Annotated in this window: 55 protein-coding genes (2 of these 55 cut by a window edge); 34 read left to right on the top strand and 21 right to left on the bottom strand. The window is 66.3% G+C overall.

Annotated features, from left to right (window positions below; all coding sequences use genetic code 11):
* A protein-coding gene (glnA, locus tag LDH74_RS14780; RefSeq protein ID WP_226039475.1) for a type I glutamate--ammonia ligase crosses the window boundary here: on the top strand, nucleotides 1-1018 show its 3' portion. The gene continues 338 nt to the left of window position 1, outside the view; the window shows 1018 of its 1356 coding nt (coding positions 339-1356); the start codon falls outside the window, past its left edge; the stop codon is at nucleotides 1016-1018.
* Nucleotides 1019-1063: 45 nt separating this feature from the next.
* Here the strand turns inward: glnA and LDH74_RS14775 are convergent, their stop codons facing one another.
* A complete protein-coding gene (locus tag LDH74_RS14775) occupies nucleotides 1064-1708 on the bottom strand; it encodes a metallophosphoesterase (RefSeq protein WP_226039474.1) in 645 nt (214 codons plus the stop codon).
* A gap of 153 nt (nucleotides 1709-1861) precedes the next feature.
* On the opposite strand from LDH74_RS14775, the gene LDH74_RS14770 reads away from it, so the two are divergent.
* A complete protein-coding gene (locus LDH74_RS14770) occupies nucleotides 1862-2131 on the top strand; it encodes a hypothetical protein (protein ID WP_226039473.1) in 270 nt (89 codons plus the stop codon).
* A 65-nt stretch (nucleotides 2132-2196) separates the two neighbouring features.
* Here the strand turns inward: LDH74_RS14770 and LDH74_RS14765 are convergent, their stop codons facing one another.
* A complete protein-coding gene (locus LDH74_RS14765; protein ID WP_226039472.1) occupies nucleotides 2197-3042 on the bottom strand; it encodes a helix-hairpin-helix domain-containing protein in 846 nt (281 codons plus the stop codon).
* Between the two features lie 199 nt (nucleotides 3043-3241).
* Here LDH74_RS14765 and LDH74_RS14760 point away from each other — a divergent pair, with 199 nt between their 5' ends.
* The gene (locus LDH74_RS14760; protein ID WP_226039471.1) at nucleotides 3242-3760 is read left to right on the top strand and encodes a gamma carbonic anhydrase family protein; all 519 of its coding nucleotides are present in this window, start codon (nucleotides 3242-3244) and stop codon (nucleotides 3758-3760) included.
* 42 nt (nucleotides 3761-3802) lie between these two features.
* Here the strand turns inward: LDH74_RS14760 and LDH74_RS14755 are convergent, their stop codons facing one another.
* Complete coding sequence (locus tag LDH74_RS14755; protein ID WP_226039470.1) at nucleotides 3803-4306, bottom strand: hypothetical protein; 504 nt, start codon at nucleotides 4304-4306, stop codon at nucleotides 3803-3805.
* Nucleotides 4307-4383: 77 nt separating this feature from the next.
* The gene (gene pdhA, locus LDH74_RS14750) at nucleotides 4384-5511 is read right to left on the bottom strand and encodes a pyruvate dehydrogenase (acetyl-transferring) E1 component subunit alpha (protein ID WP_226039469.1); all 1128 of its coding nucleotides are present in this window, start codon (nucleotides 5509-5511) and stop codon (nucleotides 4384-4386) included.
* 179 nt (nucleotides 5512-5690) lie between these two features.
* Between pdhA and LDH74_RS14745 the strand changes: the two genes are divergently transcribed.
* Entirely contained in the window at nucleotides 5691-6008 is a 318-nt protein-coding gene (locus LDH74_RS14745) for a hypothetical protein (protein ID WP_226039468.1), read from the top strand.
* A gap of 390 nt (nucleotides 6009-6398) precedes the next feature.
* Nucleotides 6399-7214, top strand: coding sequence for a helix-turn-helix domain-containing protein (locus LDH74_RS14740; RefSeq protein ID WP_226039467.1), 816 nt, complete (start codon nucleotides 6399-6401; stop codon nucleotides 7212-7214).
* Nucleotides 7215-7279: 65 nt separating this feature from the next.
* Here LDH74_RS14740 and LDH74_RS14735 read toward each other — a convergent pair whose 3' ends face one another.
* Nucleotides 7280-8371, bottom strand: a complete 1092-nt coding sequence (locus LDH74_RS14735; RefSeq protein ID WP_226039466.1) for an aminomethyltransferase family protein — start codon at nucleotides 8369-8371, stop codon at nucleotides 7280-7282.
* A 39-nt stretch (nucleotides 8372-8410) separates the two neighbouring features.
* The gene (locus tag LDH74_RS14730; protein WP_226042535.1) at nucleotides 8411-8707 is read right to left on the bottom strand and encodes a DUF6432 family protein; all 297 of its coding nucleotides are present in this window, start codon (nucleotides 8705-8707) and stop codon (nucleotides 8411-8413) included.
* A 192-nt stretch (nucleotides 8708-8899) separates the two neighbouring features.
* Between LDH74_RS14730 and LDH74_RS14725 the strand changes: the two genes are divergently transcribed.
* The 3 genes from LDH74_RS14725 to LDH74_RS14715 all read left to right on the top strand — a co-directional run bounded on the left by LDH74_RS14725 (nucleotide 8900) and on the right by LDH74_RS14715 (nucleotide 10993).
* Nucleotides 8900-9937 carry a hypothetical protein gene (locus LDH74_RS14725; RefSeq protein WP_226039465.1) on the top strand — a complete coding sequence of 346 codons (1038 nt, stop codon included), beginning with the start codon at nucleotides 8900-8902 and terminating at the stop codon, nucleotides 9935-9937.
* A 226-nt stretch (nucleotides 9938-10163) separates the two neighbouring features.
* Nucleotides 10164-10547, top strand: a complete 384-nt coding sequence (locus LDH74_RS14720; RefSeq protein ID WP_226039464.1) for a DUF5611 family protein — start codon at nucleotides 10164-10166, stop codon at nucleotides 10545-10547.
* Nucleotides 10548-10804: 257 nt separating this feature from the next.
* Nucleotides 10805-10993, top strand: coding sequence for a hypothetical protein (locus LDH74_RS14715; protein ID WP_226039463.1), 189 nt, complete (start codon nucleotides 10805-10807; stop codon nucleotides 10991-10993).
* A gap of 69 nt (nucleotides 10994-11062) precedes the next feature.
* Here LDH74_RS14715 and LDH74_RS14710 read toward each other — a convergent pair whose 3' ends face one another.
* Nucleotides 11063-12577 carry a heme-binding protein gene (locus LDH74_RS14710; RefSeq protein WP_226039462.1) on the bottom strand — a complete coding sequence of 505 codons (1515 nt, stop codon included), beginning with the start codon at nucleotides 12575-12577 and terminating at the stop codon, nucleotides 11063-11065.
* A 167-nt stretch (nucleotides 12578-12744) separates the two neighbouring features.
* On the opposite strand from LDH74_RS14710, the gene LDH74_RS14705 reads away from it, so the two are divergent.
* Nucleotides 12745-13269: a PadR family transcriptional regulator gene (locus LDH74_RS14705; RefSeq protein WP_226039461.1), complete on the top strand. Its 525-nt coding sequence runs from the start codon at nucleotides 12745-12747 to the stop codon at nucleotides 13267-13269.
* Between the two features lie 90 nt (nucleotides 13270-13359).
* Here the strand turns inward: LDH74_RS14705 and LDH74_RS14700 are convergent, their stop codons facing one another.
* The 4 genes from LDH74_RS14700 to LDH74_RS14685 form a co-directional block, all read right to left on the bottom strand.
* Entirely contained in the window at nucleotides 13360-15204 is a 1845-nt protein-coding gene (locus tag LDH74_RS14700) for a site-2 protease family protein (protein WP_226039460.1), read from the bottom strand.
* Between the two features lie 65 nt (nucleotides 15205-15269).
* On the bottom strand, nucleotides 15270-16985 hold the full coding sequence (gene lysS, locus LDH74_RS14695) for a lysine--tRNA ligase (protein WP_226039459.1): 1716 nt from the start codon (nucleotides 16983-16985) through the stop codon (nucleotides 15270-15272).
* The gene (gene pyrH, locus LDH74_RS14690) at nucleotides 16982-17707 is read right to left on the bottom strand and encodes a UMP kinase (RefSeq protein ID WP_226039458.1); all 726 of its coding nucleotides are present in this window, start codon (nucleotides 17705-17707) and stop codon (nucleotides 16982-16984) included. The genes lysS and pyrH overlap by 4 nt, the downstream gene beginning before the upstream one ends.
* Nucleotides 17708-17829: 122 nt before the next feature.
* Entirely contained in the window at nucleotides 17830-18876 is a 1047-nt protein-coding gene (locus LDH74_RS14685; protein ID WP_226039457.1) for a CapA family protein, read from the bottom strand.
* A 193-nt stretch (nucleotides 18877-19069) separates the two neighbouring features.
* Between LDH74_RS14685 and LDH74_RS14680 the strand changes: the two genes are divergently transcribed.
* From LDH74_RS14680 to LDH74_RS14670, 3 genes are all read left to right on the top strand, one after another.
* A complete protein-coding gene (locus LDH74_RS14680; protein ID WP_226039456.1) occupies nucleotides 19070-19906 on the top strand; it encodes a molybdopterin synthase in 837 nt (278 codons plus the stop codon).
* 256 nt (nucleotides 19907-20162) lie between these two features.
* A complete protein-coding gene (locus LDH74_RS14675; RefSeq protein ID WP_226039455.1) occupies nucleotides 20163-20402 on the top strand; it encodes a hypothetical protein in 240 nt (79 codons plus the stop codon).
* A gap of 304 nt (nucleotides 20403-20706) precedes the next feature.
* Nucleotides 20707-21864: a site-2 protease family protein gene (locus tag LDH74_RS14670; protein WP_226039454.1), complete on the top strand. Its 1158-nt coding sequence runs from the start codon at nucleotides 20707-20709 to the stop codon at nucleotides 21862-21864.
* 41 nt (nucleotides 21865-21905) lie between these two features.
* On the opposite strand, the gene thiL is transcribed toward LDH74_RS14670, so the two are convergent.
* Nucleotides 21906-22811: a thiamine-phosphate kinase gene (gene thiL / locus LDH74_RS14665; protein ID WP_226039453.1), complete on the bottom strand. Its 906-nt coding sequence runs from the start codon at nucleotides 22809-22811 to the stop codon at nucleotides 21906-21908.
* A 98-nt stretch (nucleotides 22812-22909) separates the two neighbouring features.
* On the opposite strand from thiL, the gene LDH74_RS14660 reads away from it, so the two are divergent.
* The 3 genes from LDH74_RS14660 (at nucleotide 22910) to LDH74_RS14650 (ending at nucleotide 24400) form a co-directional block, all read left to right on the top strand.
* Nucleotides 22910-23365 carry a 30S ribosomal protein S19e gene (locus LDH74_RS14660; RefSeq protein ID WP_226039452.1) on the top strand — a complete coding sequence of 152 codons (456 nt, stop codon included), beginning with the start codon at nucleotides 22910-22912 and terminating at the stop codon, nucleotides 23363-23365.
* Nucleotides 23366-23462: 97 nt separating this feature from the next.
* Nucleotides 23463-23810, top strand: a complete 348-nt coding sequence (locus LDH74_RS14655; RefSeq protein ID WP_226039451.1) for a DNA-binding protein — start codon at nucleotides 23463-23465, stop codon at nucleotides 23808-23810.
* Nucleotides 23810-24400, top strand: a complete 591-nt coding sequence (locus LDH74_RS14650) for an asparagine synthase-related protein (protein ID WP_226039450.1) — start codon at nucleotides 23810-23812, stop codon at nucleotides 24398-24400. Before LDH74_RS14655 ends, LDH74_RS14650 begins: the two co-directional genes overlap by 1 nt.
* Nucleotides 24401-24424: 24 nt before the next feature.
* On the opposite strand, the gene LDH74_RS14645 is transcribed toward LDH74_RS14650, so the two are convergent.
* Nucleotides 24425-25471 (bottom strand): HAMP domain-containing sensor histidine kinase, encoded by a 1047-nt coding sequence (locus LDH74_RS14645; protein WP_226039449.1) that lies wholly within the window; start codon nucleotides 25469-25471, stop codon nucleotides 24425-24427.
* A gap of 181 nt (nucleotides 25472-25652) precedes the next feature.
* Here LDH74_RS14645 and hisS point away from each other — a divergent pair, with 181 nt between their 5' ends.
* Nucleotides 25653-26951, top strand: a complete 1299-nt coding sequence (hisS, locus tag LDH74_RS14640; protein ID WP_226039448.1) for a histidine--tRNA ligase — start codon at nucleotides 25653-25655, stop codon at nucleotides 26949-26951.
* Between the two features lies 1 nt (nucleotide 26952).
* Here hisS and LDH74_RS14635 read toward each other — a convergent pair whose 3' ends face one another.
* The gene (locus LDH74_RS14635) at nucleotides 26953-27189 is read right to left on the bottom strand and encodes a hypothetical protein (RefSeq protein WP_226039447.1); all 237 of its coding nucleotides are present in this window, start codon (nucleotides 27187-27189) and stop codon (nucleotides 26953-26955) included.
* 129 nt (nucleotides 27190-27318) lie between these two features.
* On the opposite strand from LDH74_RS14635, the gene LDH74_RS14630 reads away from it, so the two are divergent.
* Together LDH74_RS14630 and LDH74_RS14625 are read left to right on the top strand one after the other, a co-directional pair.
* Nucleotides 27319-28827: a sulfatase-like hydrolase/transferase gene (locus tag LDH74_RS14630; RefSeq protein WP_226039446.1), complete on the top strand. Its 1509-nt coding sequence runs from the start codon at nucleotides 27319-27321 to the stop codon at nucleotides 28825-28827.
* A 300-nt stretch (nucleotides 28828-29127) separates the two neighbouring features.
* Nucleotides 29128-29574 carry a hypothetical protein gene (locus LDH74_RS14625; RefSeq protein WP_226039445.1) on the top strand — a complete coding sequence of 149 codons (447 nt, stop codon included), beginning with the start codon at nucleotides 29128-29130 and terminating at the stop codon, nucleotides 29572-29574.
* Nucleotides 29575-29588: 14 nt separating this feature from the next.
* Here the strand turns inward: LDH74_RS14625 and LDH74_RS14620 are convergent, their stop codons facing one another.
* From LDH74_RS14620 to LDH74_RS14610, 3 genes are all read right to left on the bottom strand, one after another.
* Nucleotides 29589-30041 carry a desampylase gene (locus LDH74_RS14620; RefSeq protein WP_226039444.1) on the bottom strand — a complete coding sequence of 151 codons (453 nt, stop codon included), beginning with the start codon at nucleotides 30039-30041 and terminating at the stop codon, nucleotides 29589-29591.
* Nucleotides 30038-31033, bottom strand: coding sequence for an ABC transporter substrate-binding protein (locus tag LDH74_RS14615; protein WP_226039443.1), 996 nt, complete (start codon nucleotides 31031-31033; stop codon nucleotides 30038-30040). The genes LDH74_RS14620 and LDH74_RS14615 overlap by 4 nt, the downstream gene beginning before the upstream one ends.
* A gap of 485 nt (nucleotides 31034-31518) precedes the next feature.
* Nucleotides 31519-33432, bottom strand: a complete 1914-nt coding sequence (locus tag LDH74_RS14610; RefSeq protein ID WP_226039442.1) for a molybdopterin biosynthesis protein — start codon at nucleotides 33430-33432, stop codon at nucleotides 31519-31521.
* A gap of 306 nt (nucleotides 33433-33738) precedes the next feature.
* On the opposite strand from LDH74_RS14610, the gene LDH74_RS14605 reads away from it, so the two are divergent.
* From LDH74_RS14605 to LDH74_RS14595, 3 genes are all read left to right on the top strand, one after another.
* Nucleotides 33739-35217, top strand: a complete 1479-nt coding sequence (locus LDH74_RS14605) for an MATE family efflux transporter (RefSeq protein WP_226039441.1) — start codon at nucleotides 33739-33741, stop codon at nucleotides 35215-35217.
* A 114-nt stretch (nucleotides 35218-35331) separates the two neighbouring features.
* Nucleotides 35332-36459 carry a serine hydrolase domain-containing protein gene (locus LDH74_RS14600; protein WP_226039440.1) on the top strand — a complete coding sequence of 376 codons (1128 nt, stop codon included), beginning with the start codon at nucleotides 35332-35334 and terminating at the stop codon, nucleotides 36457-36459.
* An 82-nt stretch (nucleotides 36460-36541) separates the two neighbouring features.
* On the top strand, nucleotides 36542-37180 hold the full coding sequence (locus LDH74_RS14595; protein WP_226039439.1) for a DedA family protein: 639 nt from the start codon (nucleotides 36542-36544) through the stop codon (nucleotides 37178-37180).
* Between the two features lie 94 nt (nucleotides 37181-37274).
* Here the strand turns inward: LDH74_RS14595 and glp are convergent, their stop codons facing one another.
* Nucleotides 37275-38603: a gephyrin-like molybdotransferase Glp gene (gene glp, locus LDH74_RS14590; protein WP_226039438.1), complete on the bottom strand. Its 1329-nt coding sequence runs from the start codon at nucleotides 38601-38603 to the stop codon at nucleotides 37275-37277.
* A 654-nt stretch (nucleotides 38604-39257) separates the two neighbouring features.
* On the opposite strand from glp, the gene LDH74_RS14585 reads away from it, so the two are divergent.
* From LDH74_RS14585 to LDH74_RS14555, 7 genes are all read left to right on the top strand, one after another.
* Complete coding sequence (locus LDH74_RS14585) at nucleotides 39258-39620, top strand: Hsp20/alpha crystallin family protein (protein WP_226039437.1); 363 nt, start codon at nucleotides 39258-39260, stop codon at nucleotides 39618-39620.
* Nucleotides 39621-39696: 76 nt separating this feature from the next.
* Complete coding sequence (locus LDH74_RS14580) at nucleotides 39697-41373, top strand: AarF/ABC1/UbiB kinase family protein (RefSeq protein ID WP_226039436.1); 1677 nt, start codon at nucleotides 39697-39699, stop codon at nucleotides 41371-41373.
* Between the two features lie 85 nt (nucleotides 41374-41458).
* The gene (locus LDH74_RS14575) at nucleotides 41459-43138 is read left to right on the top strand and encodes an asparagine synthase-related protein (RefSeq protein WP_226039435.1); all 1680 of its coding nucleotides are present in this window, start codon (nucleotides 41459-41461) and stop codon (nucleotides 43136-43138) included.
* Nucleotides 43139-43267: 129 nt separating this feature from the next.
* Complete coding sequence (locus LDH74_RS14570) at nucleotides 43268-44341, top strand: hypothetical protein (RefSeq protein WP_226039434.1); 1074 nt, start codon at nucleotides 43268-43270, stop codon at nucleotides 44339-44341.
* A 527-nt stretch (nucleotides 44342-44868) separates the two neighbouring features.
* The gene (locus LDH74_RS14565) at nucleotides 44869-45243 is read left to right on the top strand and encodes a translation initiation factor IF-5A (protein WP_098725471.1); all 375 of its coding nucleotides are present in this window, start codon (nucleotides 44869-44871) and stop codon (nucleotides 45241-45243) included.
* Entirely contained in the window at nucleotides 45243-46130 is an 888-nt protein-coding gene (gene speB, locus LDH74_RS14560; protein WP_226039433.1) for an agmatinase, read from the top strand. The genes LDH74_RS14565 and speB overlap by 1 nt, the downstream gene beginning before the upstream one ends.
* A gap of 315 nt (nucleotides 46131-46445) precedes the next feature.
* Complete coding sequence (locus LDH74_RS14555; RefSeq protein ID WP_226039432.1) at nucleotides 46446-46937, top strand: 8-oxo-dGTP diphosphatase; 492 nt, start codon at nucleotides 46446-46448, stop codon at nucleotides 46935-46937.
* Nucleotides 46938-46969: 32 nt separating this feature from the next.
* On the opposite strand, the gene LDH74_RS14550 is transcribed toward LDH74_RS14555, so the two are convergent.
* The 3 genes from LDH74_RS14550 to LDH74_RS14540 all read right to left on the bottom strand — a co-directional run bounded on the left by LDH74_RS14550 (nucleotide 46970) and on the right by LDH74_RS14540 (nucleotide 51188).
* Nucleotides 46970-47944 (bottom strand): NADPH:quinone oxidoreductase family protein, encoded by a 975-nt coding sequence (locus tag LDH74_RS14550; RefSeq protein WP_226039431.1) that lies wholly within the window; start codon nucleotides 47942-47944, stop codon nucleotides 46970-46972.
* 159 nt (nucleotides 47945-48103) lie between these two features.
* Nucleotides 48104-49027: an LLM class oxidoreductase gene (locus LDH74_RS14545; protein ID WP_226039430.1), complete on the bottom strand. Its 924-nt coding sequence runs from the start codon at nucleotides 49025-49027 to the stop codon at nucleotides 48104-48106.
* A gap of 190 nt (nucleotides 49028-49217) precedes the next feature.
* Nucleotides 49218-51188: an aconitate hydratase gene (locus tag LDH74_RS14540; RefSeq protein ID WP_226039429.1), complete on the bottom strand. Its 1971-nt coding sequence runs from the start codon at nucleotides 51186-51188 to the stop codon at nucleotides 49218-49220.
* A 268-nt stretch (nucleotides 51189-51456) separates the two neighbouring features.
* Between LDH74_RS14540 and LDH74_RS14535 the strand changes: the two genes are divergently transcribed.
* The 6 genes from LDH74_RS14535 to gnd all read left to right on the top strand — a co-directional run.
* The gene (locus tag LDH74_RS14535; protein WP_226039428.1) at nucleotides 51457-51939 is read left to right on the top strand and encodes a deoxyuridine 5'-triphosphate nucleotidohydrolase; all 483 of its coding nucleotides are present in this window, start codon (nucleotides 51457-51459) and stop codon (nucleotides 51937-51939) included.
* Between the two features lie 86 nt (nucleotides 51940-52025).
* Nucleotides 52026-52580 (top strand): metal-dependent hydrolase, encoded by a 555-nt coding sequence (locus LDH74_RS14530; protein WP_226039427.1) that lies wholly within the window; start codon nucleotides 52026-52028, stop codon nucleotides 52578-52580.
* A gap of 96 nt (nucleotides 52581-52676) precedes the next feature.
* Nucleotides 52677-53141: a copper resistance protein CopD gene (locus LDH74_RS14525; protein WP_226039426.1), complete on the top strand. Its 465-nt coding sequence runs from the start codon at nucleotides 52677-52679 to the stop codon at nucleotides 53139-53141.
* Nucleotides 53142-53236: 95 nt separating this feature from the next.
* On the top strand, nucleotides 53237-53671 hold the full coding sequence (locus tag LDH74_RS14520) for a hypothetical protein (protein WP_226039425.1): 435 nt from the start codon (nucleotides 53237-53239) through the stop codon (nucleotides 53669-53671).
* A 72-nt stretch (nucleotides 53672-53743) separates the two neighbouring features.
* Nucleotides 53744-54247: a sensor histidine kinase gene (locus LDH74_RS14515; RefSeq protein ID WP_345778560.1), complete on the top strand. Its 504-nt coding sequence runs from the start codon at nucleotides 53744-53746 to the stop codon at nucleotides 54245-54247.
* A gap of 130 nt (nucleotides 54248-54377) precedes the next feature.
* A protein-coding gene (gene gnd / locus LDH74_RS14510; protein WP_226039424.1) for a phosphogluconate dehydrogenase (NAD(+)-dependent, decarboxylating) crosses the window boundary here: on the top strand, nucleotides 54378-55191 show its 5' portion. Its footprint extends 86 nt past the window's final position; the window shows 814 of its 900 coding nt (coding positions 1-814); the start codon lies at nucleotides 54378-54380; the stop codon falls past the right edge of the window.

The raw sequence follows: 55191 nt of genomic DNA, 5'->3' as shown, positions 1-55191 counted from the left end.
CCCGCGCCGCGTCCTCAAGAACGCGCTCGACCGCGCCAACGAGATGGGCTATACCGTCAACGCCGCGCCCGAACCGGAGTTCTTCCTCTTCGAGGAGGACGAGGAGGGCCGCGCGACGACCAAAACCAACGATGCCGGCGGCTACTTCGACCTCGCGCCGAAAGACCTCGCGAGCGACGTTCGACGCGACATCATCTACGGCCTCGAGAACATGGGCTTCGAGGTGGAGGCGAGCCACCACGAGGTCGCCGAGGGCCAACACGAGATCAACTTCACCTACGACGACGCCCTGACGACGGCCGACAACGTCGGCACCTTCCGCACCGTCGTCCGCGCCATCGCCGCACAGCACGATCTCCACGCGACGTTCATGCCCAAGCCGATCCCGCGAATCAACGGCTCGGGGATGCACACGCACCTCTCCCTGTTCACCGAGGACGGCGAGAACGCGTTCCACGACGACGACGACGAGTTCAACCTGAGCGACGAGGCCCACGCGTTTACCGCCGGTATCCTCGAGCACGCGCCGGCGATCACGGCGATCGCGAACCCGACGGTCAACAGCTATAAGCGACTGGTGCCGGGCTACGAGGCGCCGGTCTACGTCGCCTGGTCCGATCGCAACCGCTCGTCACTGATCCGCAAGCCGGCGGCGCGAACGCCTGCGGCCTCGCGCGTCGAACTGCGCTCGCCGGATCCGTCCTGTAACGCCTACCTCGCACTCGCCGTCATGATCCACGCCGGACTCGACGGCATCGAGAATGACCTCGACTGTCCCGACCCGGTTCGCGAGAACATCTACGAGTTCGACGAAGCGAAACGCGAGGAGTACGGCATCGAGACGCTGCCGGCGAACCTCGGCGAGGCAGTCGACGCCCTCGAGGAAGACGAAGCGATCTACAACGCGCTCGGCGACCACGTCGGACCGAAGTTCGTCGAGGCAAAGCGCCAGGAGTTCGAGGACTACCTCGTCGACGTCTCCGACTGGGAACTCGACCGCTACCTCGAGACGTTCTGAGACGGTCGCCGCCGTCGGCGTCAGTTCTTCTCTTTTCGCACGGTTTCAGTCGCCTCCCGACAGGTCGTGCTCGTGGCTCTCGAGCGCCAGCGTCTCGGGATCGAGCGTGTAGTATCGCTCCCAGGCGGGCGCGAGACTCACGACTCTGATCCCCCCGATCTCGGCTTCGCGATGGCGGTGGTGGTGGCCGACCAGACAGAGGTCGGGCGAGAGCGCCTCGAGCAGGTCGTCGACGTGCGTACAGCCGGGGTCGTACCCGTAGGACAGCAGGCCGTGGGGCGCTTCGTGCGTGAGGAAGATGTCTATGTCCTCGAGCTCGGCGGCTCGGTCGACGTCCTCGTGGGTGAAGTGCCGCCGGCGCTCGCCGACGAGTTCGTCTCGCGGCAGGTCGTACCTCGTGGGAGCGAAGTTGCCCGAGAGGCCGGCCACGCGAAGGCCGTCGACCGTCGCCGCCGTGCTCGCGAGGAGGTGCACGTTGTTCGTTTCCGCGGGGCGCTCGCCGGCCCGTAGCGCGTCGATCACGTCGAAGTCCTCGTTGTTGCCCGCGATGAACCACGTCGGCGCCGGCAGGTCGTATCGCTCGAGGTCGCCGAGCTGGAGCACCCGGTCGGGCTCGAGGGTTCGATAGAGTTCGAGCAGGATCTCACACCGGTCGGGGTCGGACGCGTGGGCGTCGCCGAGGACGAGCATGGAAACACAGAGGAGGCCGATTCGGATAGTGTTCGTGGCTGGGTGCCGGCTCGCGGGGCCTCGAGGCACGTGTTCAGGTATCGCTACCCTGACTGCGGCGTCCGGGCACATTCAGGGTTAGATTGTATACTCGCTGGCGTTAGAGAGCCATATATGACCGATACGCCTGATATCAACGCGGTAGAGACGGAAGACGACTACACTCACGTTCGGTTTCGCGATCCGGATCGGTACGACGAGATCCGAACGCCCGACTGGGCGGAGCAGCCGGCGGAATCGGTCTCCGAGGGCAGCGAGGTCCGGACCGGGAAGGTCGACGGGGAGGACGACTGGGAGGTCACCAGCGTCCTGATCGAGAAACACGTCGGCGAGGACAAAGCGAAGGAGCAGGCGCGCGAGATCGTCGACAAGATACAGTCCTGAACCGCGGAGAACCTAGTACGATCGCTCGAGTGCCAGTGTGGCGCAGTTAGATCCTGTAACCGCGTTCAGGCCTCGGCCTGCTCGATCCACTCCTCGGCCTGGCTCTCCGAGATATCGGCGGCCTCGGCGACGGCCCCGGCACTGGCGCGCGTGAGGTCGTCGATCGTCACGATGCCGGCCTCCGAGAGCTGTTCGCGGACGTCCGCGTCGATTCCCTCGACGGACTCGAGGGTGTGCTCCGGATCGGTTTCGATCTTCGTGTGCGGCTCGTCGCCCCCCTGAACCGGAATCTGCTGGGTGACCGCCTCGGTCTGTGCTTCGAGTTGCTGCTGGAACTGCTCGATCTGGTCGGCCTGCTGCTCGAGGAGTTCCTCGACGCCGCCGGTCTGTTCCTCGAGCTGGTCCTCGAGTTGATCCTGTAGCTCCTGGGTCCGCTCGAGTTGCTCGCGGAGCTGTCCCGAAAACTCGTCGACGTTCTGGACCGTCTGGTCCTCGACGGAGCGCGTGATTTCGAGGAACTGGTCGGTCTGCTCGTCGAGCGCGTCGACGAACTCTTCGGAAAGCTCGTTCGCGGAGTCGACGTCTCGCTCGAGTTCGCGCTCGAGTGCGTCGTAGAACTCCGCGTGGGTCGATTTCAGCTGCTCGAAGGTCTCGTCGATGGTCCGGTGGGCCTCGGGGGCGTCGTCGCTCGGTAGCATCGCCGCCGTTGCACTGAGATAGCCGTGGGTCGCCGCCTGCGCGAGCTCGAGTTGCTGGCGCTGAAGCGACTTCTGGCCTTTGATCCCGGTGAGGGCCATCGTGTCGACGTTTCGCTGCGTGGCCATTCCCTGCTTGAACAGCTGCTGGCTCTGTTTGACCGCGGTTCGCTGCGCGTCGAACATCGCTCGGATGGGGGATTCTGATTGACTCATTGTCTTCGACTAGCCGTCCGGTTCGATACGGTATAAGCGATGGCCTTGCAAACCACTGAATGGTTCTGAATGGTATCAGTCGGTTTCACGAGTTGCGCGACCGCTCCCTTCGATTTCGTTCAGGTGTAGTTCGACTCGAGGGAGACTGTCACGAGCGGCGGGATGCGGTATTATCCGTCCGATCGTGGTTCGTTCACCCATGGTCGACAGCAGACGCTACGAATTCGAAGGGGAGCGGCCGACGATCGACGACGGGGCACGGGTGAGCAGTGAGGCGACCCTCGTCGGCGACGTCCGAGTCGAAGCGGACGCGAGCGTCTGGCCCGGCGTCGTCCTTCGAGGAGACATCGGCCCCGTCCACATCGGTCGGGAGACGCACGTCGGCGACAACGCCACGATTCACGCGTCACGGCTCGAGGCCGAGGTCATGGTCGGACACGGTGCCGTGCTCAACGAAACGACCGTCGAGGAACGGGCGCTGGTCGGGTTCAACGCGACGCTCAACTCCGACGTCACGATCGGCAGCGGGAGCATCGTCGCCGCGGGGACCGTCATTCCCGACGGCTACTCGATCCCGCCCGAGTCGTTCGTCCGCGGCGTTCCGGCGGAGATCACGCCGCTCGCGGAGACGGGGATCGACGCGGCGGAGATCCTCGAGGAGTTTTCCTCGGGTGACTACACGAACCTGGCCCAGCGCCACGAGGAACTGTTCGAATGAAGACCCCCGGTCCCGCGGGGAGGAAACGTCGAGAGCGCGGTGTTACGTCTGCTGGGTCGCGTCCCCGATCTCGAAGATCTCTCGGTAGAGGCTCTCGGCGAGGCGATCGATGTCCGCTTCGGCCTCGCTGGCGGCCATCGTGTCGCCGATTCCCTGCCACTCGACTGCCAACCGGGCGATCGGGACGAGTGCGATGCCGCCGATGACGATCTCGCCGTCGGGGGTGTGGACCCGCCACTCCGTCCGCATCCCGTTCGACGATCGGGTCACGTCGTCGACCTGCCCGCCGGCTGCGACCCACTTTTCGACGAGTTCGTCGGTAATCCGGCGGAGCTTTCGTTCGCCGAGCAGGTGAAGCGCGACACCGCTGCTCGCGAGCACGACGAACGCGGCGGCCGCCATCGGGAGGCCGCCGTAGGGCACGTTTATCGACGCCGCGAGCGCGGCCGTCACGACGATCAATCCGAGCACGCGCGCGTCAACCGCGCTCGGCACCGTGCCGCTCCAGGTCGATGTCGCACCCCGGGACGGCTGCTCGAGTTGCATATCGACTGCACCTCGACACGATGATCGGATAGTCGTTCGCCTGTCCAACGACCGGCTTTATACGCCTGTCACGGGACTTACTCGTCCTCGAGTAACGCCTCGTCGCCGTGGCGCTCCCGCAGGTCGGCGAGGTAGTCTCGTTGGTCCTCGAGTCGCGGGGTCCGCTCCGCGTACGTGTACTCGAACATCTCACTGGGATCCCCGTCGACGCCTTCGGCGCGCTCGACCAGCGTCGCGAGCGTCTCTTCGATCTCGGTCTCGATCGCGTCAATTCGGTCGTCGTCGAGGACACCGTCGTTCCGCAGGTACGCCTCGAACCGGTCGATCGGATCGCGTTCGCGCCAGCGCTCGACCTCCTCGTCGTCCCGGTAGACGCTGGGATCGTCCGCCGTCGTGTGCGCGCCGTAGCGGTACTGCACCGCCTCGATCAGCGTCGGTCGCAACCGGTCGCCGTCGGCCTCGAGCGCGTTCTTCCGCGCAGCGGCCGTGACGACGTAGGTTGCGAGCGGGTCCATGCCATCAACCTGAACGCCTGCGAAGCCGTAGGCGCGGGCCTTTTGGGCGATCGTCGCGCTCGCGGTCTGTCGTTCGCGCGGGACCGAAATGGCCCACTGGTTGTTGTTGCAGAAAAAGACCGTCGGCGTGTCGAACACGCCCGCGAAGTTCATCGCCTCGTGGAAGTCGCCTTCGGAGGTCGACCCGTCGCCGAAGTGGACGACACCCACGCGCTCGTCGCCGTTCAGCTTCGCCGCCCACGCCCAGCCCACCGCGTGCGGAAGGTGGCCGGCGATCGAGATGTTCAGCGGAAAGACCTCGATGTCCGCCAGCGCGGCGTTGCCGTCCTCGTGGCCCATCCAGTACAGCAGGTACTCCCAGGGGAGCCCTCGCGCGGCCAGCGTGCCGTGTTCCCGGTACTGAAAGGAGAGCAGGTCGTCGTCAGCCAGCGCGTACGTCGAGCCGATCTGAGACCCTTCCTGGCCGGCCAGCGAGGAGTACGTCCCCAGTCGACCCTGCCGCTGGAGGCTGATCATCCGCTCGTCGAACCGCCGGGAAAACCGCATGTCCCGGTACATCGACCGCAGAGTCTCCGGCTCGAGGTCGGGTTCTAGTCCGGGAGCGACGACGGTCCCGTCGGCGTCGAGGATTCGGATCCGATCGTCCGGGTCCCGCTCGAGGAGAGCAGGCTCGAGGACGTCTCCTGACATGGATTGTTCCTTGGTTTCCCCCTATATAACAGTAGCTCCGAACGCGCGCCGGTCGATACTCGACAAGGAGGAGACGAGCCTGGCCCGGTCGAGTACGCTCGTTCACTCAGTTAATCAACACGGAACTGCAGAGTGAAAATGCTGCGTATTGATGGAGACGGGACTGTACAACCCGTGGTATGTCACAGTCAACTAATGAGTTGTTCGACGCGTTAGCGAACGAACACCGACGACGGATACTGTTCGATCTCGTCGATCAGAGCAGGCACGGGGAGTTACCGGTCGCTATCGACGCGTCTCCGGATGCGAGCGCTGGCCGGGCCGCGGCCGGCATCGAACTCACCCACGTTCACCTCCCGAAATTAGACGATTACGACCTCATCGACTGGAATACCGGCACTGACACCGTGGAAACGGGACCTCGCTTTTCGGACGTCCGCCCGATCCTGGAGCAACTCAGCGATCACCAGACAGTGGTGGCGTTCGAGTCGCGATAAGCGGTCCACCTGCCAATAACTCGATCGGTATCTCACTTCCGGCAGCGACCGCTCTCACCACCGTTCCGACGGCGCTCGATGACGCTGCATCGATCGTCGAGCGAGTTGAACAGCTCGGACAAACAGAAGCCTCAGAACACCCAATCGGTTTCGCGGCCGCTATCGGACGGTTTGAACCGGCGAGTCCCGCGTGGTTGGGCCTAACAGGACTCGCCATTCCTCCCTATTGACCGTGCCGCTAAGTAGCTTGTGTGATGATCCGAGTGAAATCTGTATTTCTCGAGCTCGTCTGTGAGAAATATAACAGGAGGCGCCGAATTTCGACACGAATGCTTTTGCACCCGCGCGCTCTACTCCGCATGTTCGGAACACCGAATTCGTGGTTGGGCCATGACAACAAACGACACATCACAAGAAGCGATTAGCCTGTTACAGGACCTCGGGCTCCAGGAGTACGAAGCGCGCTGTTTTATAGCGTTGAACAAACTGCCGAACGGGACGGCGAAGGACATTCACGAGATCTCCGAGGTCCCGCGGACGAGAGTGTACGATGCGATTCGCGTCCTCGAGTCCCAGGGCCTGGTCGAAGTACAACACACGAGTCCGCAGGTGTACCGCGCCGTCGGAATCGAAGAGGCGACACAGACTCTGCGACAGAAGTACGAGGATCGGATCGCGACCCTCGAGACGCATCTCGAGAACACGGAAGTGAAAGACATCGAAGAGAACGACCACATTCAGGAGGTCTGGTCACTGACCGGCCACGACGCGATCGAATCACGGACGATCGACCTGATCAGGGAGGCGGAGTCCGAGATCGCGTTCCTCGTCGTCGACGAAGACATTCTGTCCGAGACGCTCCTCGAGAGCTTGCAGACGGCGGCACAGAACGACATCTCGGTCGTCCTGGGCGGACAGACGGAAACGATTACCGAGACGCTCGGTGCCGAGACCTCGACGACCCGCGTGTTCGAAACCGGTCTCGACTGGCTTACCGGCTCCGCGAGCGATAACGAAGTCGCGATCAGTCGCATACTACTCGTCGACCGCGAGACGCTCCTGATCGGGTCGTACTATCCGAACACGCCCGGCGGCAAGACGAAAGAGCAAGCCGTCTTCGCCCGCGGCCTCGAGAACGGGATCGTCGTCCTGCTTCGCCGACTGGTGACGGCGGGGTTACCCCAGATCAAGGATCCGGGGCACTGATTTCGGGGTACCAGTCGCGGCGTCCTCGAAGCGAATACTGAACGAGTCGCGGCAGCGCGACCGAGCTACAGATACTCGGGCAGCCGATCCGACCGATCCGAGCCGTCGACGAAGGGCAGGTTGGTCAGGGTCGCATCGACTTCTTCGCCGCCGACTCGAACCGTCAGCTCGTCTGCCTCGAGCCCGTAGTCGACGATCGCGAGCGCGATGACGTCCCCGAGCATCGGGCTCTCGCCCGCGCGGGTCACCTCGCCGACCGACGCGTCGCCGGCGAAGACTGCCGCGCCGGATTCGGGGACGGCCTCGCCCGCCAAGGTCAATCCGACGAGCCGTCGGCTCGGCTGGCCGCGGTTCTCCACGCGCGAGACGACCTCCTGCCCGACGTAACACCCCTTCTCGAAGTCGAGCGCGTTTCGCAGGCCGAGCACGTTCGGGAGCGTCCCCTCGAGTTCGGTGTGAAAGAGCGGCGAGCCGGCCTCGAGCGCGAGGCTCTCGAAGGTGCGATAGCCGAAGGGGGCGGCATTGAGCCCCTGATTGAGCAGCGTGTCGTGGACGGCTGCGGCGTCGTCTGCGGCGCAGATCACTTCGTAGCTCTCCTCGCCGGTGAGCGCGTCGGTCCGGATGACGGAGACCCCCTCGTCGCCCATCGTCCCGCGGACGAAGGAGTAGCGTTCGTCGGGCGAGCCGGCACCGTTGAGCACGCTCGCGATCTTTTCGGTGGCGTGTGGCCCGTGGATCCCGAAGACCGCATAGTCGTCCGTCGCGACCCGAATGTCGACGTCCTGAATGAACACCTTCTCGCCCCACTCCTCGGCGAGCGGTTCGGCGGCCTCGGGCTGCGTGAAGAGTAGCAGCCGTTCGCCCGCGTTGTAGACGTACAGTTCCACGTCGATCCCGCCCTGGGGATCGAGCACGAGCGCGTAACAGCCCTGCCCGTCTTCCGCGGGGACGCGATTCGACACGACGTTATCGACGTACTCGACGCGGTCCCCGCCCTCGACGACGACCACGCCGTAGGCGAACTCGAGTAGGCCGACGCCGTTGCGGACCGCGCGATGGGTTCGCTCGGGTCGCCCGTAGTGTTCGACGATCCGTCGGTCGGCGCGCTCGCCGAACGTCGCCCCGTGATCCTCGTGGATCGACTCGATGATACTCATGCGTACTCACTGGGGACTGACCCTCTCAGGCGTTTCGATTCAAAAAGGCAGCCGCTCGCGCAGCCACTCCCCGATCGACTGCTCGTCGTCCTCGCCGGCGCTCTGGTCGGGGACTACCCGCTCGGCGGGCTTGATCACCGTTTCCGACCCCGATTCGACGACGATCAGGTCGTCCGCCTTGAGCGTCGACAGGGCGTCCTCGAGCTCGTCGATATCGACCTCGACGGCCGCTCGGAGTTCGAAGACGGTCATCCCGTCCTCGGTGCGATCGACCAGCGCGTCGAGTACCGCCACCTCCGTTCCCTCCCGGTTCCGGTACTCCCGCTTTGCTCTCATCCGTCTACTCATTCGACGACCCGGGATTTGACGTTTGTCGTTTCGACGACGACGGCCGTCGGAGTCGGTCTGCGACGGTCGGTCAGCGACGGACCGTTTCTCGGTGGAGTACGTTCGACGTAGCATGACTGTCATAACCCGATGACTGACAGGCAGTACGTTTTTTATGGACCGGGTCGGTACGGTGGGACAATGGTCCTGCGATGCTCGCTGCTCGGGCACGACTTCGGCGAGACCGATGTCGAACGCGAGCGCGAAGAACGGGGCAGTGAGGTCGTCGTTACCGTCCAGGAGTACGAGGAGTGTTCCCGCTGTGGCCAGCGCAACGTCATCAGCGAGAACACCGAAGTAACCAGCCTCTCCGCCGGGACGGGAGCCGACTCGCTCCCCGACGATCACGATCCCCAACCGACTGAACCGCCCATCGAACGAGACGCCGCGGCCGATAGCGCCGCCGATGTCGACTCGGACGCCGCGTTCATCGACGCCGACGACGCGTCCGAGGACGCCGAACTCGTCGACTCCGAGCCCGATGCGTCCGCCGCTCCGAACTCGACCGCCGGAAGCGAGGCCGACCCGGCGGACGACGTGGCCGCCACAGCTGACGCGGCCGACGACAGCTCCGACGACGCAGCCGACGAAATAGAACTTCCGACGGACGAGAACGGCGATCCCGTCACCGACGACGGCGAGATTCTCGAGGACGACGATGACGATCCAGCCGCCGATCGGGACCGCGAACACGGCGAGTGGCCCGACTCGAGCGACGTCGGCCCGCCGGTCGGCGCGGATGCCGATCCGACGGAGTGGCCAGACGACGGCGATGGCGACGGCGACGGTGAGATCATCACCGAGAACGACGACGCCGAGGTCGATTCCGACACTGGGGACGATGGCTCCGATCTGAGCCCGCCCGACGACGACGCCGTCGTTCTCGAGAACGACGCGCCGGCGGGCGGGGCGGGCGACGCCCGATCGGTGACCGCGGAGGCCCCGGCCGCGGAGCACGGTGGCGCCGACGCCGCATCGGAGTCGGGCACCGGTATCGAGCGGGCCGACTCGGTCGCGACGCCCGCCGAAAGCGACGACACTCCCGCGACCGACGTGCCGACCGAGTTCTACTGCCCGCGGTGTGACTACGTGGCCGCAGGCGACCGCGGGTCGCTGCGCGCCGGCGACATCTGCCCCGACTGCCGAAAGGGGTATATCAGCGAGCGCGAGCGCCAGTAATCCCCCTCACACCCCGATACCTTCGAGTAGCTGCGTAGCCGCTCACTCACGCCCCCGTCCGCAGGCGATCCTCCGTCCGCAGGTCGATCGGTCAGTGTCCTGGCCGGAGTGGGTTCGAATACGACTGCAGCCGTCTCAGTGACCCGTTCTCGCACCGAAACAGATCAGCGAGGCGAAACGTTTCCTATGAAAAGAGGTAAACGGTCCGCCGTGTTTCTCCCAACCTATGAAGGAGTACAAGATGCGCCGCGGCGAATATCTCGAGGAGCGAATTCCGGACATGGAGTCGACCGTCGAGGACTACTTCGGCCCGATCACGGGGTCCGAGGAGTACAAGGGAAGCGATCTCTTCGTTATCGGCGAACCCGACAACCCCGTCTTCGAGAAAGTCGTCGTTGGCACCATCGAGTACTCCGGCAAAAAGGACAAACTCGGCGTCGAGTTCTACGAGCGCGACCCCACCGAACTCGGCCCCGACGAACTCGAGGCTGCGGGCGACGCCGTCGACGCGAAAAACGACTTCCTGCTCGAGGCGACCGGTCGCGACGCCAAGTCCCGTCGCGAATCGATGAAGCGCACAGTTGAAGACGACCCGGATCACGATTTCTAAGACCGACCTTTTTGCGCTCGGGTTCACTGCGTTCACCGCTCGCGCAAAAAATCTCGACCAAAAAAGGCCGCTCGCTCACCCTTCGGGTTCGCTCGCGGTCGTATCGGTGAACCGCCTGCCCTCCCCCGGGTCAGGCGACTCACCGCGAGTGCGGTGAGCCGCCTTCTCGGCCACCGCACCGACTGTTGTGGCTGTTGGCTGTGGCTCCGACGAATGGCTTCGTAACGGCTTTCATCGCTCCGTCGAATCCCTCAATAATGGAAGTTCAGGCGTTTCTCGCCGCGACGCTCGTCGGCCATATCGCGTTCGCGATCTTCGTCACCGTCCACGCGTTCGCGACCGATCGCGACCCCGGAAAGTGGCCGTTCGTGACGCTCGCGTTCGGATTGGCGGGGATTGCGGCCTACTTCTTCTACGACGAGTCGGCGGAAGACGGCGGAATCTAACGTCAGTTCCGGCTGCACAGACTTCGCGTCGTCCGTTCTCGAGCCAACCGCGAAAAATGGGCCTCGAGCTCAGGCCAGGAAGACGTGTCGCGGTCGGTCGACGAGGACGTCGCGACCGAACTCGACGGCCTCCGAGAAGGCGTCGCTGCGGAAGAACTGCATGGCGTCCTCGCGGGAATCCCAGCGGCTGGCGATGAACATATCGTTTTCGTCCTCGCGGTTGATCAGCAGGTCCGTCTTGCGGTGCCCGTCCATCTCCGCGAGCAGGCCGGCGGCGTCCTCGAACGCGCCGGTGAAGTCACCGCGATGCTCGGGTTTGACCGTGTAGAACATTCCCATCGTGCCCCAGGAATCGCCCTCATCGTCGCCCGCTTGCCGGACGATATCGGGGAGGTCGGCGAGGAACCCGGCGGCCGTGTTCGCGGCGCGTTCGGTATCCCAGAGGCTGACGATCGCCGTTTCCGCGTCGTCGCCGCCGTCTCGCGGTTCATAGACGGCCGTTTTCACGTGCGTATCGTAGTGGTCGAAGTTCCCTCGCAGCCCGTCGACCTCCTCGAATAGCTCGTCGGGGTCGGCCGCCGAGTAGAGCACGACCGCGTGGACGTCCTCACCGTGGGGCTGGCCCGCGTAGACGCCCAGTTCCTCGAGTTCGCTGCGAACGTCTTCGTCCCCGTCACCGTCTGCGTCGTCACCGTGGTGACCGCCGGAGCCGCCGTGGTGGCCGTCCGAGTCTCCGTGCTGATGACCGTCGGAGTCGCTCTCGGCGTGTGGGTGGCCGCGCTCGCCGTGGGCGCCCTCCTGTGGAACCGGCTCGCCCGCGAGGAACGCACCGAGGTGTTCGGGCGGGAAGCGCCGGGCCGAGAGGAATCGGCCGAACTCGGCGAAGCGAGAACTCGAGGGATCGAAGCGCATCTCGGAGAGGAGTTCCTTCACGTCGGTCGGGTCGTCTGCGAACAGCGTCACGCCCCACTCGAAGTCGTCGAGGCCGACGCTGCCGGAGATGATCTGCGTGACGCGGCCGGCGTACTCTCGACCGATGTCGCCGTGCGAAGACAGGTGTTCCGCGCGCTCGTCGAAGGGCAGGTCGTACCAGTTGTCCTCCGGACCGCGGCGTTTGTCCATCGGATAGAAGCTCAGGAACTCGCTGTCGGGGATTTCAGGCGTGAGTCGGGACTCGATGTAGCGCGCCAAGCCGGTGTCTTCGACCTCCGCATCCTCGTCGAAGTAGTCCTCGGACATGTAGCCCGAGACCTCCGTTACCGAGAGGTAGGAGTCGGCCCGCTCGGTGAACTCGGCGAGCGCGGTGTGTTCGAACTGCCGCTCGAGCGTGTCGATATCGGCGAGCGTCGGTCGCAGGTGGAGCACGAGCAGATCGGCCTTGTGGCCGAACACCGCGAACGTCGCCGACTCGCCCTCGTCGGCGTCGTCGACGGCCTCGCTGGACCCGAGGTAGTCGATGCCCTCCTCGATCGCCTGCGAGCGCCGGCGCTCGGGCGCGTCTCGCCAGGCGTCCCAGTCGATCGACCGGAAGTCGTGGAGGACGTACCAGCCCTCTTCGGTCTGTGGCGGTCGTCGTCGTTCCATGCTCGTCGGTTGGGACGGGGACGCTAAGAAGGACCGGGTTTCGGTCGGCTTCGCTCCGGCGTTTACCCATCGCTGGGAACCGCCGCTGTTAGGTTCCCAGGCCCTGAGCCGCCCGTCTCGAGCACGACCGAAACCCTTTACGTGCGTCCGTTTTATCCACGACGTATATGCGGAAAAGTGGGCCGCCGAAGGGACTCATCGCCTACCTCGTGCTCGAGCTCCTCGAGGAGAAGCCCCGGTACGGCTACGAGATCCTCAAGGAGATCCGCGAGATCAGCGGCGGTCACTGGGAGCCGTCGTACGGCTCGGTGTATCCGATCCTCTACAAGTTCGAGGAGAAGGGCTGGGCCGAGCGCATCGAGCGCGAGGACGAACCCGATCGGAAGTACTTCGAACTCACCGACGACGGTCTCGCCGAACTCGAAGAGCGCCGCGAGAGCGGCTCGGAGAAGGCCCGTGACTTCGCGGACGTCATCCTCGGCTTCTTCCACGTCTACGCGACCTTTTCGACGGACGACCGCTTCGAAATCCCCGAGACGGACGGCGAGTGGCGCTTCGACGAGGCGTTCAGCCACTGGGTCGTCGAACAGGTCGTCCGTCACCACGAACACTACTTCGATACCGAGTTCGAACGCCTCGAGGCGACGCCCGAGGAGTTCTCCGACCGCTACGGCGTCGATGTGGAAGACTGAGACGGACTCCGCTCCGTCAGTTCCGGTGCACCTGCGACCCACAATACGGGTGGGCCGGTACTAGGTACAGCAGACCGTCTGCGGGGACGACTACCCCGAGAACAGTTGCGGCCCGAACAGCATCATGATGAAGCTAATGAGCATGGTCACGCCGACCGTGGTCGTTACCAGACGGACCATTCCCCGGGTCGGGTCGATGATGGGCAGCCGCGAGACGATCGCCTCGGTGCTCGTCCGGAGGATGTGCCCGCCGTCGAGCGGGAACGCCGGGACGCAGTTGAAGAAGCCGAGCTGGACGTTGATCCAGCCGGTCCAGAACAGCAGGTTCGCCACCAGAAAGACGGTCCCGTCGCCGAACGCGCCGAGCGCACCCTGCACTTCGTAGAAGTTCTGGATCCCGCCGGTGAACCCGGCGAAGTTGAACGGTAAAGCACCACTGACGCCGATGACCGGCAACAGGAGTGTGAGTCCCATCTTTCCGAGGAAGGTGTCGGCGACGCCGCCGAAGCGCGTCTCGCCGTCCCCGCCGAGCAGGCCCAGATACTCGCCGGCGGGGTAGAGCTGGACGCCGATGTCGCTGACGTCGACGCCGGACGTTCCCGGATACGGTTGAATCCCGAGGAACCCGCTCTCGGATCGCGGGTTCTCGCCGAGAGTGACGGTGTGCGTCTGTCGGTCGTCACCGATGTAGCCCGTCACCTCGACCTGCTGGCCGGGCTCGGTGTCCGCCAGCAGGGGAGCGAGGTCCTCGTAGCTGTGCACCCGCTCGCCGTCGAAGCGGGTGATGACGAACGTCTCGTCGGTCGGGCCGGTTTCGGCCTCGAGCGGTTCGTCTTCGACGACCGAGACCGCAGCCCCGATCGTCACCGCTCGGTCGACCCGCTCTTCGCTGTCCGCGGGTTCGATCGTCAGGGTGACTCGTTCGTCGTCGCCGACGGCGTCGAAGAAGCCGCGCTCGGTCGCGACCGTCTGGCCGTTGACCGCGCGAATCTCGTCACCGGCGGAGAGCCCCGTCGGCCCGTCGTCCATCGCCGCGGTCACGATCAGCGATCTGTCGACCGTCACCGTCTCCTCACCGTTGAGTTCGACGGCGACCTGCTCACCGTCGACGGCCTCGAGCCGATCCGCGAGGTAGTCGTTGCCCTCGACCGCGGTGCCGTTGATCGCCGTGATGCGGTCGTTGGGTTCGATGCCGGCGTCGGCCGCGGGGGAGTCCTGTGCCACACCGCCGACGGCGGCTCCGGGTGCGACGCCGATCGCGCCGACGACCGGGCCGAAGAGGAGCGCGAAGGCGAGGATCGTTATCGCGAAGTTGTTCGTGACGCCGGCGGCGAACATCCGCGTCTGCCCGCCGCGGGACGCGGCTTTGCTGCTCTCCTGATCGGGCTCGACGAACGCGCCGACGGGAAGGACGGCGAGCATCGCGATCCCCATCGAATCGATGTCGATGTCTTCGACGCGACAGAGCAGGCCGTGGCCGCCCTCGTGAACGACGAGTCCGACGAGCAGTCCGAAGACGATTCCGGGCGTCGCCGACAGCGGCAGGAAGTCGTTGACGCCGGGGATGACGAGGACGTTGCGCGGCTGCCGAACCGCGGAGTTCGCCATCTGCGGCGTCGAGAGCGAGGAGATCGCCGCCTGAATGAGGAACGCGAACATGGCGACCATCACGACCAGTGCGATGCCGACGCCGATATTCGACCACGCGCGCCAGAACCGTTTCGGACGGGCGAGCCGGTCGAGGAACACCCGGCCGCGTTTGGTGTGGAAGGTGAGAATCGGCCCTTGCGTGCCGATGTAATCGGGCAGATAGCCGCCGTTTCGGAGTCCGACGACCGCGAGCCAGTAGAGCAGGAGACCGAGCAGAACCCACGTCAGGAGTTCCGATCCGTAGATTGCGGGGGGCGAAACGAAGGCGAAGAGACCGTGATCCATCGGTAGTATCTCCGGGCGGCGGTCTCAAATGGCTTTTGTCTATCGACCCGACGTTCCGGGCCGACTCAGCGTTCCCGCCGCAGCCGGCCGACGACGAACTCCCGGTCGACCTTCGCGAGGAAGGAGCCGAGCTTCGGTCCCTGCGTCTCGTCGAAGAACAGTCGGTAGCCCGCCGCGAAGAAGTCGCCGACATCGACATCGTGACGCCTCGCGGTCTCGTAGATCTCGCCCTGAATTTCGTCGGGCTCGTGGCCTTCCTCGATGAAGTCTGCGAGTTCCGAGAGCGCGGCCTCGGTGTCCGCGTCGAAGTCGTGCTCCGGAATCGCGGTCCGCTTGAGCTCGTAGTCGAACTCGTTGCCCGTCCGGCGCGCCCAGTTGCGGGCCTGCTCGACGCGCTCGAGCGCCCCGTCGACGGCCCACTCGGGCGCGTCGTCGGGAATGTGACCTTCGCGGCGCGCGATTTCCTCGCGCAGGTCGGGATCGTCGGTCATCCCGAGTACGGCGGCGAAGGTATACGGAAGCCGGATGCGCTCCTTGCGCGGTTCCTCAACGACGAACGGGTAGACGCGCTCGGCGAACGCCCGCTCGTCCTCGCTGGCCTCGACCTCGCCGAAGTAGACCGCCTCGAGCCGGTCGAACTCGTCGACCAGCTGGTCCAGCCGTTCGATGCTGAAGTCCCGCGCTTTCGCGGGGTCCTTCGCGAAGAAGTAGCGCAGGACCTCGGGCTCGAGCAGTTCCAGCACGTCGGAGACGAGGATGACGTTCCCCTCCGAGGAGGAAAAGGGCTCCCCCTCGAGGGTGAACCACTCGTAGACCATCGGGACCGGCGGTTCGATCTCGAGGACGTTCCGGGCGACGTCCTGGCCGCTGGGCCATGAGCCCTCGGCGTGGTCTTTGCCGAAGGGCTCGAAGTCGACGCCGAGGAGCTGCCACTGCGCGGGCCACTCGAAGCGCCAGGGGAGTTTCCCCTCGCGCAGCGTCGCGGTGCCCTCGTGGCCGCAGCCGTCGATCGTCTGGTTGCCCGCGTCCATGTCGGTACAGCGGTAGTCGACGGTCCCGGCCTCGCCGGCAGCTAAATCGACGCTCGTGACCGTCTCGGTGAGCTTGCCACACTCCTCGCAGATCGGGTTGAACGGGACGTAGTCGCCGTCCGCGTCGACCGTGTCCTGATACTTCGAGAGGACATCGCGTGCGCGCTCCCGGTGCTCGAGGACGAACCGCGTAACCGCCTCGAACTCGCCGGACTCGTACAGCTCGGTGTTGGAGACGAGGTCGATCGGGACGTCGACGGCGTCGGCGCTGTTCTGAATAATCGTCGCGAAGTGGTCGCCGTAGGAGTCACAGCAGCCGAAGGGATCCGGGATGTCAGTGTAGGGCGCGCCGAGATTCCGGCCGAGCGCGCCGGCGTCGACCTCGCCGAGATCGACGAGGTTCCCCTCGAGGTCACAGAGCGTTCGGGGAAGCTTTCGAAGGGGGTCGCGGTCGTCGGCGGTGAATACCTGTCGAACCTCGTGGCCCCGGTCGCGCAGCACCTCGGCGACGAAGTAGCCGCGCATGATCTCGTTGACGTTGCCGAGGTGGGGGACCCCGGAGGGCGAGATGCCGCCCTTGACGACGATCGGTTCGTCCGGGTTCCGCTTTTCTACCCGATCCGCGACCGTGTCCGCCCAGAACGCGTGTCGCGTCTCGCTCGCTTCCTCGCGCTGGAGCGTATAGGGACTGATCGCGTCTGATTCCGGCGCGTCGGTCGTGTTTCCGTCAGCGTCGCCGTCGGCACTCATTGCTCGTCGTTCGCCCAGTAGGTCGGTTCTTCGCCGGCACCGTCGGGGATGACGTCCGTTCCCTCGTGATCGCCGTGACGAACCGCACGGGCGATCCGGTCGGGATCCGTTCCGTCGAGGACGATGGTGCGCATCCCCGAGCGCTCGATGATCTTCGCCGCCAGCAGGTCGACGGGGGCGGACGCGCCGGCGTTCATCTCGAGGCCGGCGATGACGTCGACCAGCTCCGTGGCGGTGAGCTGATCGTACTTGGTCGCGTCGTCGTCTTCGTTCGGGTCGGCGCTGTAGACGCCGGGAACGCTCGTCGCGTAGACGAGCAGGTCGGCGTCGATATACTCCGCGAGGGCGGCTCCGACGGCGTCAGTGGTCTGGGCCGGTGCGACCCCGCCCATGACGCAGATGTCGTCCCGGCGGAGTGCCTCGCTCGCTTCCTCGTAATCGAGGGCCGGTGCGGTCACGGACTCCTCGCTCAGCGCGGCGATGAGTAGCCGGGCGTTGAGTCGGGTGACGTCGATTCCCAGCTGATCGAGTTCGATCTCGTTCGCGCCGAGCTCTCGAGCGGCCGAGATGTACTCGCGGGCGACGCCGCCACCGCCGACGACGGCACCGATCCGACAGCCCTCCGCGATGAGCTCTTCGATGACGGCAGCGTGTTCGGCGACCCGATCCCCGCCGGGTTCGGGAACGAGGACGCTCCCGCCGATAGAGACGACCACTTTCATACTACACCGGTGTAGCGGAGTTGCTATCTTAAGGGTTGCCAACTGCCCGGACGACGTGGTGACACACCCCTCGAGTAGCGAATCGGACGACCGCAAGCGGCGCGATCGGATCGACCGGCGGACTACGCCTCGAGCGACAGGACGAGCCCGTCGCCGTCGCGGTCGAACTCGGTTCCGAACGGCTCCGAGAGCTCGCGTATCCGCTCGCGGGACCACGTAGCGGCTTCCGGGTCCGCCTCGCGCACCGCACAGTCGTCGATCTCGGTCGGCTGCAATCGGAGTTCGGTCGGCTGCCCGTCCGGCGTCACCGCGAGGACGAACAGAAAACTCCGGTCGTTCCGCAACTCGTCGTCGACCCGATAGTCGTCGACGAAATCCCCCGCGTCGTAGACGATCGGCCGGCCCTCGTGGACTTCGATCCCCTGAAAGACGTGCGCGCTGTGACCGTGAACGATGTCGACGCCGTCCTCGATCAGCCAGCGGCCGAACTCCCGGAACGACTCGGGCGGCTCCGTGACCATGTTCGGCCCCCAGTGCAGCGAGGCGACTAGCAGATCGGGATGCGTCTCGCGTGCGCGTTCGAGCGCATCCGATACGAGCCGCCGCGTGTCAGAATCGTCGACAGCCATTTCGATCCGGGCCGTCCCCGGTGAGTCCTCGTCGGCCGCGTACTCCGGCGTGTTGTCGGTAACAGAGACGACCGCGATATCGAGTCCACTGTCGCTGTCCGCGTTCGGTTTCGGTTCATCGTCGCCGGCGCTGGAGCCGCCGATCGTCCGAACCGCGGGCTCGAGCGCCTCGTCGATCGTCTCGCCGGCACCCGCGTGGCCGATCCCCGCTTCGTCGAGCGCCTCGATAGTGTCTCGCAGCGCGACCTCCTCGTAGTCGAGGACGTGATTGTTCGCCAGCGCGCAGATGTCGACGCCCGCACGCTCGAGCGCCGGAATCGCCCATTCGGGATCGGCTCGGAAGTGAAACGGACGGTGAGTGCGTTGCCACTCTCGCCCTCGCGTCGAGAGCACGCACTCGAGGTTTATCACCAAACCATCCAGTTCGCGAAGGCGCTCGAGGGCGGTCCCCCAGACCGCACCGACGGATCGACTGCGTTGACGGTCGTCGACGAGCCGCCCGAGCATTACGTCGCCCGTGAAGCCGATTCGAAGGGACATATCGAACGTTCGCGGTGCACGCCCAAAATCCCAGGCCACTGGTTCTCGACCTGCGTTCCGTCGCACGCTCCCCATCCGAGCTTGGCTCTGCGGGGTGGGACTGAAAGGGGCGCGCTGGGCGGGCGTGCGGTGCCCGCCCAGCGCGGGGCTTTCTGGCGACAGCTACAAAGCCCGACCGCCCCATCGTTCGACTATGCACGTACTGGGTGTTCGCGACGGGGGAGCGGACGGCGACGCGCTCGAGGCGGTCGTCGATCGAACCGTCGACCGTCTCTCCGAGCGAGGTCGCGTCGGAGTCGTCAGGTACGATTCGACGATCGCCGACGGAGCGTACGCGCGCGAATCCATCACCTTCGGCGGGGACGTCACCTACGACCTCGGAGTCGACGGCGACTGGCTCGCCTCCGGGACGGGGCTGTCGGTCGGCGGCGCGCTCGACGGGCTGGCGACCGACTGCGAGTACGCGGTCGTCGCCGGCACGCCGACGCTGCGCTATCCCTCGATCGTCGTGGGATCGGCCGACGTCGAGCGCGAGCTGACCGGTGACGTCATCGCGACCGTCGACGACCCCGGCGACCTCGAGCTCGATGCCGTGGTGGCGGCCGTCGAGTCGGCCGAACCTCACGAGACCCTCGAGTCGCTGGTGGCACGCATCAAACGGTCGCCGCGGGCCGACAGGGCGGGTGCGATCGCGACCTTCACTGGCCGCGTCCGCGCGAAAGACGGCGCGGACGACGCGCGCACCCAGCACCTCGAGTTCGAAAAGTACGAGGGCGTCGCCGACGAGCGGATGGCGGCCCTCGAGGCGGATCTCGAGGCTCGAGACGGCGTCTTCGACGTCGCACTCTACCACCGGACGGGTGTCGTCGAGGACGGCGAGGATATCGTTTTCGTCGTCGTCCTCGCCGGCCACCGCGAGGAGGCGTTTCGGACCGTCGAAGACGGGATCAACCGCCTGAAAGACGAGGTACCGCTCTTCAAGAAGGAAGTCACGGTCGAGGACGAGTTCTGGGTCCACGATCGTCCGTGACCGTTATTTTCGTTCGTCGTTCGAGATGAAACTGTGAAACGGTCGAGAACGGCGAAATTATATTTATCGAAACGATGTGTCCGGAAATAATACGTTACGTTCGGTTTTAAAACGTCTTGGCGACTCTCTTCGCCCGATTAACAGTATAGTAATCGGGAATAAAACGTCTATTACCCCCCAGATCGCTGAACACAATCGAAACGCCGCTAACCATCCTCCCTTTATAACAGATATCCCCCACAAGGAGTATCTGTCGATGAGCACGACAGCCCAACCCTCCACGGAAAGCAAAGAACACCGCCTGAAACGCTACCTTCGCGAACGCGCCGAAGACGGCGAACTGTACTTCAAAGGCAAGTTCATCGCGGACGATGTCGGGATGTCCCCCAAAGAAATCGGCGCGCTGATGGTCAAGCTCTCCGATTCCGTCTCCGACCTCGAGATCGAGAAGTGGTCGTACACGAGCGCGACGACGTGGCGTGTCGCACCCGCGTAACGGCCGTTTCGATCGCCCCGGCTGAACCGCCCGGACGACAGTCCCCGCTCCCTCACTCCGTGCTGGCGCGCCACCGACGCGATCCGGCGCAATCACCCTGATTTCCCCCTCGCTGACGATTCGGTTTCCGCCATCTCGTCGTATTCCCACGCCTATTGCGGCTCAATCCGTCGTATTCGACACCGTCTCAGAACCTTATCGACTTCCGACGAAATCGAGAACCGCGACGGGGCCGTGATCGGGAGAAACGGATCGTCCTGCCAACGGCAGTCGATTTATACCCGGCCCTAGTGAATTACACCTAATGGACGACGTCGACCGGTCCGGATTCGGCGCGGCGAACCGGGGCGGCCGCTCGCTCGAGGACGGGCCGCCGATCGATCGGATCGAGACGGTGTTCGCGGTTTACGAAGCGCGTCAGGAAGACGGGCAGATCGTCTACTACGGCGATCCGTTGACACACCCGGAGCAGGTGCTTCGAGAACTCTGGCCGGTCTTTCACGAACGCGGGTACGACGTCGATCTCGAGCGGCGTCACGGCGAGTACGCGATCGTGGCCGAGCCGTCCAGCGTGGGAATCGACGGGATCCCCTGGACGAACATCGTGCTGTTCCTGTTGACGGTCGGGTCGACGCTGTTCGCGGGCTCGTTCTGGTATCAACTCGATCCGATCTCCGATCCGGGCGTGATCTGGCAGGCCTGGCCGTTCACGGCGGCTATTCTGGGGGTGCTCGTCGTTCACGAGATGGGCCACTACGTCGCGAGCCGCTACTATCAGGTCGACGCTTCCTTGCCCTACTTCATCCCGGTGCCGACGCTCATCGGGACGATGGGGGCGGTCATCACCCTGAAAGGCCGAATGCCGAATCGGAAGGCGCTGTTCGACATCGGCGCTGCCGGCCCGCTGGCCGGGCTGGTCGCGACGGTCGTCGTGACTGTGATCGGACTTCACCTGCCCCCGGTTTCGGTCGACCCCGCGTTACTCCAAAACCCCGACGCGGTTCGGATCGAACTGGGCTATCCGCCGCTGCTCGAGTTGCTCGCGGCGGGGTTCGACCAGCCGCTGTACCGGAACGACCCGACGACCGGGGTGAACCCGGTCGTCATCGGCGCGTGGGTCGGGATGCTCGTCACCTTCCTCAACCTGATGCCGGTCGGCCAACTCGACGGCGGCCACATCCTCCGGGCGATGGCCGGCGAGTTGCAGGAGACGATCGCGGCGATAGTCCCGGGCGCGCTGTTCGCGCTCGCAGCGTACCTCTACTACGTCGACGGGCACAGCGTGAACACGGTCTTCGTCTGGATCCTCTGGGGGCTGTTGACGGCGTGGGCCGCGTCGAGAGGACCGGCGACGCCGATCCGAGACGAGCCGCTCGGCCGCGGTCGGTTCCTCCTCGGGACCGTGACGTTCGGCCTCGGGCTGCTCTGTTTCATGCCGATCCCGGTCGTGATCGTGGGATGAATCGGCCCGCGTCTCCGTCCCTCTGATCGTCGTTCCCACCCTCAGCCGTGCGTATAGCCCCGATCCGAGAGCGGCTCGCCGTCCATCGTGAGTCCGTCCTCGGCTTCGCACACGACACCGATCACCGACAGCGATACGTCGGCCGTCTCTCGTACCGCCGCCAGCGCGTCCTCGGGAAGCGTCGCGACGAGTTCGAAATCCTCGCCGAACGTCGTCGCGAGCTCGAGCGCCTCGTCGTCACTGTCCGTCACGTCGCGGATGCTGTCGTCGATCGGGAGCCGGTCGGAGTCGATCGCGAACCCGCAGCCGCTGGCCTCGGCGAGCTGGTGGAGCGAGCGGGCGAGCCCGTCGCTCGAGTCCATCATCGCGCTCGCGTGGGGTGCCAGCGCCCGGCCGGTCTCGATTCGGGGCTCGAACCGAAAGAGGTCGTTCGCCCGCTCGCGGAGCCGGTCCCCGTCGCCGGCGCGTTCGGCGGCGCGCTCGAAGTACTCGAGCGCGGCCGCGCTCCGGCCGAGCGTGCCGGTCACGCAGACGATGTCACCAGGCCGAGCGCCGCTCCGCGGAACGGGCTCGTCGGTGCGCCCGATGGCGGTCGTCGCGACGGTGAACTCGTCGTGGCCGTCTAGATCTCCCCCCACGTACTCGGTCCCGACGCGCTCGCAGACGTCGCTCGCCCCGCGAACGAAGTCGAGCAGTTCGTCGCGGTCGAATTCGGGCGCGGCGTAGGCGGCGACGGCGGCCGTGGCTTCGGCACCCATCGCCGCCACGTCCGAGAGGGACGCGCCGACGGCGCGCCAGCCGGCCGTGTAGCGTGTCGTTCCGTTCGGAAAGTCCGTCCGCTCGTGGAGCATGTCCGTCGTCACGACCAGCCCGTCGACGACGGCCGCGTCGTCGCCGGCCGCCGCGAGTTCGTCCGATAGCAACCCCAGGGCGGCGCGTTCGTCCATACCCCCCGTTTCGACTCGAGGGCGAAAAACGGTCCGGGCCGACGCCGGGCTGTGCGGATACGATGGCCTTAAATGCCGCCGACGGGAATCACACGCCAATGGCTACGATGTACGACGTTCCGGCGGACGACCTCATCGAGGCGCTCGCCGACGATCTCGCGGATCGACTCGAGGAACCGGACTGGGGCGCGTTCGCCAAAAGCGGCGTCGCCAACGAACTTCCGCCCGAACAGGACGACTTCTGGGCGACCCGCGCCGCGAGTCTCCTGCGCAAGGTCGCCGATCGCGGTCCCGTCGGCGTCGAACGACTCTCGACGGAGTACGGCGGCGCGAAGGGCGGTTCGAACCGCTATCAGGTCGCCCCCGACAAGCGCACCGACGGCTCGAAGAACCTGATCCGGACCATCCTCCAGCAGCTCGAGGAGGAAGATCTCGTCGAGACCGCCGAGGGCGAGGGTCGCCGAATCACCGCCGAGGGACGGAGCCTGCTCGACGACACCGCCGGTCAGGTTCTCGAGGAGCTCGACCGTCCGGAACTCGAGCGCTACGCCTAATTCGCGAATTCGTTTTCGTGTCGGTTTCTCCGCCCAGAGCCATCGCTACCGTCGTCCGTAATCATTTTCCGGCGTGGCGGACAAGTACGAGACAACAATGAGTGGCTCACCGGACGAGGAAAAACTCGAGGAGCTTCGACAGAAGAAAATGGAGCAGCTACAGGACCGCGCCGACGCGCAGGGTGAGGGCGATCAGGAGGCGGCCCAGCAGCAGGCCGATGCCCAGAAGAAAGCCGTGCTGCGCCAGCACCTGACCGACGAGGCCCGCAAGCGGCTCAACACGGTCAAGATGAGCAAGCCCCAGTTCGGCGAGCAGGTCGAGCGCCAGGTCGTCAGTCTCGCCCGGAGCGGCCGCATCCAGGGCAAGATCGACGACGACAAGATGAAACAGCTCCTCAAGGAGCTGAAGCCGGACTCCCAGAGCTTCGATATCCAGCGCCGGTAATGGAACTCGGACTGCTCTACAGCGGCGGTAAAGACTCGACGCTCGCGGCGCTCTTGCTCGAGGAGTTCTACGACGTGACGCTGCTGACGGCGCACTTCGGCATCAGTGACGACTGGAAACATGCCCGCGAGACGGCCGACGCCGCCGGGTTCGCGTTCGAACGCCTCGAGTGCGATCCGGACGTCGCCCGCGAGGCCGCCGATCGGATCCGCGAGGACGGCTTCCCCCGAAACGGGATCCAGCTGGTCCATACGCACGCCCTGGAGCGGCTCGCGGGTCGATCGTTCGACGCGATCGCCGACGGCACTCGCCGCGACGATCGCGTCCCGACGGTGTCGCGGGCGCAAGCCCAGAGCCTCGAGGACCGTCACAACGTCGACTACATCGCGCCGCTGTCGGGCTTTGGCCGGTCGGCCGTCGATCGACTCGTCGCGGCGCGCCTGGACGTGACCGTCGGGCCGAGCGAGGAGATCGACAGGGCCGATTACGAGGCGGAGCTCCGCGCGCTCATCGCGGACGAAGACGGCCCGGCGGCGATCGCGGAGTGTTTCCCTGATCACGACCAGACGTACGTGACGAAGGTGCGGTGAGATCGAACGGCCGATTTTTCGTTCTCAGCCGCCGCGAGTAAACTCGAACCGGGCCCCGCCGCCCTCGCTTTCGGTGATCGCGACCTGCCAGCCGTGGGCGTCGGCGATCGCGCGGACGATCGCGAGGCCGAGCCCTGATCCCTCCGCGGATGTCGAGTACCCCTGCTCGAGCACCGCCGCTCGCTCGTCTTCGGGGATTCCGGGCCCGTCGTCGGCGACGAAGAAGCCGCCGTCACAGGGACCGACGCGGATGTGGACGTCCTCGCGGCCGTGTTCGATTGCGTTGCGATAGAGGTTCTCGAAGAGCTGTTTCGCCCGAAGGGGGTCGACCTGTAGCATTCGGGTACCGACTATCTCGTAGGTGGCCTCGTCCGTCTCGACGGCCGTCCACGCGTCGCTCGCGAGTTCGACTAGCGGCACGTCGTACGGATCTTCGACTTGCGTCCCACTACGGGCCACCGACAGCGTCTCCTCGATCAGTTCGTCCATCCGATTCAGCGCCGCGTCGACCTCCCGTAAGTGCTCCGGATCGCCATCGGTGAACGCCGCTCGGAGCCGTCCCTGGGCGACGCTGAGCGGGTTCCGGAGATCGTGACTGACGACGCTCGCGAACTCCTCTAAGCGCGCGCTCTGCCGTTCGGCCTCGCGGACGGCGGCCCGCTGTTGAATCTCGTAGATGCCGGCGACGGTACCCGCGCCGACGCCGACCGTTCCGCCCATCAAGAGCAGGTACAGGGGCGCTTGTGCGCCGGTCTCCTCGAGATACAGCACGTAGAGATGGAGCGCCGTCACGAGGGCGGCGGCGAGGAAGCCGCCGAGCCCGTAGCCGAAGACGGTGAGCCGGTCTCGGATCGAGACGTCCCGGGAGACCAGCCATCGGTCGGCGAAGACGACGGCGGTCGCCGCGAGCAGCGGAAAGACGCTCTCGAGGAGCGCTCTGGTCGTCACGTGCTCGAGAGCGATGCGGATCCCGATGATCGCGGCGAGAAAGAGACCGAGCGCCGAGAGCGGCGAAACCGGCAGTCGCTCGCCGATCTCTGCGACCCAATCGTCGTCGGCCACGCGTTGCACAGTGGCTACTCGCCGTAGGTCGCTATCAATGTACTGGACGGTCTCAGGGCGGTGACTGTCGAACTAACGGTAATCAGCAGTGAACCAAAACGCCCGTCGCCCGCTCGTCGAGACCGCCGACGGTCGCGGCGGGCACGGCGGAACGAAAGGATAGAAGTTCGCCGTCCCCGAACGAATTCGCATGTACGACCGGATCAAGGGCTTTCGTGACTTCTATCCCGGCGAAATGTCGGCCAGACGGGCGACTATCGACGTACTGGAGGAAACCGCCCGCGAGTACGGTTTCCGCGAGATCGGAACGCCGGCGCTCGAGCGCGCCGAACTGTGGACCGACAAGAGCGGCGACGAGATCGTCGACGAACTCTACTCTTTCGAGGATCAGGGGGGCCGCCACGTCGCGATGACGCCCGAACTGACGCCGACCGTCGCCCGGATGGTCGTCGCCAAGCAACAGGAGCTGTCGAAGCCGATCAAGTGGGTCTCGACGCGGCCGTTCTGGCGCTACGAGCAGGTTCAGCAGGGCCGCCAGCGCGAATTCTATCAGACCAACGTCGACATCTTCGGCTCGTCCGCGCCCGAAGCCGACGCCGAGATCCTCGCGTGGGCCGCCGACGCCCTCACCGGACTGGGACTCACCGGCGACCACTTCGAGTTTCGGATCTCCCACCGGGACATCCTCGGTGGCGTCCTCGAGAGCTACGACGCCGACGTCGACACCGAGGCGGCGATCCGCGCGGTCGACAAGTCCGGCAAGATTTCGGCCGTCGAGTACCACGACCTCCTGATCGACGCCGGCCTCTCGGCCGATCAGGCCGCCGAGTTCGACGACCTCATCGCGGACGGCGACCTCGAGGCGGTCGACGCGTTCGCCGACACCGAGCGCGTATCGGCGGCCGTCGAGAACCTCCAGAACGTGCTCGCGGCGGCCGAGGACTTCGGCGCGCGCGAGTACTGCACCGTCTCGCTCGAGACGGCCCGGGGACTGGACTACTACACCGGCGTCGTCTTCGAGTGCTTCGACTCCGCCGGCGAGGTCTCCCGATCGATCTTCGGCGGCGGCCGCTACGACGACCTGATCGAGGGCTTCGGCGGCCAGCCGACGCCCGCGGTCGGTGTTGCGCCGGGCCACGCGACGCTGCCGCTCCTGTTACAGCGCGCGGGCGTCTGGCCCGAGGAGGAAGTTACGACGGACTACTACGTCCTGCAGGTCGGCGATACTCGCACGGAGGCGGCGCGAATCTCCCGCGAGCTGCGCGATCGCGGTCACGTCACCGAGACCGACGTCGCCGGTCGTTCGTTCGGGGCACAGCTCGATTACGCCGACTCGATCAACGCCGAAACCGTCGTCATCGTCGGCGAGCAGGACCTCGCGAACGACGAGGTGACGATCAAGGACATGGGATCGGGCGATCAGACGCAGGTTCCGGTCGACGAGTTCCCGGGCGACCTCGAGCGACCGACGTTCGCGGACCTCGACTGAGTCACTCGCGACGCGGGTTCGAATCCCGTTCCGACACCGACGCTGACGGCTGTTCCGACTCGGTTTCCGTCGTTCGCTCGTCAGCGTGATTCTCGAGGCGCTCGTCGGTATCACACCGCTCGACGGGCGAGTGACCGGTCTCGACGAAGTGATCGATCATCGCGCGGCTGAGCTCGCCCGGCTCACCCCCGTCGACTCGGTGCTGCCACTCACATTCACCACAGTACGCACTAGGCACGCGTGGACCGTCGAACGGGGAGCTATTGAACGGTCGGGTTCACACGTCGATCTTACCTCTATCCGGGCACTGGCGGCGCTCCGGGGCGCAAGTCTCACTATTAACTACGGCGGCGACGTACCTCGCCCGATGTCCGACGCTGACGCCGACACCCGCCCGAACGTCCTGCTCGTGCTCACCGACCAGGAGCGGTACGACGCCAGCGCACCCGAGGGGCCCCCGGTCGACACCCCGGCGATCGATCGGCTCTCGAGCGAGGGGATCCGATTCGAGCGGGCGTTTACGCCGATCAGCATCTGCTCGAGCGCTCGCGCGTCGCTCCTGACCGGCCGGTTCCCCCACGGGCACGGGATGCTGAACAACTGCCACGAGCCGGACGCGCTTCAGGCGAACCTGCCCGCGGAGCTGCCGACGTTCTCGGAGGAACTCGTGGCGGCCGGCTACGACCTCACCTATACGGGGAAGTGGCACGCCGGCCGCGACCAGACGCCCGCCGATTTCGGTTTCTCGTATCTCGGGGGCAGCGACAAACACCACGACGACATCGACGACGCGTTCCGCGAGTACCGCGAGGAGCGAGGCGTCCCGGTCGGCGAGGTCGATTTCGAGGAGGAGATTTATACCGGCGACGACCCCCGAAACGCCGACGAGGGGACGTTCGTCGCCGCAAAGACGCCCGTCGACGTCGAGGACACGCGAGCCTACTTTCTCGCCGAACGGACGATCGACGCGATCGAATCGCACGCGGACGGCGACCGGGACGGCCCGTTCTTCCACCGGGCGGATTTCTACGGGCCCCACCACCCCTACGTGGTCCCGGAGCCCTACGCCTCGCTGTACGATCCCGACGAGATCGATCCCCCCGAGAGCTACGCCGAGACTTCCGACGGGAAGCCGCAGGTCCACGAGAACTACCTCGCCTACCGCGGCGTCACCGACTTCGACTGGGAGCTCTGGGCCGAAGCCCTCGCGAAGTACTGGGGATTCATCACGCTGATCGACCACCAGCTCGAGCGGATCCTCAAGACCCTCGAGAACCGGGGACTGGCCGACGACACGGTCGTGATCCACGCGTCGGACCACGGCGATTTCGCCGGGAGCCACCGCCAGTTCAACAAGGGGCCGCTGATGTACGACGACACCTACCGGATCCCGCTGCAGGTGCGCTGGCCCGGCGTCGTCGAGTCGGGGTCGGTCTGCGAGGCCCCCGTGCATCTGCACGATCTGGCGGCGACGTTCCTCGAGATGGGCGGCGTCGACGTCCCCGAGAGTTTCGACGCCCGGAGTCTGGTGCCGTTGCTCGAGGCCGGCGGCGACGCCGTGGACAACACCGTCGACGGGGATGCAGTCTCCGAGGCGTGGTCCGACTCCACCTTCGCCCAGTACCACGGCGACGAGTTCGGCCTCTACAGCCAGCGGATGGTCCGCACGGGCCGGTACAAGTACGTCTACAACGGCCCCGATATCGACGAACTGTACGACCTCGAGGCGGATCCGGCGGAACTGCAGAACCTGATCGACCACCCCGAATACGAGGCTGTCCGCCGAGAGATGCGAGAACGGCTGGTCGACTGGATGAAGGAGACGGAAGATCCGAACCGCGTCTGGGTGACTGACGTGCTCGAGAACGCGTCCTAGACCACACTCGATGACGACTCTGCGGTGGCGCGCGCTGTCGAGCGATGAACGAAGTGAATCGCGAGATAACACTGCGCGAGGGATGAGTGAGCGACCGCAGGGAGCGAACGAATCGGCTGGGGAGGGTGTGGAGATTCCGTGTTGCCGCGCGAGCAGGACGCTCGTCCCCGGGATGGCAGATCAAACGAACTCGGACCACCCGTTTCCGCAGCTCATCACGGAACGGAAGCGTACGTTTACGGTTCCGAAGCCGATAGCTTCCACTATGATCGCCGACAGCGACGAAAGGGGGGACGTTAGATGACGGGAACGCGGAAAGACTCGAGCGAGTCACCGGCCGAACTCCGCGAGGAAGCCGCCGAGTGCGACGAGATCGCCGACGCCCTCGAGGACCTGCTCGCGGAGCTGCGCGACGAGGAGATCAAGGACTCGCGACTCGAGGGACTGTTCGACGAGGTCAGCTCGAGCGATCCGAACATCTGGAACATCGTGAGCGCGTTCATCGACGTCGAGGACGGCGAGGCGGTCGTCGCGGACGAATCGAAGCTGGCACAGGGAAGCTGGGCCCCCGAGATCGTCGAGGGTTGTGACACGATGATCACCCTCGATATCGAGTACGGGATGATGCCCGAGGAGTTCAAATACGCCGCCGGAAAGAAACTGAGCCGGCGGATCGAGGAGTTCCGCGAGCGGGCTGCCGAGGCGCGGGAGCGGGCCGACGACCTCGAGGACGACGCGGACGATTGAGAACCGCTCGACGATCAGCCAGCGACTACCTGTTCCCGTTCGAACCTTTCGGTAGTCTCCCCGTTTTCCGCCGTCTCGCTTTCACCCTCGCCGTTCGTCCGCCAGCGCCACGATCCCATCTCGAGCGGTTCCAGCGAGACGATCACGTACGACCGATCGGGCCACGTCGCCCGCGCGGCGTCGGTCGCGCTCGGTCGGGGCGGTCCCTGGGGATGGGAGTGATAGAAGCCGACGATCTCCTCGCCGCGGTCCTCGAGGCGCTCGAAGATCGCCAGCTGTTCTTCGGGATCGATCTCGTACCGCGTCTGCGGCGTTTCCGCGACGTTTTCGGCCGGATACTGCGACCGCACGCGACTCCGTCCGTCGGGCTCGTACTCGCCGCCGAGGACCCCACAGATCTCCTCGGGCACCCCCTTCCGAGCGCGCTCGAGAACCGCTTCGCGGACGGCGGTCGGGAGGACGATCACGGGCTCGAGTCGATTTCGGCTCGCGACTCGGGATCGGCGGGTTCGTCCCCTGGCTCGGCCCCCTCGATCCCTTCGAGGTCCCCGAACGGCACTGCAACGTCCGCAGCCGGCCCGTCGAACAGCTCCGGCCGGACGATCGGCGCGAGCGCCTCGAGGGTGTCCACCAATCGCGGTCCGGGGCGATTGAGGTAGTGGTCGCCGTCCATCGCCCAGACGCGGCCCTCCCGAACCGCCGTCAGCGCTCCCCAGCCCTCTCGTTCGGTGAGGTCCGTTCGGTTCCGCGCGATCTGCTCGAGGTCGAAGCCGCAGGGCGCGACGATCACGACCTCGGGATCGTACGCGCGGATGTCCATCCACTCGCGCGGACTCGAGCGCTCGCCGACGTCGGCCAGCCCGTACTCGCCGCCGGCCCAGTCGACGAGTTCGGCGGTCCAGTGGCCCGCGACCATCGCGGGATCCGTCCAGTCGAAGATCGCCACGCGCGGACGGTCTTCGGCCGCGATACCGTCGGTTCGATTTCGAACGTCCTCGAGTCGCGACTCGAGCTCCCGTCGAACCTCCCGAGCGCGCTCTTCGCGACCGATCGCGCGGCCGATTCGCTCGAGGTCGTCGAGCACGTCGCCGACGCTGTGGGGATCGGTCGGAACGATTTCGGGGTCGGCCGAGATCCGATCGACGGCGTCCTCGATGACCGCCACGTCGACCGCGCAGACGTCGCACATCCCCTGCGTGACGATCACGTCCGGCTCGAGGTCGTCGAGCGTTTCGACGTCGACGTCGTAGACGCCGCCCTCGGTGTCGGCGGTCTCGAGGACCTGCCGATCGATCTCGCCGCTCGAGGCCGACTCGTCCGCGTCGATCCGCGACCGGGTGATCGCCGGGGCGGACGCCGCGTTCGGCGGGTAGTCGCACTCGTGGGAGACGCCGACCGGTTCGCAGCCGAGGGCGGCCACCATCTCGGTCGCTGAGGGGAGCGTCGTGACAATTCGCATGGCTGCTCGTAGGGCGCGGGTGACCAAAAACGGCGGCCTCGAGAAACGAAGCGCGAATGCAACGGCGTACTCGATGGGAGTGAGTAGAACAATGTCCTTCTCTCGCGACAACAGGGAGCCGCCACTCCCTCCCCAGCCGATTTCTGCTCACGGGCGCTGCGAGGCGGTGAAACCGCCTCGACGGTCGCGGCGCGTCGCGCCGCGCTCCGCCCGTTCGCATGGTTCGCGGAACCTCCGGTTCCGCGCTAACGCTCGGTCATTCTTCCCTCGCTCATCCACCGTCAGAGCAAGCTCTGACAAGCCTTCGCTCACGGAGTTCGCGAAGACCTCGCACGATGTCATCGGCCGTCCTCATTGACACTCGGACGGCCGACAGCGTGCGCCACTGCACGGTGGAATGTATGTCAAGTGACGCGCAGGTTGTCTCTCCCGGCTGATCGATAGCTCTCGATAAGACGAAAATTGTTGTCGAAGGGGAGCTTCTGCTATCGCTGCGCCGACAAGACATCTGCGAGCACTCGCTCGAGTTCGCGAACCCCTTCCTTCTCCGTCCGATCGGGATTCGCGAGGACGCGAACCGGCTGCTCGCCGAGGGGGACGAAGCCGAGATCGAGTCGGTCGGCGGTCTCGCGCAGACCGAGCCCGGCGTCGGCGTCGCCCGCGATGACTTTGCGGGCGGGACTCTCGTGAGCGCGTACTCCGAGATCGAAGCCGTCGATCGCGTCGACGATCTCGTGACGGTCCACTCCCCGTTCCTCGGCGAGGTCGGCGACCGTCGAACCGAGGCTCGAGCGCAGCCCGGAGTCCGTCGTCCGATTGACGAAGCGCAGATCTCGATCGACCAGGTCCTCGAGCCCCTCGATTTCGTCCGGGTTACCGGTGCGCACGATCAGCCCCCACTCGCGCTCCCAGCGGCCCAGTTCGGTCGATTCGATGTCGTACTCGAGCGGCCCCGCGGCCACGGCCACGTCGGGGACGCCCTCGCGGAGCTGCCGGAGACCCGGCCGGGTTCCGACGGAGAGATAGCGCGGATTCTCGAGGCCGTCGAGCAGCCGAGCGACCGTCGGATCGCCCTCGCCGACGCCGAACAGCGTCGGCGGTCGGACCTCCGGCGAGAACAGCGTGACCGTGACGGGTTCGCCCGCCTCGAGGTAGTCGGTCTCGGGGCCGACCTCCACGACGCCGTCGGCGTCCGCGAGACTGGTCGTCGCGCCGCTGCCCTTGTCGACGGGGTAGACGAGCGTCTCGCCTGCACCGTCCGTAACCAAACCGACGGGCATGAGCCGGTGTCGCCCCTCCTCGTACCGTTCCTGCCGTGCCAGTCGGCCGGAGACCGTTGCGGATGCGGGCTCCGGCACGCCGGCAGCCTGACGGATCGCCGGTGCGACGAACGTTCGAAAGACCATCATCGCGGAGACGGGATAGCCCGGTAGACCCACGTATGCGGAGTCATCCAACCGGCCGATCAGCATCGGCTTCCCCGGCTTGATGCTCACGCCGTGGAGCAGCAATTCGCCCTGCTCCTCGATAACGCGGTAGATGACGTCGACCGCGCTCGCGCTGGTCGATCCCGACGAGAGCACGAGGTCGCACTCGTCGGCCGCAGTCCGCAGGATCTCCTCCATCTCGTCCTGTTCGTCGCCGGCGTGGGGGTAGAGAACCGCCTCACCGCCCGCGTCTTCGACCCCCGCGGCGATCGTATAGCTGTTGACGTCGTAGATCTCCCCGCGCTCGCTGTGCAGTTCCTCGCCCGGCCGGACGAGTTCGTCGCCGGTCGAAACGATGCCGACGCGCGGCTTCGCTCGAACCGGCACCTCGTCGATGCCCAGCGCCGACAGCAAGCCGATGTCTCGAGGCGTGATCGCGGTCCCGGGACCGAGCGCGCGTTCACCCGCGGCGATATCCGCGCCCGCGAACATGACGTTATCGCCGGGCGCGACCGAGGTACGGATCAGCACGTTAGCGCCGCCCGATTCCGCGCTCGCGGTGGCACCGCTCGCTCGTTTCGTCGAGCGTGGCTCGACGCGGTCCGTCCGCTCCACCGGAACCATCGCGTCGGCCCCGTCGGGCATCACCGCGCCGGTCGAAATTTCGACGGCCTGCCCCTCCTCAAGTACTACGTCGGGTTCCGCACCGGCGTGGACCTCGCCGACGAGCTCGAGGCGAGCGGGATCGGCCTCGTCCGCGCCGAAGGTGTCCCGCGCCCGAAGGGCGTAGCCGTCGAGGCTCGCCCGGTCGAACCCCGGTACGTCGAGTTCGGCGTCGAGTCGTGCGACGAGCACCCGACCGCGCGCCTCCTCGAGCGGGACGCGCTCGATGCCGCCCTCGAGCGAGAGCGAGTCGATCGCCTCGCGGGCCTCGTCGGGGGAGGCGAGATCGCGAAACTCCTTGCGGTTCATAGCGGCTCTTCGGGTGCGGAGGGTAAAAACGTCGGTCGAACGAGCCCGCGATCCCACCGGGCGATGAGTTCGCCAGTTCGGTGGTCCCAACGGCGCGATGAGTACACCGGTTCGACGATCCCGTCGGATCGGTGACCACTCCGACACCAGCGGCTTCCATCACGTCGTTCGGTACCCGGTACTCACTACCGAACGATCGTGACGAAATAACCGATACGAGGCAATTGACACTCCCTAACAGGCCGATCTTTAATTATAAATGTCGGAATATGAAGCGTTTTAGCGCCGGATCACTGACCGTTGCCCGTGTCTTTCCGATGGAGTTCCGTCCCGAACCCCTTCCGGTGGTTCCTGCTGGCGGTCGGCTACCTGCTCGCACGGCTCGGGGTCATCGATCCCCGGCGCGTCGAGCGGACGACCGACCTCGCCTGGCCGCGGATCGTCACGGGGATCGCCCGGATGTCGAAGTCCGCGGCGGACATCGCGATGGTCGGGATCGCCCTCGGCCCGGCGGCGATCGCCGGCGTCGGGCTCGCGACTCCCTATTGGGGAATCGCGTTCGCGATCGGCGGCGGGATCGCCGGCGCGACGATCGGCCTGGTCTCCCAGCGCTACAGCGGCGGGACGGCGACGGGCGTCACGCTGGCGGTCACGACGAGCGGCGTCATCGTCGTCGCACTGCTGCTTCCGCTCGCCGCGCTCTACGGAACGGTTCCCGAGCGATTGATCGCGCTCGTCGGTAACGACCCCGCGTCGATCGCCTACGGCGCGGACTACCTCCGGGTCGTCGCGATCGGGATCCCGTTTGCGGGGCTGAACCTCATCGGCAGTCGAGCGCTCGTCGGTGCCGACGACGCCTGGACGCCCATGGTGCTCCGGGCGGGCGGTGCGGTGGTCAACGTGAGCATCAACGCGGTGTTGATCTTCGGCCTCGAGCTGGGCGTCGTCGGCGCGGCCGTCGGAACCGTCGTCGCGAACGTGCTCGTCCTGGCCGCGTTCGTCACCGGGTTCACCGTCGGCCGGCTCCCGCTGATCGGCGAGTTCCCCGTCACCATCGACGTGGCGTGGCCGCGTCCGACGATCGGCGAACTCCGGACCGTCCTCGGTATCGGAACGCCGCTCGTCTTCACGAACATCGCCCGTCGAGCGGCGCAGTTTCCGATGCTCGCGATCGTCGCCCTCTTCGGACCGAACGTACTCGCCGCCTACGTCGTCGCTCGCCGCGTCCGGGATCTGATGGACACGCCCGGCTGGGGCTTCTCGCTCGCCTCGAGCAGTCTCGTCGGACAGGAACTGGGCACCGGCGACGAACGGGACGCCGACACGTACGGCCGCGAGGTCCTCTGGTTCGGGACCGGCGTTTACGTCGTCAGCGCGACGATCGTCTTCGTTTTCGCCGAACAGGTCAGTCGCGTCTTCGTCGCCGACCCGTCGATCCTGCCGCTCGTGACCGCGTTCATCGGCGTCGCCTGCGTCAGCGTCGTCTTCCGCGGCGTAAGCGGCGGCGCGACCGGGCCGCTCCGCGCCAGCGGCGACACCCGTTGGCCGTTCTACGGGCAGGTGCTCGGTCTCTACGGCGCTGCACTCCCCGTCGCATTCTTCGGTGCGGTCTCGGTTCCGCTTCCGTTCCTCGAGGCCGTCACGCCGCTGGGGATCGGCGCGCTCTACGCGGCACTGATCCTCGAGACGTTCGTTCCCGCCCTCGTCACGTATTACCGGTTTTCGACCGGCCACTGGAAGGCCATCAGTCGATCGTATCGCCCCGGGTCGTCGCCCGGGGATTAGCCCCCGAGACGGATGCGGTCATGTTCGCATCGCCCGGAACCTCAGTACAGCCCCCGCTGGCGCGCTCGGATCGCGAGGGGAACGGTTACAACCCCGCCGCTGGATGATTGTGGTATGTCACGACTTGGCCAATCGGATCGCGAGCGCATCGCAGCCCTCTTCGAACGCCACCTCGAGGCCGGGCTCCACCACGGGGCGCAGCTAGCGGTCTACGTCGACGGCGAGCCGGTGATCGACCTCGCGGGCGGCGTCGAAGCGCCGGACGGCCCGGAAGAGACCCGCGAGACGCGCCACGTCCTCTTCTCGAGTACGAAACCCTACGCGGCCGTCACGTTGCACTCCCTCGTCGAGGAGGGGGAACTCGCGTACGACGACCGGGTGGTCGATCACTGGCCCGAGTTCGCCGACGAGGGATCCGAGAAGGCCGACATAACCGTGCGACAGGTGCTCAGTCACACGTCGGGACTGAACCGCGGCGAGATCGACGACCGGCCCGACCTCTGGGGCGATTGGAACGCCGTGGTGGAGCAACTCGAGGCGATGGAGCCGAACTTCCCGCCGGGGGAGACGCCGGCCTATCACGCGCTCACCTTCGGCTGGCTCGTCGGGGAACTCGTCCGGCGAGTATCGGACACGCCGATCGAAGCGGCCGCGGCCGAGCGCGTCTTCGACCCGCTCGGCATGGACGACACCGGCATCGGCCTCCGCGAGGACGAAGAGGACGACGTGGCGACGCTCGTCGGGTTCGAGGAGTTCGACCGCTGTCGCGACCCCGGCGAGGGGTTGGGCGATCACACGCAGGTCGCGGCCCCGTTCAATTCGGAGGAGGTCCACCGCGCCGTGATCCCCGCCGCCAACGGCATCGGGACCGCCGGCGACATGGCCCGGTTCTACGCCTGTCTCGCGAACGGCGGCGAACTCGAGGGAACGCAGCTCCTCGAGCCCGAGACCGTCGAGCAAATGGCCACGGTGCAGGCCGAGACGGACGCCGACGGCACGATCGGCCGCGAGGGACGGTTCGCGCTCGGCTTCTGGAAAGGCGGCACCACGGTCGCGCCCTACGGCTCGCTCTCGCCCGAGCACGTCTTCGGTCACGCCGGGCTGGGGAGCAGCGTCGGCTGGGCGGATCCCGAGGAAAACATCGGCTTCTCGTACGTGACGAACGGCGTTCGCGACGGCTCCTACGAACACGTCGCCCGCGTGAACGCGCTCGCGGACGCGGTTCGGCAGGCGCTTCGGTGAGTCGGTCGCGGCCGTCCGACTTTGACGATCTCCTCGAGAATGCCGCCCGAACAGTAATACGTCGCCCATTCGTAGCCCGGCCATGGCGGATCTCGGGACGGCCGCACTGCGATTCATTCAGTTGTACGGCCCGCTCGCACTGCTGATCTTCACGTTCCTCGAGACCTCGATGCTCTTTCCGTTCTTCCCGAGCGAGGTCGTCGTTCCGGCCGCGGCCGCACTGCTGGTCGTCGGCCCCGTCTCCTTCGTCGTCTTCGTCGGGGCGGCGACCATCGGTGGCACGCTCGGCGCGTTCGTCCTGTTTTACGCGTTTCGCGGACCCGGATCACGCGGACTCGGCCGCTTCCGGGAGCGGATCGACGTCTCCGAGGACGCGACCGAACGCGGCCGCCGGTGGTTCCGCAGCTGGGGAACGTCGTCGGTCTTCTGGGGCCGGTTCCTGCCGGCGCTGCGGTCCGTCGTCACCATCCCGGCGGCGCTCGCCGACATGTCGCCGACCCGGTTCGGCGTCTACACCGCGGCCGGCACCGTCCTGTTCTACGCGGCCGTCGGCGCGGTCGTCTACTACGGCAGACAGCAGTCCCTGTTCGAAGCCGCCGGCTCCCTCGCCGCCGATCGGCCGGTTCTCACTGCAGTGGTCGTTGTCGTCGCCCTCGTGCTGGGACTCCTGGTCGTCAGGGAGTACCGGCGACGAGAACGAGGCACCTGTCGGAACAACTGAAGTCGGTTGTCCACCGATCGCACGAAGTCGGTTATCCACTAATCGCACAGCCACCGTGCGATCGGGTGTGCCCGAGTTCCGGCGGGACTCGCAGTCAACCGTTCGGTTCCCAGTTCTCCACGGCGACCGTCTCGCCCGCCGGAACCCCCTCGCGGTCGTCGTCGACGACCACCCAGCCGTCCGCCAGCGCGACGCTCGAGAGGACACCTGACCCGCTCGCTCGCGTCGGAATCGCCGTGTACTCGGGTTCCTCACGATTCCTCTCACGTTCACCCTCGTCGCGAGCCTCGAGCCGAACCCGCGCGAACGTCCGCGTCCCGGGTTCGCTCGGAATCTTGCGCTCGAGGGTCGCCCGCGTCGTCGGGTGGGGGTCGGGTGTGGTTCCCTCGAGCCAGCGCAGGGCTGGCCGGAGGAACTGGACGGCGTTGACGATGCAGGCGACGGGGTAGCCCGGCAGTGCGAGCACGGGGGTGTCCCGAACGATCCCGAGACAGACGGGGTGACCGGGTTTGAGCCCGACGCCGTGGACGAGCACTTCCCCCAGATCGTCGATCACTTCCGGGAGGAGGTCGCGCTCGCCGACCGAGGAGCCGCCGGTCGTGACGATCACGTCCTTCGTCAGATCCCGCTGGATCGCCACGCGCAACGACTCGGGATCGTCGGTGACCACGTCGCGGTCGGTGGCTCGAGCGCCCCAGCGCTGGGCCAGCCGCGAAACGGTGAGCCCGTTGGTCTCGATCACCTCGCCGGGGTCCGGGTCGCCCGCGACGAGTTCCTCGCCCGTCGGCACGACGCCGACTGTGGGCTGCTGGGCCACCGCGACGCGGCCGTAGCCCGCCGACCGAAGGAGTCCCAGATCGGACGGCCGGAGCCGGTGGCCGGCGTCGTACAGGTGCTGGCCCTCCTCGACGTCCTCCCCCACGGGCGCGACGTTTTCCCCCTCCGCGAGCGCGTCTTCGACCTCGAGCTCGCCGGCCGACTCGAGTTCTGTCACCCGCTCGATCATGACGACCGCGTCGGCTCCCTCGGGGAGCGCGCTGCCGGTGTGGACCCGCGCGGCCGTTCCGGGCTCGATCCGGTCGGCGGTGGCGTGCTCGCCGTCCCCGTCGTTCCCGCCCGCGGGCTCGGCGATCCGCAGCACTTCCGGCGACCGGTCGCTGGCCCCGAACGTGTCCGCGGCGCGAACCGCGTAGCCGTCCATCGCCGCCCGCCGGTAGTGTGGCACGTCTCGAGCCGAAGAGACGGGCGCGGCGAGGACGCGGCCGTCCGCGCGGTCGACGTCGACGGTCTCGGTCCCGCAGGGCGCGCCCGAATCGCCGTCCCCGCTCCCCTCGAGCGCCTCCTGCAGAATCCGACACGCCTCGTCGACCGGCGTCCGCACCTTGAACCCGGCCTCCGTGCGCTCGCGGTCGGCACCTTCCATACGGTGACTCGAGTCGCCGGAGGCCAAAAGCGTGGGGGAACCCGCGGCTCGACCATGCAAATCGAGGGGGCAGCCTGCGGTGGCGCGCGCTGTATCGCGGTGAGCGGACAGCGAACCGCGGTTCGAACTCGTGCGAGGGATGAGCGAACGCAGTGAGCGAATCGGCTGGGGAGGGCGTGGCTCCTCCGTGTTGCCACGATAGCAGCACACTCTTACGCCCCCTCTCTGGGCGGATCACTCCATACATACGGAATGGACAGACTGATCGTCCGGAAAAGGCAATATTTTGCTATCGTGGCAACAGGAAATTTCCTCATCCTCCCCAGCCGATTCACTCGCTCCATTCGTCGCTCGCTCATTCCTCCCACAATATCATCGGCCGCCTTCGCTAGCGCTCAGACGGCCTGCTCACGGATCGCTTTGCTCTCCGTTTGCTTTCGAGGCACTCCCGACGGGTGCCTCGCAGACAGCGCACGCCACTGCATGTCGGGTGGTGAAGATCGCCACCGCACGTCGGTTGGTCAGGTCGGAGTGACACGGAACGCGTCCGCTCCGTATACAACTCGTCAGTGAAACCGTCATAGATCGTTCGCAGGGTGTCACCGTCTCGCCGCGACCGCGGGGTTTTTCGTATCGGCGTTCGAACCTGTATCCATGTCTGCGCTCCGCGACGCGTTGCGGGATCTCTCCGAGGACGTCTTCTTCGATCTGCTCGAGAGCGAGGACGCCTACCTGCTCGTGCTCGACGTGCCCGGAGTGTCCGCCGAGTCGCTCGACCTCGCGATCGAGGACGGTCGGATCGCCATCGACGCCCACCGAACAAAGGAGCCGACCGACGACTACCAGTACGTCGAGGAGAACCGCTCGCTCTTCCTCGACGTCGACCTACCCCTGCCGGACGACGCCTCCGACGCCAACGCGACGGCGACGGTCGATCGGGGCGTCCTCGAGTTGACCCTCCCGAAACGGGGGACGAGCGGCGAGACGACGATCGACATCGTCGACGAGGACGCCTAACGCGGGGTGACCGAGGCTGGCCTCCCTCCGCGCGTACAAGCGATTCGTCATCGTCGCCCGGCAGTTCCTCCCGCTGTTGCTCGCCTACGCCCGCGACCGACGGCGCTTTCTCCTGTTCGGTCGCCCGCGGCAGGTCGACCCCGAGACGCACCGCCACCGGGCCGAGGTGCTGCTCGAGTCGCTGTTGACTCTCGGGCCGACGTTCATCAAACTCGGCCAGTTACTGTCGACCCGCCCCGACGTGCTCCCACCGGCGTACATCGACACCCTCGCGTCCCTCCAGGACGACGTACCGCCGGCTCCCTGGCCGGACGCGAAACGGGTGCTCGAGGCGGAACTCGGACCCGTCGACGAGCGCTTCGCAGAGTTCGATACCGAGCCGATCAGCGGTGCGAGCCTCGGACAGGTCTACCGAGCACGTCTCGACCCCGAGACCGAGCGGCGGCGGGCCGAGAGCGAACGGGGCGAGGGAAGAACGTCCGAGACGAACGCCGACGTCGGACGTGACGTCGCCGTAAAGGTTCGCCGCCCGGAGATCGAGGACCTCGTTCGGGCCGATCTGCGGGTCATCAAGTGGTCGCTGCCGCTCCTGTTGTACTTCGTCGACGACGCCCGATCGTTCTCGCTCGAGAACCTGGCCGAGGAGTTCTCGAAGACGATCCGCGAGGAGATGGACTACGAGCGCGAAGCCGAGATGCTCGCCGAGATCCGGTCGAATTTCGCGGACGACGATCGGTTTCTCATTCCCGACGTGCTCGAGAGCCACTCCGGCCCGCGCGTGCTCACGATGGAGTACATCGAGGGGACGAAGATCAACGACCTCGCGGAACTCGATCGCAAGGGGATCGACCGAACCGAGGTCGCGGAGAACCTCGAGCGAGCGTACCTGCAGATGATCATGGACGACGGGGTCTTCCACGCCGATCCGCACCCGGGCAACCTCGCGGTGACCGACGACGGCCGGATCGTCTTCTACGACTTCGGGATGTCGGGGCGGGTCGATCCGTTCGTCCAGGAGAAGATCACCGAGTTCTACATCGCCGTCGCCAACCAGGACATCGACGCGATCCTCGACGCGCTGATCGAAATCGGGACGCTCAGCCCGGACGCCGATCGGGGCGTGATGGCCGAGGTGATGGAGATCGCGATTCAGGACGCCCGCGGGGAAGATGTCGAGCAGTATCGCGTCAATCAGATCGTCGGTCAGATCGAGGACTCGATCTACGTCTTCCCCTTTCGGCTGCCGAAGAACCTCGCGCTCGTCCTCCGGGTCGCGACCGTCGTCGAGGGGGTCTGCGTCACCCTCGACGAGGACTTCGACTTCATTTCGACCGCGACCGACTATCTGACCGAGCAGGGGTACCGCGAGGAGTCCATCCGACAGTATCTCGACGAAACGGGCCGGCAACTCCGCCGGTCGGGCGAGTCGCTCACGCGGCTCGCGCCCAAAGCCGAGCGGGCGCTCGATCGGCTCGACCGCGACGACCTCCTCGTCCGCATCGGCGTCGAGGACAAAGAGAACGTCTTCGACAAACTCGCCAAGCGGTTGGTCTACGGCATGTTGCTCACCATGTCGCTGTTCTCGATGGGCGTCCTCTACGCCCTCGAGGCACCCCGCGGATCGATCGTCGCTGCAGTCTTCTCGGTACTCGTCGCGATCCAGCTCTACCGGTCGTTTCGCTCGCCGAAATCGATCGGCACCCGGCCGCAGTTCACGCGACAGAACCTGCGCCAGCGTCGCGGCAAGGAGTAACCGCAGCGTTCATCGCCGATTGATTGTCCGCTCGAGCGGAGTATCCGTCCCATAACAATAGCTTCCCGTCCGGTCTGGGACGATAATGGCGACAGTACTGCTCGCGAATCCGAACGCCGAGGTCGTTCGCTCGGGCGGGCGACGTTGGATCCTCTGTGGAACGCATCGGCGTGAGCTTCGGTCGGTGATCGAAAACGGAGCCGACTTTCGGGACGTCAAAGCGCACCACGATTCCCTCCCCGGTGAAGGTACCTTCATCGTCCTCTCGGCGCGTGCGGACGAGCCGACGATTCGGGCCCACCGCGGGATCACGTCCGCCTACGAAGTGTTCTACTGCCTCGATTCGGGCGGCGAGCCCGTCTTGACCGACCTGTTCCGGAACGCGCTCGCCCGTCTCGAGCCCGCCGATCGGCGGGTCCCGTCCCGCGCGAAGGCCGATCACCTGCTCTATCGGACGACGCCGATCGACTCCTACGTCGAACGGATCGACCGGCTCGGTCACGGCGAGACGCTCACCTGGTCTCCGGGGGAGACGACGCCGCGAACGGAACTGACGGAGACGCTCGAGCCCGAGTCCGGGCTCACGCCTGCGAACGCACACGAGCGACTGGACGAGGTGCTGTTGGCGGTCTGTGCTCCCATCGCCGACGAGGCGTCGCTCATGCTCTCCGGCGGCGTCGATTCGACCGTTCTCGAGCCCTACCTGACGGACCCGACCGAGAGCGTCACCGGCTCGTTCGACACGCCCGAACTGGAGTTCGAACGGGAGTACGCTGACCGCGCCGCCGACCTCGTCGAGACCGACCGCGAGGTCGTCGAGATGTCCGAATCGTCGTACCTCGAGCGGCTCGAGGCGGCCGTCGACGCGCTGGGGATGCCGCCCCACCAGCTCCAGACGCCGACGTTCGACGGCATCTATCGCGAATACGACGGCAGCGACACGCTCGTCAGCGGACAGGTCGCGGACGCCGTCTTCGGACTGAGCGGCCAGCTCGAAGTCGCCCGCACGGTGTGGCGGACCCGCCACCTCCGGTACGCGCCGCCCGTGGTGGAGAAGCTTCGCCGGCACCGCTCCGAACTCGAGAAACTCACCCGCCATCCGTCGGATCCCGACGGACAGGCGCTGCGCTTCGCGCTGTACACGGACCGTCAGTCGGCCGTCGACGCGATCGGTCGCCGTGAATTCGAGCGCCGACAGCGGCAGCGCTACGAGTACGCGATGGATCGCGTTCCCGACGCGACCGGCGACGACTACGCCCGTCACGTCCACGTCGGCCAGTGGGTCGACTTCTTCTGCGAGGACGCCGTCACCGTCTGGCGACAGGCGGGCCTCGCGCGGGGCCGCGAGATGTACACGCCGTTCGCGGGGAAGGCGATCGCCGAACTCGCCCTCGGCCTCGAGTCGCCGGAGCGGTACGTCCACGACGGCGAGCCCAAACACGTCCCGAAGAACCTGCTCGGCGAGTGGTATCCCGACTACGACCGGAGCAAGCCGAAGGGGAACGGGAACTTCCCGGCCGACCGATTCCTTTCGTCCGGCCCGCTCGAGTCGGTCTTCGACCGCTACGACGTGCCCGAGTTCGCGCCGGATATCCGGGGCGAGATCGTCGACCACTCCCCCGGCCTCGCGTGGAACCTGGCCGGCTACGCCGTCTGGCGCGACCGCGTCCTGCGATCGGACGACCTCGAGCCCGCGCCGCACAGCCGGATCGTATCGGTCTCCGAACGCCCGGCCGCGCCGCGGTCCGATATCGAGTCGGTGTGAGCGGTCGACCGGCGTGACGCTGCACGTCACGGCCCTCGAGCCGCCATAGCTGCGAAGCAACCGATCCATCGCACTCGCGACGCTGCCGTAGCGGCCAACCTTCTTTCCGTAGCGAGTCGAACGACCCGTATGGACTACGATCGGATCGCCGACCTGCCGCTGACGATCGAGTCGGTCGCGACCGAGCGTCTCGAGCGCGAGACCTCGAGCGAGTTCACTCGCGTGACGACCGTCTTCTCGCTCTCGGGCCCGGATCCGGGCGACGGTGGCACGATCACGGGTCGCGGCGAGGACGTCACCTACGAAACCGAAGACCACGACCGGCTGGCGGAGACGGGGCTTCCGGACCTCACCGGCGACTACACCGTCGGGTCGTTCTCCGAGCGGCTCGCGGACCTCGAGCTCTTTCCGGGCGGCGAACCCGATCGCGACGTCTTTCGGAACTACCGGCGGTGGGGCCTCGAGAGCGCCGCGCTGGACCTCGCGCTCCGGCGCGCGGAGACGGATCTCGGGAGCGTGCTGGATCGCAGCGCCGATCCCGTCCGGTTCGTCGCCAGCACTCGCCTCGGCGAACCGCCGACCACCGACCGGCTCGAGGCGCTTCGCGAGCGGGTCCCCGACCTCGAGTTCAAGCTCGACCCGACCCCGGCGTGGGGCGCCGATCTCGTCGCGGCCATCGACGAAACGGTCGGCACCGATTCGGTGCGCATCCTCGACCTGAAGGGCCAGTACGAGGGCACCGACGTGGACGTACCGGCTGATCCCGAACTGTACGAACTCGTCCTCGAGGCGTTCCCGAACGCCGTCATCGAGGATCCCAACCTGACCGACGAGACGCGACCGCTGTTCGAGGATCCTGCCGTTCGCTCCCGCGTCTCCTGGGACGCGCCGATTCACGGCCTCGCGGATATCGAGGCGCTCCCGTGGGAGCCCAGTTGGTTGAACATCAAACCCTCCCGTTTCGGTTCGCTCGAGTCGCTGCTCGAGACGATTTCCTACTGCGAGGACCGCGATATCCGGCTGTACGGCGGCGGCCAGTTCGAACTCGGCGTCGGCCGCGAGCAGATTCAGACGGTGGCGTCGCTTTGCTATCCCGACGGGCCGAACGACGTCGCCCCGCGAGCGTACAACGTGCCCGAAATCGGGGCCGAGTTGCCCCGAAGCCCGCTCGAGCCACCCACCGATCCCATCGGATTCGAGTAGGAATCGATCCGTGTCGGTGAACTGCAGCGACTGAGGGAGCCCGTCAGCCACGCGGAGGATTCGGAGGGATCGACTTCGAGATCGTGTCAACTGCTGCCGTAATCGGGCAGTAGAACTTTCCTCGTACGTGTCAATCGAAGAAGTCCGGGTTGGACTGGATGGATGTGAGCTCCGCGGTCCAGCCTGGATGTGAGTTTTTTTTACCCGGACATCCTTCCGGTTGGGATCACTCCTATGAAAACATATGGATTTTCGCCCGCCTGCGGCGAGTTCACGTGACCGTGGCTCGAGCACGACGATCGCCTGGCACTGCCGACCGATCGAGACGAAGCGACCGATTCGGTGAGCCGACGGCCGGTCCAGCCGACCCAGCGCTGTCCTCCCGTCTGGCGTCCCTCCTCGTGCGATTCTCCGAACGGATCGCGGCGAATTGTGGCACCGACTGACATTCGGCAGTACAGTACACCGAACGCGCCCCAGCGGGGCATTCCAAACGGTTTATGGCCGTCGGTTGATTACGCCGGGACATGGCGAAACAGCAGACCGAAGTTCGCGAACTCCAGGAAGGGAGCTACGTCATGATCGACGACGCGCCGTGTAAGATCAATGCCTACTCGACGGCGAAGCCGGGCAAACACGGCAGCGCCAAGGCTCGCGTCGAGGCCGAGGGCGTCTTCGACGGGAAGAAACGATCGCTCTCCCAGCCGGTCGACGCGAAGATCTGGGTGCCGATCATCGAGCGCAAGCAGGGACAGGTCGTCTCCGTCGACGGCAACGACATGCAGGTCATGGACCTCGAGACCTACGAGACCATCACGATGCGCATCCCCGAGGACAAAGACGTCTCTCCCGACGAGGACATCGAGTACCTCGAGATGGAAGACAACCGAAAGATCGTCTGATGTTCCCCGGGGCGACCGACGAACGCGAGGCGACCGACACGGCGGATCGATCCGATCGTGACGGTGATACCGACGCGCGAGGCCGAACGGCCGACCGTGGCGGCGCGAACTTCGCGGTCGTCGGTGCGCCCCTGGACGCAACGACGACCTTTCAGCCGGGGACCCGATTCGGGCCCCAGCGGATCCGATCTTTTGCGGAACCGTTCGACGATTACGACCACCGGACGGGCCGGCGCTTTTCGAACCTAGGCGTCGTCGACCGGGGCGACGTCCGCGCGTGGAACGACGTCGAAGCGTACCTCGAGTATCTCACGAGCAGCCTGCGGGAGTCCGTCTGGAACGATGCCGTCCCCCTGACGCTGGGGGGCGAACACACCGTCTCGCTCGCCGGTGCCCGCGCGGTGGAACCCGAGGTGTTCGTCTGTCTCGACGCCCACCTCGATCTCTACGACGCCTACGACGGCGAGCCGTTCTCGCACGCCGCCGTGACGCGGCGGATCCTCGAGGACGTCGACTCCGTCGAGGAGGCGATCTTGCTCGGCGTCCGTACCGGCAGCGAATCCGAGTGGGACCGCGCGGCCGCGGACGACGTGACCGTCGTCCCGCCCGCGGACGTCAGTGACTGGTCGCTCGGCGACCGACTCGCGGACCGCGAGGTCTACTTGAGCGTCGATATCGACGCCGCCGATCCCGGCTACGCGCCGGGGACCGGGACGATGGAGCCGTTCGGGCTCGAGCCCCGCGAACTCCGCGAGGTCGTCCGCACCGTCGCCCCCCACGCCGGCGGCTTCGACGTGGTCGAGGTCAACGACCGCGACGACGGCCAGGCGGCCGCGCTTGCCACGAAACTGGTACGGGAGTTCGTCTTCTCGCACGCCGACGGGTGAACCGGACCCCTCGTCCCTCGTCAACCAAGTGCGGTGGCGCGCGCTGGGTCGCGGTGAGCAGAGCGAGACCGAACGGAGTGAGGTCTCGAAATGCGAGCGGGGGAGCGAAGCGACCCGTGAGCCAGCGAACCGCGACACAAACACCGTGCGAGGGATGAGCGAGCGAACGCAGTGAGTGAGCGAATCGGTTGGGGAGGGTGTGGCGACCCCCTGTTGCCACGATAGCAGAACGCTCTGTGCGTCGTTCTCTTTTCGGGAGATGCTCGATACGTGCGAGAGCGCACGCTTTTCCGCCTCGAAACGAATCGCTCGGATATGATCGAGGCGACGCTGTGTTTCCCGCTCCGAGATCGCGATACCGAAACCGATCCCGAGGTGCTCCTCATCGAGAAACGCCGCGGCCTCGGCGAGGGCTGGTACAACGGCCCCGGCGGAAAACTCGAACCCGGCGAAACCCCTCGAGAATGCGCGATCCGCGAAACCCGCGAGGAGGTCGGCCTCGAGGTCACGGACCTCGAGAAGGCGGGCGAACTCACCTTTCTCCTCGACGGCGAGGACCACACCGTCTGTCACGTCTACCGCACGCGCTCGTTCGACGGCCGGCCGACCTCGTCCGAGGAGGCCCACCCGGAGTGGGTTTCCGCCGCGGACGTCCCCTACGATCAGATGTGGGCGGACGATCGGCTGTGGCTCCCCGGCGTGCTCGAGGGGAAAACAGTGGTCGGGGAGTTTCGGTTCGAAGGCGGAACGCCGCTGGACGATGCCGAATTCGTCGGTCACGACCTCGAGTGGGACGTTTCGTTTTAGTCGATGGCCGATACGGTGACTCGAGTACCGAATTACGGTTTCAGTACGACCTTCCCCGAACTTTTCCGATCCTCGATGTACTGATGAGCGTCCGCCGCGTCCTCGAGCGCGAACGACTCGCCGAGGATGATCTCGAGGTCGCCGCTCGCGAGTCCGTCGGTCAACTCGGGGACGGCCGTCATAACCCTGCCCGGATCGTGCACGGAGGCCTGCCCGAGGTGGAACCCTTTGACGGTCTTGTTCTCGAAGAGCAGGCGCTGGTTACTGACTTCAGCGGGGACACCGCTGGCGACGCCGTAGGTGACCATCCGGCCGAAGTGGCTCATCGCGTCGAGGCTGCGATCGAAGACGTCGTCGCCGACGCTCTCGAGGACGAGGTCGACCCCCTCACCGTCGGTTTCTTCCTCGACGACCTCTCGGAAGTCCGTCTCGGTGTAGTTGATCGGGTGGTCGCAGCCGAGGTCCGACGCGAGCTCGAGCTTCTCCGCGGTGCTCGCGGTGCCGAAGACCTCCGCGCCGGCGTTCGACGCTAACTGGACGGCGGCCGTCCCGACCCCGCCCGCGGCGGCCTGAATCAGCACTGACTCGCCGGACTCGAGGCCGCCCCACTCGAAGAGACAGGCGTGGGCGGTGAGGAACTGGACGGGGAAGCCGGCGGCTTCCTCGAAGCTCATCGCCTCGGGGATCGGGAAGAGCGACTGGGCGTGGGCGGTGACGTACTCCGCGTAGCCGCCGGTGTCGATCATGCCGACGACGCGGTCGTCCTCGCTCAGCTCGTCGACGCCCTCGCCGACCGCGTCGACCGTCCCCGCGGCTTCCATCCCGGGGACGTACGGCGGCTCGGGACCGCCCGGGTAGTGACCGCGGCGCTGCATGACGTCCGCGAAGTTGATTCCGGCCGCTTCGATCTCGATCCGAACCTCGCCCGCGTCGGGCTCCGGCGTCTCCGCCTCGACGACCGATAGCTCGCTGCTGTCGCCGTACTCGGTTACCTCGATGGCCTTCATGTCTTCCCCTCCGTGCGACAGCCGCATAAAGCTCCGAGAACCGGATGGAACTAATTCGGAGTTGTGAATTCATCCGTTTCGCATCGGGTGATTCGAGGCCGTCTCCCCGCAGCGTCGCGCTCGTATCGACGGGCATTCTGGCTCACCCGATCCGGATCGCTACGGCTGATCGATAATCTCGTCGGCGAACGTCGACAGCGCCGCCTCGCGGTCGTCGTTCCGGATACCGACGATCGCGTGATCGAGCCCCATCGCCTCGAGTCGGGCGAAATACTCCCGGAACCACTCGACCCCGGCCCGGAATCCGAGGTGCAGGTGCTCCGGGTCGGCCGTCGGATCGTCGGTCAACTCGACCTGGACCGCGATGGCGAACGGCTTCTTCCCCGCGGCCTCGCGCCAGTCCGCGAGGTAGTCCTCGAGCGTCCGCTCGGGGAGATGATAGAACAGCCAACCGTCCCCGTGTTCGGCGATCCACTCCCGGGACTGGCGGGCGTGGCCGGTCGGTAGCAGCGGAATCGTCTCCGCCGTCGGTTTCGGGACGACGTCGAGGTCCCCCTCGAGCGATCCCCACCGCCCCTCGAGTTCCGGGAACTCCTCGCGCCAGAGCGTCCGGAGGGCCTCGACGGACTCGCGGAACAGGTCGCCGCGCTCCTCGCGGTCGACGCCGAAGGCGGGGTACTCGGGGTCGCGGTCGCCGGAGGCGACGCCGAGGACGAGGCGGCCATCTGAAAGCTGGTCGACGGTCGCCGCGGACTTCGCGACGTGGATGGGATGGCGGAGCGTGAGGACGACGCTCGAGGTGCCGAGCGCGACGTCGTCGGTGTGGGCTGCCACGTGCGAGAGCCACGGCCAGGTGTCGAACGTCTGGCCCGCGTCGCCGAACTTCGGCCAGTAAGTGGGGACGTCCCGCGCCCAGAGCCCGTCGAAGCCGACCGTTTCCGCGTGTTTCGCGAGTCGGAGTTCGTCCGCGACGGTCGGTGTCGAGCGGTTCGCTCCCGTGAGCGGGAACCCGGCACCGAAGGTCAGGCCGTCGCTCTCGAACAAGCGTCGGTAGCCAACATTTTCGTGTCCACCGGCAGGCATTCGCTCGTGTTATCGCGTGGAGCCCTATGACGATATCGGACGAAGCCAGCCGTCTTCGACGGCGCTATCAGAGCGATGTCTCGAGGTGTATCGTCACTCAGCAGTGACGCACAGAGCGAGTCGCCACTCGCCGGTTGAACAAAAAGTGAAAATTCGAGTCGCAGATCGGCGGCCGAGTCGTCGTCTCCGATCAGTCGTCGGCGGGCGTCGCGCCGCTGCCGCCCTGGGCCTGGTCTTTCGTCCAGGCGAGCTTGCCGCCGGCGGCGAGGATTGCGCGCTCGCGTTCGGAGGCGTCGAGCGTTGCGGTGTACTCGTCGTCGCCGACGCGGACCGTGAACTCTTCCTGTCCGCTGGTGACGGCCTCGTAGACGTCGTCGACGATCTCGATCTGGTCGCCCTGATCGATGTTCTCGTAGGTGTCCTCGTCGATCGTCAGCGGGATGATCCCGAAGTTGAAGAGGTTCGCGCGGTGGATCCGTGCGAAGCTCTGTGCGAGGACGCCCTCGATACCGAGGTACATCGGACAGAGTGCAGCGTGCTCACGCGAGGAGCCCTGTCCGTAGTTCTCGCCGGCGACGAGGAAGCCGCCGTCGGCATCCAGTGCGCGCTGTGCGAAGGTGTCGTCGACGCGGCTGAGGGTAAACTCGCTCAGTTTGGGGACGTTCGACCGGTACATCAGGATGTCCTGCGTCGCGGGAATGATGTGGTCGGTCGTGATGTTGTCCTCCATCTTCAGGAGCGCCTCACCCGAAATGTCAGTGCCGAGCTGGTCCTTCAGCGGGACGTCGCCGATGTTCGGGCCCTTGATGAGCTCGTCGTCGACGGCCTCGTCGGGAGCGATAAGGTCGGTCTTCGACCCATCGTACTCGTCGGGGAGCTCGACGCCGGGGGCCTCGAGGTCGCCGAGTTCGTCGGCGAGGTTGCGCGGATCGACGATTTCGCCTTTGAGCGACGCGGCGGCGGCGACCTCCGGCGAACAGAGGTAGACGTTGTCGTCTTCGATCCCGGAGCGACCCTCGAAGTTGCGGTTGAAGGTTCGCAGCGAGACGGAGTCCGAGGAGGGAACGTGACCGATGCCGATACAGGCACCGCACGTCGCCTCGGAGAAGTTGACGCCGGCGGCCATCATCTCCGCGACCCAGCCCTCGCGGGCGAGCATCTCGGAGGCCTGCTTGGAGCCGGGCGCGACGATCGTCTCGGTCTCCATCGAGGTCTCGCGACCCTCGAGCATCTTGGCGACGGGGAGGATGTCCTCGTAGCCGCCGTTCGTACAGGAGCCGACGATGACCTGCTCGACGGATTCGCCTTCGACTTCGCTGACGGGAACGACCTTGTCCGGCATCGAGGGCTGTGCGATCAGCGGCTCGAGGTCGGAGAGGTCGACGACGATCTCGTCGTCGTAGTCGGCGTCGTCGTCGGGCTGGAGCTCGACGTACTCGTCGCCGCGGTTGACGCGCTGGAGGTAGTCCTCGGTCTGGTGGTCGGTCGGGAAGATCGACGTCGTCGCGCCGAGTTCCGTTCCCATGTTGGTGATGGTCATCCGCTCGGGTGCGGTCAGGGTCTCGACGCCCGGACCGGTGTACTCGAGGATCTTGCCGACGCCGCCCTTGACGCTCAGTCGGCGGAGCAGCTCCAAGATGACGTCCTTCGCGGTGGCCCACTCGGGGAGTTCGCCCTCGAGGCGAACGCTGACGATCTCGGGCATCTCGATGTAGTACGGTGCGCCGCCCATGGCGACGGTGACGTCGATCCCGCCGGAGCCGATGGCGAGTTCGCCGATTCCGCCGGGCGTCGGGGTGTGGCTGTCGGAACCGAGCAGCGTCTTGCCGGGCGCTGCGAAGTTCTCGCGGTGAACGTTGTGGCAGATACCGTTGCCGGGGCGAGAGAAATGTGCCCCGTATTTACCGGCCGCAGAACGCAGGAAACGGTGGTCGTCGGTGTTCTTAAAGTCGAACTGATATGTCTGGTGGTCGCAGTACTGCGCTGCGATCTCGGTCTGGACCTCGTCCAGCCCCATGGCTTCGAACTGGAGCCAGACCATGGTCCCGGTCGTGTCCTGGGTAAGTACCTGGTCGATCTCGATCCCGATCTCCTCGCCGGTCTCGAGTTCGCCCTCGACGAGGTGGTCGTCGAGAATCTTCTCGGTGAGAGTCTGTCCCATAGCACCCAGAACTCGGCTTTCCGTCCTGATAAATCCAGCGTGTTTCTGTGAGCGTTGACCGCCGTATGGGGATCCGAAACGGAGGGTTTCGAGTAAGTATTGCCGATTGAGTCCCGGCTCATCAGTCGAGACGCAGACCCTCGTCGACCACTCACTCCTGGGCGACAGTGTTGTTTCGGTCCAGGGCTTTCGTGTCGATTGGTACCGAGCCGTCGAGCCGCCGCGAACGGATACGCTTTTGCCGTCGCCGCAGCGTTGAGCCAACAACATGTTCCGTTCCGGTGCCTTCGTCGCCGACCACGTCTCGCCGACGACCGACGCGCAGGTCCAGCCCAACGGCGTCGATCTCACCGCCGACGTCGTCTTCGAGCAGCTGGAACCGGGCCGCATCGGCCGGGACGGCAAACAGATCGGCGACCGCGTCGCTCGCCCGCTCGAGGAACTCGAGGAGGCCGATCCCGACACCTACTACCTGCCGACGGGGAGCTACGTCGTCCGCTACGGGGAGCGAATCGCGATCCCGGAGGGCCACGTCGGCTTCGTCTATCCGCGGTCATCGCTCATGCGCAACTCCTGTATGCTCAATACGGCGGTCTGGGACGCCGGCTACGAGGGACGAGGCGAGGGGCTGTTGCAGGTCCACCACGACATCGAACTCGAGCGCGGCGCTCGAATCGCCCAGCTCGTCTTCGCCGAAGCCGACCACGAGGACGTCTACGAGGGGAGCTATCAGGGCGAGAACCTCGAGTAGCCGGTCGCCGAAGCGGCCCAACACGTGCCGGGTGCCGGTTCGCGTACCGTTTTGGCGCTCCCCCGCGTCCACTCGAGTGACACACGATGATGGCGACCACCCACGTGTTTGCCGGGCTCGCGGTCGTCGCGCCGGTCGCGTACGTGGCCCCCGATTTCGCGCTCGCGCTGGCGGTCGGTGCGATCCTCGGCGGGATCGCCCCCGATTTCGACCTCGTCCGTGCGCATCGGCGGACGCTCCACTTTCCCGTCGCGGGACTCGCGGTCGCTGTCCTCGCGGTCGTCCTTGCCGTCGTCTCCCCCTCGACTCTCACGCTCGCGCTCGCCGCGTTCGTCGTCACGGCCTGGCTGCACGCCGCGAGCGATTCGATCGGCGGCGGCCCCGAGATGGACCCGTGGAACGATCGCACGGAGCGTGCGGTCTACGATCACGTTCGCGGCCGATGGATACGCCCGCGGCGGTGGATCCGTTACGACGGTGCCCCCGAAGACGCCGTTCTCGGCGTCGCGCTCGCGATCCCGGCGCTCGTCGTCTTCGACGGCTGGCTCACGGCCGTAATCGCCGGCGGCATCACCGTTTCGCTGGTCTACGCGCTCCTTCGGCGACGACTGGTCGCGTGGACGCCCGACTGGCTCGAGTAGCGGGACGTGATCGAGTAGCGGGACGTAACGGCGAGACTGACTGTCTCTCGGCTGGAAGTCGGAACGCTGATACGGCCGCTCGCCGAGCGGCACCGTATGGTCGACGCGCTCGTCGCCAGAACGACTCACCTGGTCTTTGCTGCCCTCTGGGCCGGCAGCGTCTGCTTCGTCGCCGCCGTCGTCCTGCCACTGGCGCGCGACGGCGCGTTCAATACGACCCACCCGCTCGAGGTCATCTCGGGAAAGCTCACGACCGTCTCCCGGGTGAGCTCTCTCGTTCTGTTTCTCTCGGGAAGTCACCTCGCGGGCACCGTCTACACTGCCGACAGCCTCTTCGGGTCGACCAACGGACGGCTGGTGCTCGCGATGGTCGCGCTCTGGCTGGTCCTGACCGCACTCGTCGAAATCGCGGCGAAGCGCTTCGAGGCCGGGCTTACCGGGAAGAAGATCCGCGAGCCGGCTCGCGAGGCGTTACCGGTGTTCCGAGCGGCCGCCGTCGTTGCCGTCGGACTCCTGGTCGTCGCCGGGCTCCTTTCGGCGAACGTCGGACGGCTTCTGTGACCTGCGGTGCTGACGGACGTTTTTCGACACCGAACCTCTCGGAAACGAACATTCTTGCGAAAGATACTTAGTCGGTTACTGTAAGGTACTCGCTAATGATCAGGGGTAAAGATATGGCCATCTCGCTCCTCGCGGTGGGATCGGCTGCTGTGGCCGGCTACGTCCTCCGTTCCGAGCGATCAGGAACCTGTACGTCGCGATCGAAAGCGGATCTCGGCGCCCGACTCGTCGGCCCAACCGACGTTCCGGACGACGCGACGATCGTCGACGCGTCCGCACGACGACTCGGCGAAATTCCCGGCGCGCGGCGAGCGCTGGACCGAGCCGTTCGTAACGGCGCGCGTGACGAGTGGGAACACATTACGCTCGAGAGCGACGGCGCGTGGTCGGTCGTCGACCGCATCCGTCAGTCGCTGCCCTACTACGACGCCGAAACGGGTGCGTACAACGGTGTCTACGTCCGATACAACGACCGCATCGTCGTTCTGGATGCGATCGGCTGGGCCCACCTCGAGGAACCGATCCAGTAGCCATTTCCGGTATACTGGCACTGTTCCATACCATTCTGCCATAACATTAATCTCGGATAGAAGACGCGGACCATCCAGCACGCGCTCGATCGGGACGGCGACCTCGAGCCGATCGATGTCACCGAAATCGTCGACGACGCCGTCGACGCGTTCGACGCCGCCGACGCAACGCTCTCCGTCTCGACGGCCGACGCCTGCAGCGCGTGGGCCGATCCGGGGCTGCGAGCCGTCGTCGACAACCTCCTCGAGAACGCGCTTCATCACACGGGGCCGGAGCCGACCGTCGAGGTGTCGGTCACCTGCGACGGCGAGGTAGTTCACCTCTCGGTCGCCGACGACGGCCCCGGCATCCCGCCGGCGGAGATCGACGTCGTCACCGGCGAGACCGACATCACGCAGCTGACCCACAGTAGCGGCCTCGGCCTCTGGCTGGTCCGCTGGATGATCGACAGCTACGGCGGCAGCATCTCGTTCGCAGAGTCGGCCATCGGCGGCAGTCGCGTCGAAATCACGCTCGAGGCCGCGCCGGCCGAGCCGTCGGACGCGATGCGACCCGGCAGTCGACCGAGTTCCTGACCCGATTTCGTGGCCAGGCCGGTCCGAGCCGCCACGACGATCGACTGAGCCCGCTGCAGCTATCGAACGGACCTCTCATGGCCGCCACTGAACCGCAATCACTACCACACCGGGCGGCCGACGCCTATCCATGCAACTGGGCCTGATCGGACTCGGACGGATGGGACAGATCGTCGTCGAGCGCACTATCGCAGCGGGCCACGAAGTCGTCGCCTTCGACCTCGACGAGGCGGCCGTCGCGGCGGCGGCCGACGCCGGTGCCGACCCCGCCGACTCGATCGACGACTTCGTCGACCGACTCGCCGACGACAAGCGCATCTGGCTGATGGTTCCCGCCGGGGAGGCCGTCGACGTCACCCTCGAGGAACTCGAGCCCCACCTGGACGGCGACGATATCGTCGTCGACGGCGGCAACTCCAACTTCGAGGACTCCGTCCGCCGCGCCGAGTCCTGTCCCGCGGCGTATCTCGACTGCGGCACGTCCGGCGGCCCCGCCGGTGCCGAACTCGGCTTCTCGCTGATGGTCGGCGGTCCCCAGTGGGCCTACGACGAACTCGAGCCGGTCTTCGACGCCGTCGCGACCGGTCCCGACGGCCACGAACGGATGGGGCCCGCCGGCTCGGGCCACTACGTCAAGATGGTCCACAACGGCGTCGAGTACGCCCTGATGCAGACCTACGGCGAGGGGTTCGAACTGCTCCACGAGGGGCGGTACGATCTGGACCTCGAGAACGTCGCGTCGGTCTGGAACAACGGCGCGGTCATCCGCTCGTGGCTGCTCGAACTCTGTGAGGAGGCGTTCCGCGAGGAGGGAACCGACCTCGGGACGGTCGCCGATCGCATCGAAGGCGGCTCGACCGGCACCTGGACCGTCCAGGAGGGGCTCGAACAGGAGGTCCCCCTGCCGCTGATCTACACCGCGCTGGCCGAACGGTTCGGTTCGC

It is taken from the genome of Natrinema sp. DC36, assembly GCF_020405225.1.
Classification (GTDB): domain Archaea; phylum Halobacteriota; class Halobacteria; order Halobacteriales; family Natrialbaceae; genus Natrinema.
Note: the sequence above shows the minus strand (reverse complement) of the source record. Positions and strands in the feature narration are given on the sequence as shown.

Excerpts from the sequence above, each read along its gene's own strand:
- LDH74_RS14775 (WP_226039474.1), bottom strand. The coding sequence starts at position 1,708 with ATGCTCGTCCTCGGCGACGCCCACGCGTCCGACCCCGACCGGTGTGAG.
- LDH74_RS14770 (WP_226039473.1), top strand. The coding sequence starts at position 1,862 with ATGACCGATACGCCTGATATCAACGCGGTAGAGACGGAAGACGACTAC.
- LDH74_RS14765 (WP_226039472.1), bottom strand. The coding sequence starts at position 3,042 with ATGAGTCAATCAGAATCCCCCATCCGAGCGATGTTCGACGCGCAGCGA.
- LDH74_RS14760 (WP_226039471.1), top strand. The coding sequence starts at position 3,242 with ATGGTCGACAGCAGACGCTACGAATTCGAAGGGGAGCGGCCGACGATC.
- LDH74_RS14755 (WP_226039470.1), bottom strand. The coding sequence starts at position 4,306 with ATGCAACTCGAGCAGCCGTCCCGGGGTGCGACATCGACCTGGAGCGGC.
- pdhA (WP_226039469.1), bottom strand. The coding sequence starts at position 5,511 with ATGTCAGGAGACGTCCTCGAGCCTGCTCTCCTCGAGCGGGACCCGGAC.
- LDH74_RS14745 (WP_226039468.1), top strand. The coding sequence starts at position 5,691 with ATGTCACAGTCAACTAATGAGTTGTTCGACGCGTTAGCGAACGAACAC.
- LDH74_RS14740 (WP_226039467.1), top strand. The coding sequence starts at position 6,399 with ATGACAACAAACGACACATCACAAGAAGCGATTAGCCTGTTACAGGAC.
- LDH74_RS14735 (WP_226039466.1), bottom strand. The coding sequence starts at position 8,371 with ATGAGTATCATCGAGTCGATCCACGAGGATCACGGGGCGACGTTCGGC.
- LDH74_RS14730 (WP_226042535.1), bottom strand. The coding sequence starts at position 8,707 with ATGAGAGCAAAGCGGGAGTACCGGAACCGGGAGGGAACGGAGGTGGCG.
- LDH74_RS14725 (WP_226039465.1), top strand. The coding sequence starts at position 8,900 with ATGGTCCTGCGATGCTCGCTGCTCGGGCACGACTTCGGCGAGACCGAT.
- LDH74_RS14720 (WP_226039464.1), top strand. The coding sequence starts at position 10,164 with ATGAAGGAGTACAAGATGCGCCGCGGCGAATATCTCGAGGAGCGAATT.
- LDH74_RS14715 (WP_226039463.1), top strand. The coding sequence starts at position 10,805 with ATGGAAGTTCAGGCGTTTCTCGCCGCGACGCTCGTCGGCCATATCGCG.
- LDH74_RS14710 (WP_226039462.1), bottom strand. The coding sequence starts at position 12,577 with ATGGAACGACGACGACCGCCACAGACCGAAGAGGGCTGGTACGTCCTC.
- LDH74_RS14705 (WP_226039461.1), top strand. The coding sequence starts at position 12,745 with ATGCGGAAAAGTGGGCCGCCGAAGGGACTCATCGCCTACCTCGTGCTC.
- LDH74_RS14700 (WP_226039460.1), bottom strand. The coding sequence starts at position 15,204 with ATGGATCACGGTCTCTTCGCCTTCGTTTCGCCCCCCGCAATCTACGGA.
- lysS (WP_226039459.1), bottom strand. The coding sequence starts at position 16,985 with ATGAGTGCCGACGGCGACGCTGACGGAAACACGACCGACGCGCCGGAA.
- pyrH (WP_226039458.1), bottom strand. The coding sequence starts at position 17,707 with ATGAAAGTGGTCGTCTCTATCGGCGGGAGCGTCCTCGTTCCCGAACCC.
- LDH74_RS14685 (WP_226039457.1), bottom strand. The coding sequence starts at position 18,876 with ATGTCCCTTCGAATCGGCTTCACGGGCGACGTAATGCTCGGGCGGCTC.
- LDH74_RS14680 (WP_226039456.1), top strand. The coding sequence starts at position 19,070 with ATGCACGTACTGGGTGTTCGCGACGGGGGAGCGGACGGCGACGCGCTC.
- LDH74_RS14675 (WP_226039455.1), top strand. The coding sequence starts at position 20,163 with ATGAGCACGACAGCCCAACCCTCCACGGAAAGCAAAGAACACCGCCTG.
- LDH74_RS14670 (WP_226039454.1), top strand. The coding sequence starts at position 20,707 with ATGGACGACGTCGACCGGTCCGGATTCGGCGCGGCGAACCGGGGCGGC.
- thiL (WP_226039453.1), bottom strand. The coding sequence starts at position 22,811 with ATGGACGAACGCGCCGCCCTGGGGTTGCTATCGGACGAACTCGCGGCG.
- LDH74_RS14660 (WP_226039452.1), top strand. The coding sequence starts at position 22,910 with ATGGCTACGATGTACGACGTTCCGGCGGACGACCTCATCGAGGCGCTC.
- LDH74_RS14655 (WP_226039451.1), top strand. The coding sequence starts at position 23,463 with ATGAGTGGCTCACCGGACGAGGAAAAACTCGAGGAGCTTCGACAGAAG.
- LDH74_RS14650 (WP_226039450.1), top strand. The coding sequence starts at position 23,810 with ATGGAACTCGGACTGCTCTACAGCGGCGGTAAAGACTCGACGCTCGCG.
- hisS (WP_226039448.1), top strand. The coding sequence starts at position 25,653 with ATGTACGACCGGATCAAGGGCTTTCGTGACTTCTATCCCGGCGAAATG.
- LDH74_RS14630 (WP_226039446.1), top strand. The coding sequence starts at position 27,319 with ATGTCCGACGCTGACGCCGACACCCGCCCGAACGTCCTGCTCGTGCTC.
- LDH74_RS14625 (WP_226039445.1), top strand. The coding sequence starts at position 29,128 with ATGACGGGAACGCGGAAAGACTCGAGCGAGTCACCGGCCGAACTCCGC.
- LDH74_RS14615 (WP_226039443.1), bottom strand. The coding sequence starts at position 31,033 with ATGCGAATTGTCACGACGCTCCCCTCAGCGACCGAGATGGTGGCCGCC.
- LDH74_RS14610 (WP_226039442.1), bottom strand. The coding sequence starts at position 33,432 with ATGAACCGCAAGGAGTTTCGCGATCTCGCCTCCCCCGACGAGGCCCGC.
- LDH74_RS14600 (WP_226039440.1), top strand. The coding sequence starts at position 35,332 with ATGTCACGACTTGGCCAATCGGATCGCGAGCGCATCGCAGCCCTCTTC.
- LDH74_RS14595 (WP_226039439.1), top strand. The coding sequence starts at position 36,542 with ATGGCGGATCTCGGGACGGCCGCACTGCGATTCATTCAGTTGTACGGC.
- glp (WP_226039438.1), bottom strand. The coding sequence starts at position 38,603 with ATGGAAGGTGCCGACCGCGAGCGCACGGAGGCCGGGTTCAAGGTGCGG.
- LDH74_RS14585 (WP_226039437.1), top strand. The coding sequence starts at position 39,258 with ATGTCTGCGCTCCGCGACGCGTTGCGGGATCTCTCCGAGGACGTCTTC.
- LDH74_RS14575 (WP_226039435.1), top strand. The coding sequence starts at position 41,459 with ATGGCGACAGTACTGCTCGCGAATCCGAACGCCGAGGTCGTTCGCTCG.
- LDH74_RS14570 (WP_226039434.1), top strand. The coding sequence starts at position 43,268 with ATGGACTACGATCGGATCGCCGACCTGCCGCTGACGATCGAGTCGGTC.
- LDH74_RS14565 (WP_098725471.1), top strand. The coding sequence starts at position 44,869 with ATGGCGAAACAGCAGACCGAAGTTCGCGAACTCCAGGAAGGGAGCTAC.
- speB (WP_226039433.1), top strand. The coding sequence starts at position 45,243 with ATGTTCCCCGGGGCGACCGACGAACGCGAGGCGACCGACACGGCGGAT.
- LDH74_RS14555 (WP_226039432.1), top strand. The coding sequence starts at position 46,446 with ATGATCGAGGCGACGCTGTGTTTCCCGCTCCGAGATCGCGATACCGAA.
- LDH74_RS14550 (WP_226039431.1), bottom strand. The coding sequence starts at position 47,944 with ATGAAGGCCATCGAGGTAACCGAGTACGGCGACAGCAGCGAGCTATCG.
- LDH74_RS14545 (WP_226039430.1), bottom strand. The coding sequence starts at position 49,027 with ATGCCTGCCGGTGGACACGAAAATGTTGGCTACCGACGCTTGTTCGAG.
- LDH74_RS14540 (WP_226039429.1), bottom strand. The coding sequence starts at position 51,188 with ATGGGACAGACTCTCACCGAGAAGATTCTCGACGACCACCTCGTCGAG.
- LDH74_RS14535 (WP_226039428.1), top strand. The coding sequence starts at position 51,457 with ATGTTCCGTTCCGGTGCCTTCGTCGCCGACCACGTCTCGCCGACGACC.
- LDH74_RS14530 (WP_226039427.1), top strand. The coding sequence starts at position 52,026 with ATGATGGCGACCACCCACGTGTTTGCCGGGCTCGCGGTCGTCGCGCCG.
- LDH74_RS14525 (WP_226039426.1), top strand. The coding sequence starts at position 52,677 with ATGGTCGACGCGCTCGTCGCCAGAACGACTCACCTGGTCTTTGCTGCC.
- LDH74_RS14520 (WP_226039425.1), top strand. The coding sequence starts at position 53,237 with ATGATCAGGGGTAAAGATATGGCCATCTCGCTCCTCGCGGTGGGATCG.